The organism is Acidovorax sp. NCPPB 3576 (assembly GCF_028473605.1).
Classification (GTDB): Bacteria; Pseudomonadota; Gammaproteobacteria; order Burkholderiales; family Burkholderiaceae_C; genus Paracidovorax.
The window spans coordinates 3862610-3920280 of sequence record NZ_CP097267.1; the positions used below are offsets into that span (position 1 = coordinate 3862610).

A 57671-nucleotide genomic window follows, 5' to 3' on the forward strand; every position below is an offset into this window, starting at 1 on the left:
CTGGTCCACCCCGTCGACTCGGGCCGTGTCCTGCTCTTGCTGCAGACGCATTTCTGCCACCAGCGGAAACACGTCGGTAGAAATCGTTGCACGCAGCGCGATTTGCCCCATCAACACCGACTGCGTCTTCCAGTCACGCACCATGCGCTCCAGCGGCAACAACTCGCGGACCAACACCTGGGCCTGCCGGGATGTAGTCTGGCCAGACATCCAGCTGACCATGCCCAACACACATACGGCCAATGTCAAAACGCCAAACCCCATCGTCAATTTCACCCCCACGGTCCAACGCATTCGGGCGCGGCGCGGGTCAGGCTGACTGTCGTCCGCCCACCCAGGTTTGCGAGGTGTCTGCTCCGTACCTTCCACGGCAGGCAAAGCCAGCGATGCGGATCGAAGATCCCAAGAAGGAAGACTGTCCATGAAAAACCCTTGATGATGTCAATGCCCTCCGATGCGTTCCCGCTTAGCGCGGGCGACAGCGGTCGCAGGCTCGCCCATGTCGGCATTCAAATCTCAGGCCAAAGGACAGGCCCATCACGCCCCGTGCATTGGCCACGGTGGCACGCGGAACACTGATCCCTTGAACCGGAGACATCAGCGGTGCTGCGCTCTACATCTGAGACGGCAGCCAAAGCACGATGCCAGGGAATACGTACAGTACCAGCACGGCCGCCATCAACACGAAGAACATCGGTGCGGCTGCCCGCGCAATCCAGCCGATGTCGCGCTTGGTCAGCCCCTGTATCACGAACAGGTTCAGCCCGACAGGCGGCGTGATTTGCGCCATCTCGACAACCAGCACGATGAAGATGCCGAACCAGATCAGGTCGTAGCCCGCGGCCTCGACCGTGGGCAGCAACACGGCAATGGTCAACACCACCATGGAGATGCCGTCCAGAAAGCACCCCAGCACGATGAAGAACACTGTCAACATCATCAGCAGCGCAAAAGGCGACAGGTGCAAAGACCCAATCCACTCAGCCAGGTGGCGCGGCAAGCCGATGAAACCCATGGCCAGCGTCAAGAAGGCCGCGCCCGCCAGAATCAGGCCGATCATGCAGTACACGCGGCAGGCACTGATCAGGCCTTCTTTGAACTTCTGCCAGCTCAAAGACCTCTCCCACGCGGCCAGCCCCAGCGCGCCGGCCACGCCCAGCGCCGCCGCTTCGGTCGCCGTGGCAACACCGCTGTAAATGCCGCCGAGCACCAGACCGATCAGAATCACCGCCGGAATCAGGTGGCGAGATTCGTACACCTTTTGCATGAAGGTCAAGCTCATGTCCGAAGCAGGCACCTGATCGCGATGGAACATTGCCCATATGGCTATATAGCCCATGAATAGCCCTGCCAGCATCAGCCCCGGCAGCACGCCTGCCAAAAAGAGCTTGGCGATGGACACGTTGGCCGCAACGCCATAGACGATCATGATGATCGACGGCGGGATCAGCAGCCCCAGCGTAGAGGCGCCCGCCAGGGTACCCACCGCCATGGCATCTGGGTAGCCGCGCTTTTGCAGCTCGGGCAAGGTCATCTTGCCGATGGTGGCGCAGGTGGCAGCCGATGACCCCGAGATGGCGGCAAAGATGGTGCAGCCCACCACGTTGGTGTGCAGCAGCCGGCCAGGCAGTTTGTCCACCCAGGGCGCCAAGCCCTTGAACATGCTGTCCGACAGTTTGCTGCGAAAGAGAATTTCACCCATCCACAGAAACAGCGGCAAAGCGGTCAGGGTCCAGGCAGAGGTAGCCCCCCAGATGGTCAGCATCATGCTGTCACCCGCCGGGCGGCTGGTGAACAGTTCCATGCCCGCGAGACCCACCGCCAACAAACCCAGACCAATCCACATCCCTGCGCCGAGCACGGCCAACAGGGCCACGATCAACACCGCGGCAATCATCATGTCCATGATGTCTTCCTCAAATTACTCGGCCGCCGAACCGGGGCCAGCGATGAACCATTCACGACCGCGCAGGCGCGCCACGATCGCATCCAAAAAGGCCAGCGCAAATGCAATGCAGCCAACGGCCATGCACAACTGCGGAATCCACAGCGGTGTGGCATCGGCAGAGGGCGAGACGTCGTGGGTGATGTATGACAGCCAGACGCTGCGCACGGCATACCAGGCCAGGTAGCCGGTCAGTGCCTGCGCCGCAATCAGCGCACCCCACTCAAAGACCGAGCGCATGCGCGGGCCCATTCGGTCGAGCAGCAGCGTGACGCGGATGTGGTCCCCATGCATGAGCGCGGCGGGCAAAGCGAAAAACAAAGCCGCCGCAATGGCATAGCCAGCGTAGGCATCCAAGCCCGGAATGTCGATGAAAGTGACTTGGCGGGCCAAAATGCCCAAACAAACAATGACGAAGACCGCCACCATGGACACACAAGCGAGTCCGATGAGCAGGCGATACAAATGACGGACGAGTTGGCCCATTGCGGAATCCTGGCGTACGCGGTGCGTTAAAAAATGGAGAGCGGGGAGCGGCCCACGACGCAGCGGTTTCGCCGTGGGATCGGGCGACCGAGGGCCACAGACCCCCGATGCGCACGGAATCAACGCTTGCGGTATGCGTCCACGATGGCCTTGCCGTCTGCACCCGCTGCCTTCACCCACTCATCGGTCATCGTGCTCCCGATCGTGGCGAACTCAGCTTTCAATGCAGCCGATGGCTCGGCAATTTCCATACCCTTGGAGGCCATCTCTTTGAGGTACGCCTTATCCAGGCGCTCACTGGTCTCCCAGCCACGCTTTTCTGCAGCAGCGGCGGCTTTCAAGACCGCGTCCTGCGTGGCCTTGTCCAAGCTGTCAAAAGCCTTCTGGTTCACCACCGTGGCATTGCGAGGCAACCAGGCATTGACCGTGTAGAAGTACTTGACTTGCTCGTACAGCTTGCTTTCCACACCACTCGCAGACGACGTGAGGAAATTGTTAACCGTGTTCGTGGCCAATGCCTGGCCCAACTCAGACAGCTGGATCGTGACGGGTTGCGCCTTGAGCAACTGGGCAATGCGGGTCGAGGCCGGGTTGTACGCGCGCATCTTGGTACCGACAAAGTCTGCTGGTGCCTGAATGGGCTTGTTTGAATACAGCGACTGACCGGGCCACGCTACGCTGAACAGCAGCTTCATGCCCTGGGAAGCCAACAGCTTTTCCTGGGCAGGCTTTGCCGCTTGGTACAGGCGCCAGGAGTCGGCATACGAGGTTGCCAAAAAGGGCACCGAGTCCACGCCATACAGCGGATTTTCATTGGCGGCACCCGACAAGATGAACTCTGCCGACGGCACCTGCCCGGTTTGCACCGCTCGCTTGATCTCATTGGCCTTGTAAAGCGAACCACCGGGGTGCAGTGTGATCTTCAGCTTGCCACCGGTCATCTCATCGACTTCTTTGGCGAACTGCTGGTTGTTCTGCGTCTGGAAAGTGTTGGTGGCATACCCGGTAGGCAGATCCCATTTCACTTGTGCATGGGCGACTCCGGCGACGACGAGAGCAAGCGACAAAAGGCTGCGTTTCATGAAAAATAACTCCTAAAGAAACTCACAAAAACCAGGGGTGGGTACGTCAGCGCAAGCCCGACATCTCCGAGACAACATCGAACCGAGCTTTCAAGCCAGAGCTCCAACCTATGCCTGAGCCAAGGCAATCCAGTTAAGCAGAATGCATGCCATCGTTCTTCAATCCTGAAATGATCGCCACCCCAAAGAAATTACATTGTTGAACAATAAATACGCCTAATGCGACTGGTAGTTACCCTCGGCAAGCGCCATCTCAGTGCGTTTTTTGCGCCAGTGCGGTGCGCGGGCCTGCGGCGCACAAGGCCACAGATACACTTCAGCAGCCCACCGCGCCCACCTACGCACCCATGACCTGCCCGCCCGACGCTCCGCTCAGCCTCTCCGACCGCATCGCTGAACAGATGCGGCAGAAGATCGTGCAAGGGGAATTCGCGCCGGGGCAGCGGCTGTCAGAGGCGGCTCTGAGCGAACACCTCCAGATTTCCCGCAATACGCTGCGAGAGGTGTTTCGCCTGCTGACCAAGGAAGGTCTGCTGCAGCACGAGCCCAACCGCGGCGTTTCGGTGGCGGTGCCCGGCATTGCGTCGATCATCGACATCTACCGGGTGCGCCGGCTCATCGAATGCCAGGCCCTCGCCCAGGCTTACCCTCGCCATCCGGCCAAGAAGCACCTACGCCACGCCGTCGACACGGCGCTGCGCTGCCGCGAGGCCGGCGACTGGCAGGGCGTTGGCACGGCCAACATGGAGTTCCACATGGCCATCGTCGAGCTGGCCGACAGCGAGCGGCTCAACGTAATGTTTTCGCACATCCTGGCCGAACTGCGTCTGGCCTTCGGCCTGCTGAACGACCTGGAGTTCCTGCATGCCCCCTATCTGGACATGAACGTGAAGATCGTCGAGCTGTTCGAGACCGGCAAGCTGCCCGAAGCCTCCTCCGAACTGCACGAATACTTGGTGCATTCCGAACGCATCCTGCTGGGCGTGTACGCGCGCCGGCTCTCGGATGCCGGCCAGTTGCGGTAGGCGCAGCGGCGAAGCCCCCTTACCATCCACCGACCCCTTTCGCCCCAATACACCATGACCTCCACCGAAACCTCCGTCATCTACGGCACAGAAGACCTGCTGATCAGCCTCTGCAACTCAGTGACCCGCGTGCTCAGCGTGGCCACGCAGAGCCCCATCCACTACTCCGGCATGGTGCAGCGCATCACCAAGACCTGCCTGCGCCCCGACATCGGCTGCTTCGTGCTGTTCGACGGCGGGTTCTCGGGCCTGGTGATCATCAATTTCTCGAAAGAGGCGGCGATGGAGCTGTACCAGAGCTACCTGCTGAGCATGGGCATGTCCAAGGACGACCTGGCCAGTTCCTACACCTCGGACGAGGTGTCGAACGTGATGGGCGAGCTGATGAACCAGGTGGTGGGCGACTTCACCGGCAAGGTGCGCCGCGAGTTGCAGACCCACATCACGCAGAACCAGCCCAAGATGCTCGCGCTGAACAAGCAGGTGATGCTGAGCGTGGACGCCAACCTGGACAAGCCCGAGGCACGCCGCGTGACCTTCTACACGGCCAGCAACCACATCTTCTACCTGGAGCTGGCGATCGACCGCACCGAGTTCATCAAGCTCGTCGATTTCGAGCCGCAGGAAGCCCCCGATCCCGACGCGCTGATCGCCCAGGCGGGCGAGCCCAAGGCCGCGGCCCCGGTGCCGGCGGCCGCCTCGTCCAGCGACACGGACGACCTGCTCAAATCGCTGGGCATGTGATGGCGGGCTGACGCAAGCGGGCGGCGGGCCCGCTGCGCACGGGCTTGAAGGCCTGGAAATGCCCCCGCCGGATGCCCCACTGCAATCGCTATTAAATTAATAGCAAACCGCCCTGGTGTTGATTGCGGTGGCGGCCTTTTTGGCTTGAACCCGCCAGAACGTTGCGCGCCGGCATCACCCGGTTCGCGCCGACCGTGACCGCGCCCGGCAGCCGGCGCACAATGCGCCGACCTTTCACTGCCGCCGCTTCGCAATGACCTCCCTCCCGGTGCCCGGACACGCGCCTGCCGCCCGCGGCTTCACCGCCCGATCCGCCCTGATGATCGCCGCACTGGGCGTGGTGTTCGGCGACATCGGCACCTCGCCGCTATACGCCTTCAAGGAATGCCTGAACCCCGAGCACGGTGTGGCGCTGGACCGCGCCGCGGTGCTGGGCCTGCTGTCGCTGGTGCTGTGGGGGCTGATGCTGGTCGTCACCCTCAAATACGTGGTGTTCGTGCTGCGCGCCGACCACGACGGCGAAGGCGGCATTCTCGCGCTGCAGGGGCTGGCCACACAGGCGCTGGAGCGCGGCGGCGCCCACCCCTGGGCCTGGAAGGCGGTGGCCGGCCTGGGCCTGGTCGGCGCGGCCATGTTCTATGGCGACAGCCTCATCACGCCGGCCATCTCGGTGCTGTCGGCGGTCGAGGGGCTGGAGGTCGCCACGCCCGTGTTCAAGCCCTACGTGGTGCCGATCACGCTGCTGGTGCTGATCGGCCTGTTCCTGGTGCAACGCAAGGGCACCGAATCGGTGGGCCGCGTGTTCGGGCCGGTGATGGTGCTGTGGTTCGGCGTGCTGGCGGTGTCGGGCGTGTACCAGATCGTGCAGAACCCGCACGTGCTGGAGGCGATCGATCCGCGCTGGGCGGTGCAGTTCCTGGCCACGCACCCGGCGCAGTCGCTGGCGGTGCTGGGCGCGGTGTTCCTCGCGTTCACGGGCGGCGAGGCGCTGTATGCCGACATGGGCCACTTCGGCGCGGCGCCCATCCGGCTGGCGTGGCTGTTCATCGCCCTGCCGGCGCTGGTGCTGAACTACTTCGGCCAGGGCGCGCTGGTGCTGGCCAACCCCGCGGCCATCGACAACCCGTTCTTCCGGCTGTTTCCCGCATGGGCCACCGTGCCCGTGGTGGTGCTGGCCGCCTGCGCCACCGTCATCGCCTCGCAGGCCGTGATCTCGGGCGCGTTCTCCATGACGGCGCATGCCATCCGCATGGGCTACCTGCCGCGCATGCGCATCGTGCAGACGTCCGGCGCGGCCATCGGCCAGGTCTATCTGCCGACGATGAACTGGCTGCTGATGGCTGGCGTGCTGCTGCTGGTACTGGCCTTTCGCAGCTCCAGCGCGCTGTCGGCCGCCTACGGCATCGCGGTGTCGCTCACCATGCTCACCACCACCTTGCTGGCCGGCGTGGTCGCTCTGCGGCTGTGGCGCTGGAACCCGCTGGCCGTGGGCCTGGGCGTGGGCTGTTTCGCGCTGGTGGACCTGACCTTCATCGTCGCCAACACCCTGAAGATCGCCGACGGCGGGTGGCTCACCCTGGCCGTGGCGGCGCTCGTCATGTTCGTCTTCACCACCTGGGCCAAGGGCCGGCGCGTGGCCGAACACGCCGCCGCGCAGGAGCGCATGCCGCTCGCGCCCTTCATCGAAGCGCTGGCGCAAGGCATGCCGCACCGCGTGCGCGGCACCGCCGTGTTCATGACCGCCGACGCCGACAGCGTGCCGCACGCGCTGCTGCACAACCTCAAGCACAACCAGGTGCTGCACGAACGCGTGGTGGTGCTGGCCGTGCGCACCCGCCCGGTGCCCCGCGTGCCGGCCGCCGAGCGCCTGCATGCCGAAGAACTGGGCCACGGCGTGTGGTGCGTGACCGCCAGCCACGGCTTCATGGAACTGCCGGACGTGCCCGAATACCTGCGCCTGCTGGCCTACCAGAAGGGCCTGAGCATCGAATCGATGTGCACTTCGTACTTCACCTCGCGCGCCTCGCTGGGCACGGGCCGGCTCGAAGGGCTGGGCGCGCTGCGCAAGGCGGTGTTCGGGTCGCTGCAGCGCAACGCGGCGCGCGCGTCCGACTATTTCCGGCTGACGGACAACCGCCTGATCGAGATCGGCCGCCGTGCGAGTTGACGGGCGGATCCCCCCCACGCTGCGCCCCGCACTGCGCAGCGTGGCGCGCACCGCGTGTCTGGCAGCCGCATGCATGGCGGCCTTCGCCGCGCCGGCCGCCCACGCGGCCACCGACACCGATCCCGACACGCCCCTGCCCTTCAAGCTGACCACCGGCCTCTACCAGGTGTCCGGCGGCGGCCTGCCCTCGGGCCCCGGGCTGGACGTGAACCTGCGCTACACCCGGGGCGACGACCACTGGTGGATCGGCGCGTTCCGCTCGCCCGCACTCGACTTTTCCATGCCGCGCGCGGGCTGGGACAGCACCGTGGCCTTGGGCGACTGGCGGGTGCTGCCCTCGGTGCAGATCGCCTCGGGCGGCTTCGTCGGCGGCAGCCTGGCCGTGGAGACCGGCACCACCTGGGTGGTGGGCGCGGGCCTGGGGCGCACCAACCTGCGCAACTACGCCAACCTGAACTTCGACCCCAACGATGCCTATAGCGTGTACGGCAGCCACCGCTTTGGCGGCGGCGACACCCTGGCGCTGCAGCTGGTGCGCGACAACCGGCAAAACCCCGACCAGCAGAACGTGCACCTCGTGTGGCGCAGCCCGCAGCCCGGGGGCCAGCGGCTCACGGTGGATCTGCTGGCCAAGCAGGGCACGGTGGACGGCCGTTTCATCCGCCGCGCGGGCCTGTCGGTGGGCTACGACTGGCCCGAATGGTTCGTGCGCGCCGCATGGGACCCGCAGGTGAACTTCACGCCGCAGAACATGCTGCGGGTGTCCACCGGGTTCAGGTTCTGATGCGGCCCTGTCGGACCCGGGCCGCTGAGCGCGCAGACCGCCGTGGCCCCGGACCCCGCCCGTTCGCCGCCCAATCGGCGCCGCCTCGCATCAAAAACTGATCTGGCAGCCCGTGGCCTTGGCGGCCGTTGTCAGCCTCTCCCGGTCTTGGGGCGACAGCGCGGAACACCACCGCAGGGACAAGGTCCGAAGGGTTCCATGACCGATCAAATCGACCAGGGAATCGACGACCACCGGCTCCATCGCCGCCACCTGGCGAATCTGCCGCCCATCGGCGGTCTCTCGCAGGGTGCTGGGGCCGGGTGCTTTTTCCAGCGTGATGGTGCGGTCCAGGCTCAGGTCGCGCAATTGGTGCATGGCTGCGAGATTCCGATAGGCCTCGCCGCCGCCTCCGTTCATGAACTCGGCCCGATGCAGGTGCAGCGTTTGCAGCCGGGGAAGCTTCGACAAGCCCTGGAAGTCGTCGGACAGAGTGAACGCATGTCCGCCGTTGAAGCTCAGGTACTGCAGAGCCCCCGCGTTTTCAAAAAGTTTTCGCGAGTCCCACGAGGCGGGGAATGTCATGCCCGAGAACTCCAGCTTTTCCAGCGGCCGGCTGCCCAGCGCTTCGATGTCCGCCAAGGTCAGCGAGCCCTTCAGGCAGACGTCGGTCGCGGTGGCCGGCAAGTCACGGAACCCGACCGGCGTCGGCTTGGGCGTGAACACCTTGAACTCCTGGTTCAACCTGGCGGGCAGCAAGGGATGTTTCCACTGGGTTTCCCCGGTCCAGCGGAACTGGCGCGCATCGCGCAGCTTCGACAGGCTCGCGGGCGTCATGCGGCCGTCCGCTCCCTTCACCATCACCTGCTCATCCTTGGCCTCCGATGCGCCCGCGGCGGAGGGCTCGCCAGCCGTCCGGCGTGAAGACAGCCCCGAAGGGGCCTGCAAGGTGCTGCGGGTGCCTTGGGCCGATGAGGGCTGTGGTGCAGTGCCTGCATGAAACGTTGGCGCGCGACGCGATGAAGCGGGAATGCCGCCGCTGGTGGGCTGTGTGCCGGACATGTTCTTCCTTTCGAATGCGTTGGGGTCACCTCGCATGGAGTGCACGCCCTTCCCTGGCGCTTCCCGGCACCGCGGTCGTGCGAACGAGCGCCATGCCGGTTGCACCCATCGACGGGAACCCGAAGAGGCCACGATAGCCAGGTCACAGCGCCATCCACTGCGCCGCCCGAAGACGCATGGCGCATTGCGAAAATGATGGCGGCATCCTCGTCGCGCCATCCCGCAGCGAATGCAGCAACGCACGACCGCGCAACACCCGCCAGCCAGCGCGCAGGAGGCAACGGCGAAAGGCGTGCGCTCAGCCCTCGAACTGCGGGTGCGTCTGCCGGATGCGCGCCATGGCGATGCCGGCCGCCGCCGTGCGCGTTTCCACGCCCAGCTTCACGTACACGCGCTCCAGGTGCTTCTTGACCGTGGCGGGGCTGGCGCCCAGGATGTCGCCGATGTCGCGGTTGGTCTTGCCCTTGACGAGCCAGTACAGCACCTCGGCCTCGCGGGCGGTGAGCTTGAACGACAGGCCCATGGCTTCGATGACGGCGGCGTCGGACACCTCGCGCATCACGATCAGCCAGTCGCCGCCGCCCTCGCTGTCGCCAGTCTGCTGGTGCAGGCTGAACGACAGGCGGCGCGCGCCCTGCTCCACCACCAGGCGCGGCGGCTCCAGTTGCTGCGCGGCCAGTTCGGCCACGCAGGGCAGTTGCGCCTGCAGCCATTGGGTGACGGGCGCGGGGGCGTAGGCCGGCAGGGGCACCGGGACATCCGCCGCACCCGCCCCGCTGGCTGCCGCGCCGCCACCGAAGTAGCCGTGCAGCAACTCGCGCGCCAGCGCCGTCTGCCACATGAGCCGGCCGTCGCTGGCGCGCACGGTGATGCTGGCATAGCCGAAGGCGTCGAGCGCGTTGCGCGCCTGGCCGGCCTGGCGGATCTCCTGGCGCGCGCGGCGCGCGCCCTGCAGGTGCACGTTCATGCGCGCCAGCACCTCCTTGGGCTTGATGGGCTTGGTCACGTAGTCCACGCCGCCAGCGTCCAGCGCGGCGACCAGGTGCTCGGTCTCGGTGAGGCCGGTCATGAAGATGATGGGGATGTGCGCGGTGGCCGGCAGGCCTTTCAGCCGCCGCGCGACCTCGAAGCCGTCCATGCCCGGCATCATCGCGTCGAGCAGCACCACGTCGGGCAGCGCCTGCGCCGCGCGCGACAGCGCGGTCTCGCCGCTGGTGGCCACCAGCACGGTGTAGCCGGATTCGTCGAGCGCGTCGTGCAGCACGGCCAGGTTGTCGGGCACGTCGTCCACGATCAGCACCACATCGGCGCGGGTGCGGTCGAGCGCGTGCGCGGTGGCATCAAGGGGCAGCGCGTCGGTGGGGAGCATGGCGTTCGCGATCATGGGATAGGGGATGGGGGCTCGGCAGCCTCGGCCACCATGCGGGCGATGGCCTCGAACTGGAACTGCCGCGCATGGGCACGCGCCTCGCCCACCCAGGCCGCGCATTCGGGCTGGGCGGCCTCGATGGCGCCCAACTGGTTGAGCACGCCGCGGTAGTAGCCCAGCTCGACGGCCTCGGACAGCGCCGGCAGGCGGGAGGGATCGGGCGGCACCTTGGGGGCTGCAGCCTGGGGAGGATCAAGGCGCACGCCCCCGCCAACCGAAGCCTGCGGCGACGGCAAGGCAGCGTGTGGGGCGGGCGATGCATCCTCGATCCAGACGAGGGCCAGGCGCCGCTCCAGCCAGTCCAGCAGTTCGCTGTGGCGCACGGGCTTGACGATGAAGTCTTCGGGGCGGATGCCCCCATCGTTCTCCAGCCCCTTGTCGAAGGCGTTGGCGGAGACCACGGCGATGTGCGCGGGCGGCTGCGCGCCTTGCACGGCGGCTTCGAGCTGGCGCAGGCGGCGGATCGTTTCCCAGCCGTCGATGCCCGGCATGGCGAGGTCCATGAACACCGCATCGGGCCGATAGCCGGCCGCGATCAGGTCCAGCGCATCGTGCCCGCTGGCCGCGGTGCGCAGGGTGAAGCCCAGCGGCGCGAGCAGTTGCACCAGCAGTTCACGGTCGGCCTCTTCGTTGTCCACCACCAGCAGGCGGCGGCGCGGGCCGGCGTAGCCCCGGCGCGGCGGGCGCAGGCGGGCCGGGGCCATCGCCTCGCCCACGGCACCCGGGTGCACCTCGGGCAAAAAGAGGCGGATGCGGAACAGCGCGCCCGCGCCGGGTGTGCTGGTCACCGTCATCTCGCCGCCCATCAGCTCGGTGAGCATCTTGGCGATGGTGAGCCCCAGGCCCGCGCCGGGCGCGCCGCCCTGGCTGCTGGCCGCACCACGCGCGAAGGGCTCGAAGATGCTGTCGCGCTCGGCCTCGGTCAGGCCCGGGCCGCTGTCCTCGATCTCGATCAGGGCCAGCTCGCGCGCATGCCGCACTGCCAGCCGCACATGACCGCTGGCGGTGAACTTGATGGCGTTGCCGATGAGGTTGATGAGGATCTGGCGCACGCGCCTGTCGTCGCCGCGCACCCACTCGGGCAAGGTGCCCTGCGGATCGAAGCGGAACGCGAGCCCCTTGGCGCGCGCCTGCGGCTCGAACATGTCGCACATCTCGTGCAGGCAGTCGGCAAAGCGCATGGGGCGCACCTGCAGCGTGAGCTTGCCGCTTTCGATGCGGGCGATGTCCAGCGTGCCTTCGATGAGGGACAGCAGGTGCTCGCCGCCGCGGCGGATCACGCTCACGGCCTGCTGGCGGTGCGGCGGCACGGCGGCGTCCTCGCCCATGAGCTGGGCATAGCCCAGGATGCTGTTGAGCGGCGTGCGCAGCTCGTGGCTGATGGCGCTGATGTAGCGGCTCTTGGCCTGGTTGGCCTGGTCGGCCAGCAGCCGGGCGCCCTCGGCCTCCTCGCGTGCTTCCTCGGCCACGCCGCGCGCCTGCTCGGCCTGCGAGCGTGCGTGCTCGGCGATATGGCGGGCCTCCTGCAGGGCCTGGTCGGTCTGGCGGTGCAGGTGGATCTCGCGCTGCAGCAGGTGGGTCTGGCGGTTGGATTCCTCTTGCGCGACCTTGCGGCTCTTGTGCGCCAGCACCAGCCACCACGCCACGATGCCCGAGATGACCAGCAGCGCCAGATAGGCCTTGAGCAGCCCCGAGCGCAGCGCGGCATGCGTTCCCGGCACGGCGGCGGCGCCCGGGCCGCTGTCGGGCACCAGCGGGGTGAGCGTCTGCAGCTCCTGGTGGTAGAACAGCCCGAACACCGCCGCCAGCAGCGGGGCGATCACCAGCATCAGCAGCAGGAAGTGGCCCAGGCCGGTGTCGAGCATGCGCCACACGCGCCGCGGCAGCACCCAGCGCAGGGCCGCGCTCCACTGCACAGCCAGGTGCGCGTGGGGCTTGCACATGTCGCCGCAGCGCGCGTCCAGCGTGCAGCACAGCGAGCAGATGGTGCCGCGGTAGGCGGGGCACTGGGCCATGTCGGGCGACTCGTATTCGCGCTCGCACACCACGCAGCGCTGCACCGCCCAGGCCCCGGGCGTGCCCACGGCCGCCGCCTGCTCGCCCGCGGGCCGGGCCAGGTAGTAGCGCCCGCGCGTGGCCCAGGCGATGAGCGGCGCGGCGACGAAGGCCGTCACCATGGCGATCACGGCCGAGAAGGCCTGCGCCAGCGGCCCGAACAGCCCCAGGTGCGCCACGATGGACAGCCCCGAGGCCAGCGCCATGGCCCCCACGCCCACCGGGTTGATGTCGTACAGGTGCGCGCGCTTGAACTCGATGCCCCGGGGCGACAGGCCCAGCGGCTTGTTCACCACCAGGTCGGCCACCACGGCCATCATCCAGGCGATGGCCAAGTTGGAATACAGCCCCAGCACCTGCCCCAGCGCCTTGAACACGTTCATCTCCATGAGCATGAACGCGATGAGCGTGTTGAACACCACCCACACCACCCGTCCCGGGTGGCTGTGGGTCAGGCGCGAGAAGAAGTTGCTCCAGGCCAGCGAGCCGGCATAGGCGTTGGTCACGTTGATCTTGATCTGCGAGACCACCACGAACAGCGCCGTGGCCGCCACCGCCCAGCCGTAGTGCGGGAACACGTATTCGTACGCCGCCAGGTACATCTGGTTCGGGTCCACCGCGCGCTCCACCGGCACCATGTGGCTGATCGCCAGGTACGCCAGCAGCGCGCCGCCCAGCATCTTGACCACGCCCAGCACCACCCAGCCCGGCCCGCCGGCCAACACCCCGAGCCACCAGCGCCAGCGGTTGGCCGGCGTGCGCGCGGGCATGAAGCGCAGGTAGTCGGCCTGCTCGCCCATCTGGGTGATGAGGGCGATGCCCACGGTGAGCGCCGCACCAAACAAGGGCAGATTGAACGTGGAGATGGCGCCGGATTCCCCGCCGTAGTGCATGACACCCGCGAATGCACCAGGATCGCGCACCACCACGTACACGAACGGCACCACCAGCATCACCAGCCACAGCGGCTGCGTCCACACCTGCAGCCGGCTGATGGCCGACACCCCGTGCGTGACCAGCGGGATCACCGCCAGCGCGCAGATGAGGTAGCCCCAGCGCGGCGGGATGTCCAGCGCCAGCTCCAGCGCATAGGCCATCACGGCGGCCTCCAGCGCGAAGAAGATGAAGGTGAAGGTGGCGTAGATCAGCGAGGTGATGGTCGAGCCGATGTAGCCGAAGCCCGCCCCGCGCGTGAGCAGGTCCATGTCCACGCCATAACGCGCGGCGTACACGCTGATCGGCAGGCCCGCCAGGAAGATGATGAGCCCCGTGGCCACGATGGCCCAGAAGGCGTTCAAAAAGCCGTACTGCACCAGCAGCGTGGCGCCCACCGCCTCCAGCACCAGGAACGACGCCGCGCCGAACGCCGTGTTGGCCACCCGCCATTCGGACCAGCGCCGAAAGCGCTGCGGCGTGAAGCGCAGCGCGTAGTCCTCCATCGTCTCGGTGGCGACCCAGCTGTTGTAGTCGCGGCGCACCTTCACCACCTGCTGCGGCACGTCGGCAAGATGGCCGGCAGGTGCTTGCGACGAAGGGGCCGGGGAAGGGGCCGAGTCAGGGGCTGTGGGGGCGGTGGAGGGGCTGGCGGGCGTCATGGGGGCAGGGGCACGGGGTGCAGGTTCCATGCCACGCGGGGGCCACCACCGCCATCCGGCGTATGGACGGGCATGGCGATTGCTGACTACCATGCGGCATTCCTTCCCCCTTTGCCCTCCCACCGCCCGCTGCGCCATGGAACTCACCCCCCGCGAAAAAGACAAGCTCCTGATCTTCACCGCCGCGCTGCTCGCCGAGCGGCGCCGCGCGCGCGGACTCAAGCTCAACTACCCCGAATCCATGGCCCTCATCAGCGCCGCCGTGATGGAGGGCGCGCGCGACGGCAAGACCGTCGCCCAGCTCATGAGCGAGGGCCGCACGGTGCTCACGCGGGCCGACGTGATGGAAGGCGTGCCCGAGATGATTCCCGACATCCAGGTGGAGGCCACCTTCCCCGACGGCACCAAGCTGGTCACCGTGCACCAGCCCATCGTGTAACGGGTTTTTGAATCAAATCCCTTCCACGCCCTAGTACCTATTGCCCTTGATGCTATGAAAAAAGAAGCAAAACCCCGATCCTTCCTCTGTGCCGCCGCGCTGCTGCTGTTGCCCGCCCTCGCCTTCGCCCACCCGGGCCATGGCGCCGAGGACGCGCTGCATGCCGACGCCGGCTTCCTCGACGGGCTGGTCCACCCCTTCACCGGCCTGGACCACCTGGCCGCCATGCTGGCCGTGGGCGTGTGGAGCGCACTGGCCGTGCGGCCCGTGTGGCTGGCGCCCGCCGCCTTCGTGGCGCTGCTGGTGGCGGGGGCCACGGCCGGCTTCCTGGGCGTGGCGGTGCCGGCGGTGGAGCCGATGATCGCCGCCTCTCTGCTGGTGCTGGGCCTGCTGGTCGCCTGGCGCCGCCATCTGCCGATGGCCCTGGCCGCGGGGCTGGCCGGTGCGTTCGCGTTCTTCCACGGCGCGGCGCACGGCACCGAACTGGGCGGCAGCGGCCAATGGATGGCCCTGGCCGGCATGGTGATCGCCACCGCCGCGCTGCACGCCGCCGGCATCGCCCTGGGCCATGCCGTGGTGGCGCGCCACCGCTGGCTGGCCGTGGCGGCGGGCGCCTCGACCGCGCTGCTGGGCGCCACGCTGCTCGTGCGCATGGCCTGAGCGGCCCGAACCCGCTGCACCATCCGAACTGCGAGCCCACCCATGATCCCTGGCGAACTCCTCATCGACGACGGTGAGCACGCGCTCAACACCGGCCGCCGCACCCTCACCCTGGTGGTGCGCAACACCGCCGACCGGCCGATCCAGGTCGGCTCGCACTACCACTTCGCCGAGACCAACGGCGCGCTCGGCTTCGACCGCGACGCCGCGCGCGGCATGCGGCTGAACATCGCCAGCGGCACGGCCGTGCGCTTCGAGCCCGGCCAGCAGCGCACGGTGGAGCTGGTGGACTACGCGGGCGAGCGCACCGTGTACGGCTTTCGGGGCCTCACGCAGGGGCCGCTGGGCGATGCGTCACCGCCCGCCGCCGCGCCTTGATCTGTTGAACGGATCCCGATCCCTTTTCGAACCGCCCGAGAGCTGGAGAGCATTCCCATGGCCACTGTGTCCAAACGCGCCTATGCCGAGATGTTCGGCCCCACCGTCGGCGACCGCGTGCGCCTGGCCGACACCGGGCTCATCGCCGAGGTGGAGCAGGACTACACGCTGCGCGCCGGCGCCTATGGCGAAGAGGTGAAGTTCGGCGGCGGCAAGACCATCCGCGACGGCATGGCGCAGGGCCAGCGCACGCGCGACGGCCAGGGTACCGGCCCCACGGCCGGGGGCGCCATGGACACGGTGCTGACCAACGCGCTCATCCTGGACCACTGGGGCATCGTCAAGGCCGACATCGGCCTCAAGGGCGGGCGCATCGCAGCCATCGGCAAGGCCGGCAACCCCGACACGCAGCCCGGCGTGGACATCGTCATCGGCCCCGGCACCGAGATCATCAGCTGCGAAGGCAACATCGTCACCGCGGGCGGCATCGACAGCCACATCCACTTCATCTGCCCGCAGCAGATCGAAGAGGCCCTGGCCTCCGGCGTGACCACCATGCTGGGCGGCGGCACCGGCCCGGCCACCGGCACGCTGGCCACCACCTGCACCTCGGGGCCCTGGAACATCGAGCGCATGCTGCAGGCGGCCGACGCCTTCCCGATGAACCTCGGCTTTCTGGGCAAGGGCAACGCCAGCCTGCCCGACGCGCTGCACGAGCAGATCGACGCGGGCGTGATCGGCCTCAAGCTGCACGAGGACTGGGGCACCACGCCCGCGGCCATCAGCAACTGCCTGGACGTGGCCGACGCCACCGACACGCAGGTCGCCATCCATTCCGACACGCTCAACGAGAGCGGCTTCGTCGAGAACACCATCGCCGCCGTGGCGGGCCGCGGCATCTGTGCCTTCCACACCGAAGGCGCGGGCGGCGGGCATGCGCCCGACATCCTGCGCGTGGTGGGCGAGGCGAACTTTCTGCCGTCCTCCACCAACCCCACCATGCCCTACACGGTGAACACGCTGGACGAGCATGTGGACATGCTCATGGTGTGCCACCACCTGGACGCCTCCATCGCCGAAGACCTGGCCTTTGCGGAAAGCCGCATCCGCAAGGAAACCATCGCGGCCGAAGACGTGCTGCACGACCTGGGCGCCATCAGCATGATGAGCAGCGACAGCCAGGCCATGGGCCGCGTGGGCGAGGTCATCCTGCGCACTTGGCAGACCGCCCACAAGATGAAGGCCCAGCGCGGCACGCTGGACGGCGACACCGCGCGCAGCGACAACACGCGCATCAAGCGCTACGTGGCCAAGTACACCATCAACCCCGCCATCGCCCACGGCATCAGCCACGAGGTCGGCAGCCTGGAGGTGGGCAAGTGGGCCGACATCGTGATCTGGAAGCCCGCCTTCTTCGGCGTCAAGCCCGCCATGATCCTGAAGGGCGGCTTCATCGCCATGGCCGCCATGGGCGACCCCAACGCCTCCATCCCCACGCCGCAGCCCGTGCACTACCGGCCCATGTTCGGCGCCTTCGGCGGCGCGCTGGCCCGCACCTCGCTCACCTTCGTGTCGCAGGCCGGACTGGCCGCGGGCATCGGCGAGCGCTTCGGCCTGGCCAAGCCGCTCAGCGCCGTGCGCGGCGTGCGCGGCGTGCGCAAGCAGCACATGGTGCACAACCACTACACGCCGCGCATGGAGATCGACGCGCAGACCTACACCGTGCGCGCCGACGGCCAGCTGCTCACCTGCGAGCCCGCGACCGTGCTGCCCATGGCGCAGCGCTACTTTCTGTTCTGATCGCACGCATGCTTCAAGTCTCCAAACTCATCGCCCAGGGCAAGGGCCTCGCGCCCGTGCTCGTCAAGCGCGCCGCCACCCTCGAACTCGACTGGGACACGCGCCAGAAAAGCCGCTTCGCCGCCACCGACTCCACCGGGCGGGAACTGGGCATCTTCCTGCCCCGCGGCACCGCCGTGCGCGGCGGCGACGTGCTGGTGGCCGAGGACGGCGCCCTGGTCCGCGTGATCGCCGCGCCCCAGGCGGTGCTGCGCATCACCCATTGCACCCACCACGGCACCGCCTTCGACCTGACCCGCGCCGCCTACCACCTGGGCAACCGGCACGTGCCCATCGAACTCACGCCTACCCACCTGCAGATCGAGCCCGACCACGTGCTGGCCGACATGCTGCGCGCCATGCACCTCATCGTGAACGCGATCGATGCCCCCTTCGAGCCCGAGGGCGGCGCCTATGCGGCGGGCGGGCACCATGGGCACGGGCATCACGGCCATGACCACGGTCACGAACATGGCCAAGACCATGCAGCCCACTCGCACGAGGCCACCGACCCCGCGCACGGCGATGGGCATGACCACGGGCACGGCCATGCAAGCCATGGCCACGATCAGGGCGATGCGCACGCCCATGACCATGCGAAGTGCGATCACCCGCACCACAACCATTGATTGACGCCGGGATGACGGCCCCCGACTGCACCGCGCCCGAGCCCGTCGTCGCCGCACCCACGGCCCTGCCCGCCGCCAGCCTGCTGCAGCTCATCTGGCTGGCCTCGCCGGCGCTGCCGGTGGGCGGGTTCTCCTACTCCGAAGGGCTGGAAGTGGCGGTGGACCGCGCTGGCGTCACCACCGAAGCCGCCGCCGCCGAATGGCTGGCCGCTCAGTTGCACCTGACCCAGGCGCGCGGCGACATGGCCGTGCTGCAGCAGGCCCTGGCCGCGTGGCGCGCCGCCGACCACGCCCGCGTGCGCCACCTGAACGACTGGGTACTGCAAACGCGCGAGACCAGCGAAATGCGCCTGCAGACCGAGCAGATGGGCCGCTCGCTCGCCGACTGGCTGCGCAACCAGCACGCAGGCGACGCCGCGCGGCTCAAAGACGTGGCCGTGCTCGCCGCCCTGCCGCCCACCCCCACCTACCCCGTCGCCTTCGCCTTGGCCGCCGCCAGCACCGAAGCCGGCGCGCGCGACGTGCTGCTGGCCTACACCTTCGGCTGGGCCGAGAACATGGTGCAGGCCGCCCTCAAGGCAGTGCCCCTGGGCCAGAGCGCCGGCCAGCGCATCCTGGCCCGGCTGGCAGCCGCCATACCCGCCGCCGCCGATGCCGCGCTGCACACCGGCGACGCGGACCGCCAGGCTTTTTCGCCCATGCTCGCCATCCTGTCGGCGCAGCATGAAACCCAATACTCCCGCCTCTTCCGATCATGAACAACACCACCACCGCGCTGCACCACATCCCCCACCGCACCAAGCCCCTGCCCCCGCTGCGCGTGGGCATCGGCGGCCCGGTCGGCTCGGGCAAGACCACCCTGCTGGAAATGCTGTGCAAGGCCATGCGAGACAAGCACGACCTCATCGCCATCACCAACGACATCTACACCAAGGAAGACCAGCGCCTGCTCACCGTGAGCGGCGCCCTGCCCGCGGAGCGCATCCTGGGCGTGGAAACCGGCGGCTGCCCCCACACCGCCATCCGCGAAGACGCATCCATCAACCTGGAAGCCATCGACCGCATGCTGGCGCAGTTCCCGAACGCCGACGTGGTCTTCATCGAAAGCGGCGGCGACAACCTCGCGGCCACGTTCAGTCCCGAGCTGAGCGACCTCACGCTCTACGTGATCGACGTGGCCGCGGGCGAGAAGATCCCCCGCAAGGGCGGCCCCGGCATCACCAAGAGCGACCTGTTCGTCATCAACAAGACCGACCTGGCCCCGCACGTGGGCGCCAACCTGGACGTGATGGCCGCCGACACCACGCGCATGCGCGGCACCAAGCCGTTCGTGATGACCAATCTGAAAACGCTGCAGGGGCTGGATGAGGTGGTGGCCTTCATCGAAAAGAAAGGGCTGCTGCTGCAGGCGGCCTGATGCGCAGGGCGAGGGGTGGAGGCCGGCTAGAATACGCGCCAGTTTGCGGAGACTTGGGTGAGCGGTTTAAACCAGCAGTCTTGAAAACTGCCGACGGGCAACCGTCCGTGAGTTCGAATCTCACAGTCTCCGCCAGCTCGACATTCAGAGCACTCCATGACGCGCCTTAGGGCGCGTTTTTCATTGTGTCCCTCTATTCCTCAAGATACCCGCACTAACCCACCGCACAATTCCGAACTCGGTGGCTCGGGGGTTTGACCAGGAAAACCCTCTATCCGCCGACGATGCCAAAGAATTGCTCGCGAACTGTCAGTACGGGGGTAAGCCGCTTTCGAAACCAGGACGACTACATGCTTGGCGTGACTGCACTTCCAAATCGACGACCGATCCAACATCGAGTCCTCCGCTTCTGGCTGATTGGCGTGCTTTGAAAGATGGATTGGGCGCGTTGCGCAAAGCAGGGCAGCATGCGTTTGACAGAGACAGTTCAAGCGCATTTGCGTCCCGATAGAGCCGCAGAAAATTATTCGCAAATACAGGGGGGTTGTTTGTCCGATATATTCAGCACTGCCATAGATGTACTCAGCGGGACTATAAAACAGAAGGAACCAGAGTACAAAACCAGAATTTTCCAGCTGAGAGATATCCCAAGTGTGATGCGTTCGCGGCTGGGCTGGCCTGTGGCTGCCAACTTAATGGATCGGTGGTTCGCCGGGACAGCATTTGCGATGCCGCCTGAAATGAAGGAAAGCCGGGGAATCTATCCTTTGAATAAGCTGAGTGCTGCGCACCTTGAAGAATCAATGGTAAGAATGTCCTGGGCTCTCGGCTTCAATCGAGTTCGAACGGCAATGGCACAACTACAAGCGAAATGGGCCAGTCCAGCAGGAATCAAGCAGTTGAAAACGAGGGTAGAAAGGGGCAGTTCTCGACACGTTGGACAATGCTGGAGATTCGGGAATTTGGGCCTACCGGCAAAAGAGTTAGATGACACCTGCCAAGTCAACTTTCTTCTGTTTGGAAAAATGGGCGACCCCATGGATGATTTCTACGGAGCCATGGGTGAGGCCCAGATAAAAATTGCAGCTTCAGGCATCGTGACCCCGCAGGAAAATGGCAAGTTATCTGTGGATATTGATGAACTGGGTTTTTACTTGCGGGATTCATATGATTTCCAGGACGGCAATAACTTTATTTCACAGCCTTTGGGATGCTGGGGCTTCAATGGTGTTGAATGCAATACATCTTTTCGTGGCAGCATCAATATTGAAGACAAGGTGGCTGACATAAACCACGCATCTGCGGCAGGCAGGAAATATCTGGTGCAAAACTCAGACTTTCAGAAATGGCGCGCGAAAAATCAACGTGGCGGGGACTTTATGGTTTTATCTGACGTTCATCGCGTGACCTTGCCATTCCCGCAAAAGTTTGTCTTTTAAAATGGCAAGAGCCCTTTCAACAAAGGCGCGTCGGGCGCTCTGGTTTGCTACTGCTCTCGGCATGATTGCATTCGCTTGGTACGCCTGCAAGCCTGTTTTCAAAGGGGCGGAAATAAGCCCGATGAAGGTGTATCGTTTGGAATACTATGACGCGCCACTCGTACAGCGTGTCATCCATTACCAAATGAAAATACCTTCATTGGTAAAGCTATACCGTATTGAACCTGAGAAGTTGCTGGGTGAAAGCGATATTTTCGATTTATGGATGAACGGCACACCTTATTGGTGGACCGATCCACCAGCCAATGCGGTGGTAGTGGGTAGCAGTGTGGTGTTTGAGAATATTCCATCGGAATGCCCCACTGCATCCGGTTGCCCGCGTTAACTCGATGCTCACATGCCAACCCTCTTTTTCGCTTATTTCGCGCCATCGCGGGTTTCCAGTTGATGCGATTCAAAACACATCATGGATAGATGACGTCTTGCGGCTTGCGCTGTCGACGCAGGTCAAGCCTTCCTTGCCGCTATCAATGGCGGCTTGACCGACCCAGTTGGTGATGGACTGCGCGGTGACGTTGAACTCGCGCGAGAGTTAGGCCGGCGCGCGTCCGGCACGTACCAATTCAACCATTTGTTGCCTGAACTGCGTTGGGTACGGCGGCCTGACTTTGGACATTTGCGGCTCCTTGAACACAAAGAATGATGTGTCCACGGAACCGGGTCAACTCCACGCTGGCAAACAGCGTTCCCGAGGGCACAACGCATGCCGCACTTCCTCGGCACCAGCCTTCGCTTAAAGCCCGGTTGGTTCGGGCGTTTCACGCAGCGAGCCCACACCGGCTGCACCATGGCACCCAACCACAACGTCAGCCGGCGGTTCGGCGGCTGCCGGCCACCACATTGCATTGGAACGGGACATGACATCGACATTCAGCCTCACCAAGCTGCGCAACGCCATGGGTTCGGCAGGCGCTGCCGCCACTCCAGCGCCTGACGCGGCCCCCCGCGCGCCCAGCAGCAAAAGCAAGTCCTCGACCGGATTCGGCGGGCTCCAAGGACGTGAGAACCTGGCGCAAAGCGGCGGCATGGCCCCGCGCGGGCGGTCGCCGATGACACAGGCGTTCTCCAGCGCCGCGCAGCACGCCCGCGGGGCGGTGAATCAGTTCTCGCAGGGCATGCGGCAGGAAGTGCAGCAACACAAGCAAGGTTTTTCGGCATTCCGTGCCGAATCGCATGCGGCGTCCCGCCCCAATTTTGGCTACGACGGCGTGGCCCAGAACCACCGCCGTGCACAAGCCGGCCACCAGCAGAACGCCCAGAGGGCGTATTCCCAAGCCGCAGGCCATGCGCGTGCGTTTTTCGGGGAAACGGCGCACGGTGTTTCGCAGGGCGCTCGCCAGGCGGCCTACTCGCTTTCATCGACGATGCAGCGGTTCGACCCGCGCCGGCTGGCCGACAAGGCCGCACGCTATGGCAATGCAGCCCTCCATCAGGCGACCAATGTGGCAATGGTGGGCCTGGGTGGCGCGCTGCTCGCAGGCGCCGCCGTAGCCGAGGGGGTGAATGCCGCACGGTACAAGGTGGGACAGGTCGCGCACTCCGCGGCCCAGAAGGTGGACCACGCGATGTATCGGGCAGAGCATGCGGTTCAGTCGGCGGTGTACCGCGTGGACCACGCCGTGCAATCTGCCGCACACCGTGTGGACCATGCCATGCACCGGGTGGACCATGCGATCCAATCGGCGGTGAACCGTGCGGAATACGCCGTCCACTCCGGCATCAACCGCGTGGACAACGCGCTGCACCGGGCCGATTACGCAATCCATAACGCAGGGCACCGCATCGACCAAGCACTGCAATCGGCCGCCCATCGGGTCGACTATGCGGCGCAGACCGCCTTGCACCATGCCACCTATCCGATCCGGGCAGCGGCGCACACCTATGAGTCGCTCTCGCATGCCGCATCGGTGTTCAAACAGGACATGGCGCGGTTCGACCCTTACCGCATGTCGCACCAATACCAGCAGTACCAGGCGCGCCCTCAGTGGTATTGATCGCCACCGATGGCGCCCAACGTCCCCGCTGAACGCTGCATTGCCCTTTCTCATTCCTTAAAACCCGCCATGACTACCGAAACCATCGCCGAAACCCCCGTGAATTCCGACGTGTTGCCCGCCGACAGCGCTGGCAGCGATGCGCCGCTCCCGTTCGATGAACGCGCCCTGCTGGCGCACTACGTGCTGCGTGATTTCGAGCAAGCCGTGGCGAACGTGGAGCAGCAACTGCGCGAGGCCGAGCCAGCGCCCGATGCCCAGGCGGATTCGCCTCCCACGGAAGAGGAGCTGAATGCCCTGGCCGACGAGCGCATGGCCCTGGCCCGCGACATCGTGACCGGCGCGTGGCTCAACCGGAACAATCCGCAGTGGGACCCGACCCAGCCGGAAACCCATCGGCCCGACCCGAACGATCCGCTGCTGGCGATTCTGCAATCGGTGCTCGAACCCGCCGCGAACTAAACGCGCGATGGGGCCGGCAAGCCGTCATCCGGCGTGGGAAAGAGATCTCGCACCCTGACGCCCGCTGCAGCGCGGCCTCCCAGCCCGCGCTTCATGCTTCGTTCCAAGACCCATTCATTCGGACATTGCTGACACCTGCACAGCCCCGAATGCACCATCTCAACCAGTCATCCACGAAATGCAATGGGGCCGTCGTGGCGGGCCATTTCATGACACCCCCTTGGAGCGGAAAATGAAGACATCGCTAACCCCCAGCAACAAACTGCAGCGCACACCGGATTCAGCGGCACCAGCACCCGCCGCACGCCCCGGCCCCAGCGTCGCCAGCCGGGTAAGCACTGCGTTCGCTGGATTCAGCGGACTCCGAGCGCGTGGCAGCACGGGGCAGGACGGGGGCATGCCGCCCCGCTCGTCGATTTCCCTGCGCAGTCAGCCTTCCGCAACGCAAGCGTTTTCCAGCGCAGGCCACCACGCCCAGAAAGCCTTCCAAGATTTGTCGAGCGGCCTGCGGCATGAGGCCAAACAGCAAACGAACGACTTCAAGGCCTTTGTTTCCGAAACCAAATCCAACTACGGCACGGCGGAAATACAGCGCATGAAGCAGGCATACCATCAAAAGGTCGCCCAAAGCGCCTATTCCAGTGCAGCCAGCCATGCGCGATCATTTTTCGGTGCTGCGGCGCAAGGCATTACACAAAGCGTGCGGCAGGCCGCCAGTGCCGTTACGTCGATGGTGGTCAACTTCGATCCGCATCAGTTGGCTCAAAAGTCCGCGCGCTACGGGGATACAGCCCTCGCCAAAGCCAGCCAGCTGGCCCAATCGGCACTGCAGTTGGTCGAAGCGACCGCGCAGTCTGCCGTCAATGGCACCAAAAAAGCGTTTCACTCCGCCACCCACGGCAACAGCAACGGCTCCGTGATGGATCGGGTGGAGGACGCCCTCGGTTCTGCAGCGCAGCGGATGGGCAATGCACTGCAATCCGCCATGCAACGCGCGGAAAAAGCGGTTGATTCCGCGCTGCGGCCTCCTCCAACGACCGCGGAACGGGTGGAGCAAACCCTCGACAACGCAGTACAACAACTCGGCAATGCGGCGAAATCCGCGGCACAGCGCATCGACAAATTGATGGGCCGCTGACCGCGAACGGCACGGTGTGCGCTCCGGGCGCGCTCCGGGTTTTCGTGCGTCGAGCGTCTGGGGCTGAACGGGTCTCAGCGCACAGCGTGCGGTTGCAGCTTTCGCGTGGAGCCCGCCGAATCATCCACCTCCCGCAAGAGCCGCATGCCCACCAGCGTGTAGCGCGTGTCCGGGCTGTTCCAGTTGCGGTACGAGCAGCGTGCATACAGCGGCCAGGTGTGCCACGAGCCGCCGCGGCGCACGCGCACGCTGCCTTGCGCGGGGCCTTGGGGATCGTCGCGCGCCGACTCGGCATAGGCGGTGTCGCCATGCCAGTCGGACACCCATTCCCACGCGTTGCCCACCATGTCGTGCAGGCCGAAGGCGTTGGCGGGGTAGCTGGCCACGGGCGCGGTGAAGGCGTGGCCGTCGTGGCCTTTCAGCGCCTGGGCCTGCCAGCGGGGCCAATAGGGCGCGGCGTCCTGGTCGAACGTATTGGCGTGCCGCACCAGGCTTTCGGGATCGTCGCCGTGCGGGTAGCGGGTGCGCGTTCCGGCGCGGCAGGCGTATTCCCACTCGGCCTCGGTCGGCAGGCGGTAGCGGTGGCCTTCGGTGCTGCTGAGCCATGCGGCCAGGGCGTGCGCGTCGTGCCAGGTGATGTTGACCACGGGGTGGTCTTCGCCCTGCGCAAAGCCGGGGTTGCGCCAGGAGTAGCGCCGATCGCGCCCCTCGAATGCGTCGCCGCGCTCGGTGGTGGCGGGGTCGTAATCGGGGTTGTAGCCATAGCCGCCGGTGCCATCGGCTTCGGACTCGGGGCGATAGCCCGATGCCTCGATGAAGCGGCGGAACTGCCCCACGGTGACCTCGGTCTGGCCCAGGTAGAAAGCCCGGCGGATGCGCACGGTGTGCACGGGCGCCTCGTCCGCCAGCAAGCTGAAACGTTTGCGTTCCATGAGCGGGTAGGACGCGGCCAGTGCGTCGGGGGATTCGTCGCTGCCCATCCGGAAGCGGCCAGCCGGGATGCGCACGAAGGGCATGCCGAGCGAATTGGTCCAGACCTTGGCAGCGGGCGGCTGCGCGTTCGCGCAGGGCGAGCCCATCAGACCCAGCGCCGCTGGCATCCAGGACAGAACACAGAGCAAGGAGGGGCGCATGGCGTTTCCCTGAAGGGCCCGGAGGCCGGAGACGGCCAGTGTATGCGGGTGCCCGCGGTGCGCCGAGGATTTCAGTGAAATCGGTCTTCACCGCATATATCACTAGGGCACATAGCTATCAATATAGGAGCATCTCCTTGCATGCGCCTCGCCACGCGGCACGGGCGGCCCAGCGGGCGCTCAGGCCGGCTCGAAGTCCTCGCGGGCTTCTTCCTGGGTGGACGAAAGTGGCGCCGCCGCCGAGCCGAGCGGCCGATGCTGCGGCGATGCCGCCGGCCCACCCTGCCCTGCCGGGGCGGTCGGCACGCGGTCCTGCGCCACGCGGCCGGCCCGCATGGTGACCACGCGGTCGGCCAGGTGAAAGTAACGGTCGTCGTGGGAGATGACGACCAGCAGGTGTCCCTTGGCGCGCAGCTCGGGCAGCAGCTCGGTATAGAACAGGTGGCGGAAGGTCGGGTCCTGGTCGGCGGCCCACTCGTCGAACACCAGTACCGGGCGCCCTTCCAGGTAGGCATGCACCAGCGCCAGCCGCTTGCGCTGGCCGGTGGAGAGGTCGGTGGTGGTGAACACGCCGTCCTTCACCGACACCTTGTGGGCGATCTCCAGGCGCTCCAGGTATTTTTGGGCTTGTTCCGTGGACCCCACCGATTCGCCGCCCAGCAGGTCTTCGAACAGGTAGAAGTCCGAGAACACGGTGGTGAACAGCTGGCGGTAGTCGTCGCGCGTCTCGGGCACGACGGGCTCGCCGTCCAGCACGATGGTGCCGCTTTGCGGTGCGTACAGCCCCAGCAGCAGCTTGATGAGGGTGGTCTTGCCGGAGCCGTTGTCGCCCACCACGAAGACGAGTTCGCCCTTGCGCAGGCGCAGGTCGATGGGACCGAGCACGAAGGGCTCGCCGCCCTCGGGCGCATCGAAGGCGTAGCGCACGTCGCGCAGTTCGATGGCATCGTCCAGGCGGGCCTCGCGCTGCTGCGCGTGCAGCGGCAGGTGCGGCTCGGGGCTGGCGAAGCGGGCCGACAGGTCCGCGATGCGCTGGAAGGCCACCTTGGCCCGGCCCACGCCGGGCAGCGCCGAGGCGATCTGGTCCATGGGGCCTTTCAAGAACAGCAGCACCAGCACGAACCCGCTGAGCACGGCCGGCTCGGGCGCGCGCAGGGCGGCCCAGCCGAGTATGAGCGCGATCAGCAGGAAGAACAGCGCCGAGCCGAAGGCCGTGGCGATCACGTAGGTGTTGATGGCGCGCCCGTTGACGGTGCGAATGCTGTCCACCACGCGCTCGATCTGACCGCTGAACATGCGGGCGCGGCGCGCGCGGTGCATGCGCAGCTCCTTGGCGCCTTCGCTGATGCCGCGGTAGGCCTTGTGCAGTTGCTCTTCGTATTCGCGTGCCTTCCAGAAGCCCGCCACGCCGCGCGACTGCGCCACCACCTGGATGGTGGCGCCGATGGCCAGCGCCACGATGAGCACGCCGAACAGCGGCAGCGACAGCACGGCCAGGTAGATCAGGCACCCCAGCGCGATGGCCACCGCGATGAGGGTGGCCGAGAGCGCGAACACCACGTCGCTGATCATGTCCACGTCCTGCGACAGCACAGGCATGAGGCGGTGTGTGCGGTAGCGCTCCAGCGCATCGATGGGCGCCGCGAGGATTTTCTGGGCCAACCCCTTGCGCACCTGCGCCACCAGGCGCTGGCCCACGAAGTTGCTGGACATGTCCGACACGACCCGGCCAGCCAGGGCGCCCAGGCACAGGCAGATGAAGACCATGAGCAGCCCGCCGGCCAGCCCGCCCGGCGTGTTGAGCACCCGGTTGATGGTGGCCAGCAGCGCGACGGTGGCCGCGCCGGCCCCGATGCCGGTGATGGCGGACAAGGCGATCCACGGAAGGAAAGGCTTTAGCAGGCGCCTGATTTCGGCGGCGTTGCCGCTGGGGCCATTGGGAGATGTCATGCGAAGGATCTTTCCGCCCCGGTGGCGTGCAACGCCCCGCGGCCCGGCAGGAGTGGAATGGACGACCACAGGCGCCCGGCCCGCGCGCAGCGCGGCCTTGGACGGCCTGCGGCGGCGCTTGCGCGCCACCCACCCCCGAGACGATGGCGCGCCGCAAATGTTCATGACGACGTTCACGCGACGGGCAGAAAGCCCAGCGGCAAGGCCTTGGCCGTGAACATCGGCGGGTCTGGAACGTCTCGTTTCCATGCCCCCCGTGATGCCGCTGCTGCAACCCCTGTTCCCCGGCGCGCTGGCGCCCCATGGCGACGGCCTGCAGTGCGCGCCGGCGCCACCGCACGGTGCCGTGAATCTCTCCACGCTGCTCGATGCGCCCGGCGGCCTGGCCGATGTGCTGCAACGCCAGGCACGGCACCGGGGCGCGGGCCTGCACGACCTGCGGGCCGTGGCCTCGGTATGGACGCTGGATTACCTGGACCGGCTGCTGCCCCCGGTGGTGGCCGCGGCCAGTGTGCTGCAGCACGCCTTGCCCGTGGGGGCGCGAAACATCTGGCTGCAGTTGGACCCCAACGGCACAGTGCAGGGTTTTCACATCGTCGCCCTGGGCATGTCGATGCACGGCACCCGCACGGAAGAGCGCTATGCCGCGCTGCTCTGGCAGCACCTGCAGCCGCTTTTTCTACGGCTGGCCGAACAGACGCGGGTGGCGCCCAAGATCCTCTGGGGCAACACGGCGCGGCGCCTGGACCACATCCTGGCGCAGGCGGTGGCCCGCGTGGCCCCCGGCACCCCGGTGGCGGTCGACCGCGACTTTTTACTGCACCGCGCGCAGTGGCCTGGCGGCGGCAACCCGATGCACGGCCCGCAACGCGAGGTGTCGCGCGGGGCAGGCGCCGCCCCTTTGACGCTGCACCGGCAATGCTGCCTGTACTACCTGCTGCCCGGCGAAAGCCACTGCGGCGCGTGCCCGCTGGCGCCCCAGCACCGGCGAACGGCCGAAGCGCCGAGCGTGTGAGTGCCTGAGAGGGCCACCGTCTTCCGCCGATGCGATCCCTCGGATGAAGCGGTGGCGACGGGTCGGTGAACAGATGGGCGGGTCGTTCGTCTTCCCCACATGGGGCCCAAGAACGGCCATGAGAACGGCCACGACCATGGCCGCGCTGCGCCCGGGCAGCGGCCATGTTGGCGCCTCCGATCGGTTCATCCACCCTTGACTGGACTTTACTTCGCTCATGCCCAAGGCAAAACTCGCATACATCCTCTCCCTGCGGAACGCGGCGGCCGACCAGGCGGGCCGGCACGTGGCCTACAAAGGAGAGCAGCGCTACATGAAGTCTCCGCTGGAATCCCTGGCCGAGGCACTGGACCAGACGCCGCTGGGCGATGCCTATTCCCTGGAAGGCATCGTGTTCGACGACGATCCGCAGTCTCCGCGGGACCAGGCCGCATTGCAGGACTACGGCTTTTCGTGCGACCCCGCGCGGCCCTGGATTTTTCCGCACGGGCTGCGCGCGCAGGGCAAGCCGCTCAAGGACCTGATGCATTCCGTGCCTTCCACCTACCGCCAGCTGCCGCGCGATTCGGCGCAGCGGGTGCCGGCCAAGCAGGATTTCGAGCGCCGGCTGCGCGAGCGGCTGGACGCGCTGCAGGCCGACATCGTGGTGCTCGACGGCCTGCTGGTGATCCTGGACGACTTGGCGCGGCCGGGCAATCCGTACTGGCATCGCATCGCCAACATCCACCCGGGCATCACGCGGCCCGGGTCGCCCTACCAGCGCCGCGGCGCCTACGCCACGCTGGATGCGCTGCACGGCGCGCGGGGCGAGAAGGTCATCGACTGGGCCACGCGCGCCACCGTCGCCGTGCCGCCCGTATCGATGACGGGCGCCTCCTTTCACTACGTGGACCAGGGCATCGATTCGGGCGAGGTGATCTTCGACGTGCTGGCCACGCCCATCGCGCCGGACGACACCATTTTGGAAATGCGCTGGAACAACTTCCAGCAAAGCCTGTTTCCCGCGTTGCACCAGGGACTGGCATTGCTGGCGGAAAAAACCCCTCTCATCACACAGGAGCCGACATCCCATGCCTGCCATTCATGACCTCATCGGGATCGGCTTCGGCCCGTCCAACGTCGCCCTGGCCATCGCGCTGGAGGAAAAGCGCCATGCCAGCCGCCCCCTGGACGCGCTGTTCATCGAGCGGCAGCCGGCCTTCGCGTGGCACCCGCACATGCTGCTGGACCAGTCGCACATGCAGATATCGTTCCTGAAGGACCTGGCCACACTGCGCAACCCGACCAGCCGGTACACCTTCATCAACTACCTGCACGAGAAGGGCCGCCTGCCGGACTTCATCAATCTCAAGAGCTTCTACCCGAGCCGCCGCGAGTTCAACGACTACCTGGGCTGGGCCGCGGAGCAGTTCGAGGACCACTGCATCTATGGCGAGGATGTGTTCGAGGTGCTGCCCGAGCGGCAGCATGCCGGCGCCGCGCCGCACGGACCGCAGGCGTCGCCCGTCTCCCACCTGCGCGTGCGCTCGCGCAACCGGGCGGGCACGGTGACCGAGCGGCTGGCGCGCAACCTGGTGGTGGGGGTGGGCGGCACGGCCAACATTCCGCCGGCCTTCCAGCCGTTCAAGGCCGACCCCCGCGTCTTTCACTCCAGCACCTATCTGCAGGGCATGGCGGCCCACGGCACGGCGCGCAAGATCGCGGTGGTGGGCGCGGGGCAGAGCGCGGCCGAGATCTTCATGGACCTGCAGGGCCGCCCCGGCGCGCCGCAGGTGGACCTGATCATGCGGGCCCGCTCGATCAGGCCCTCGGACGACAGCCCGTTCGTGAACGAGATCTTCAACGTGGAGTTCACCGACTACATGTACAGCCGCCCGCCTTCGGAACGCTCGGCGCTGCTGGAGGAGTTCTGGCACACCAACTACGCGGTGGCCGACATGGACCTGATCCAGCAGATCTTCAAGCTCTTCTACGAACAAAAAGTGGCGGGCGGCGAGCGGCTGCGCTTTCTGCGGCGCCAGGAAGTGGGCGCGGTGCGGGCCGACGCAGCCGGCATCCACCTGACGATGGCGGACCAGGACACCGGCCAGGAAGGCACCGTACGCTACGACGCCGTGGTGCTGGCCACGGGCTATGCGCGGGCGCAGCACAAGGACCTGCTGCAGCCCCTGGCGCCCTACCTGGGCGACCTGCAGGTCGATCGGCACTACCGCGTGCAGACCACGGCAGACTTCCATCCGGCCATCTACCTGCAAGGCGCCTGCGAAAGCTCGCACGGACTGAGCGACACGCTGCTGTCGGTCACTTCGGTTCGCACCGGGGAGATCGGCAACGCCTTGCTGGCCGCTGCCACGGCCCACCCGGCCGCGCCGACACGCGCCGCCCACGGATCGCGGGAGCCCACGCCGGCCTGAGCGTTCGCGCAGGCCGTGCTGGCCCCGAGCGCGGCCCGATGAGGACCCCACGCGGTCCCATGCTATGATTCAAATGCGAACTATTCGCATTGAACCCAGGCCACCGTTTTCTGTAGCGCCGCCCGCGCACCGGCGGCGTTGCCGGATGGGCGGCCCGCTCTGTGGCGGTGCCTGGGGTCCGATCATTGGCATCTGCGGGAAACGGCCTCATGCGCGATCTGATCCATGAACTGGTGGCCCACTATGGGGATTTGCGCCGGCACCTGACGTACGAGCTCAGGGACCCGCACTATGCGGCCGACATCGCGCAATCGAGCTTCGAGCGGGTCTATGCCCAGGCCGTGGGAGCCAAGGGCTCGGCACCGCGCGAATCGGCCGCGCATTCTTCTGCGGCCCCCATCGAGTCGCCCCGCGCCCTGCTCTTTCGGGTGGCGCGCAACCTGTGCATCGACGACTACCGCAAGCGCAGGGTCGCGCAGGACTGGGCCAGCCAGCATGCGGGCGACGAGCGCCACGGGGCGGTTCCCTCTTCCGAATACTTCGCGGCGCAGCGCCAGGTGCTGCAGCGGCTGGTGGCGATGATCGAGCAGTTGCCGCCCCGGCGCCGCGAGGTCTTCCTGCTGTTCCGGGCCTACGGCCACACGCGCACAGAAATCGCCGAGCGCCTGGGCATCACCGAGATGGCGGTGGCCAAGCACATGGTGCGCGCCACGGTGGATTGCTCCCGCGTCTTCGCCGAACTGCGCGCCAGTCTGATCGAGCACCAGAGCCCGTCGGGCCGCTCGGGCTTCGAGGCCGCTCTGGCCGAAGACTTTTCCTGACCCGCGCAGCATGTCACTGGCCCCTGCGCCGCGCGAGCGCTTGATCGAACACGCGATCGCACTGATCGTGCAGGCCGATGTCGCCCCCGACCCGGCCGCGCAGGACGCGCGCGCCACGCTGGCGCAATGGCGCCAGCGCTCGGGCGAGCACGAAGCTGCGGCCCAGGAAGCGCGCCGGCGCTGGGATGCCATCGGCAGCGTCTCGACCGACCTGCGAGCCCATTTCAGCGATGCGGCTGCGGGCATTGCGCCGCCGGGTGCGGGGCGCTCACGGCGCCTGCTGCTGTCTGCCGCCGCGCTGCTGGGCACCGGCCTGCTGGCTGGGCGCGGCGTACAGTGGATCTGGCAGCAACCCGTGTTCACCGCCGCCTACGCCGCGCGCACCGCCCAGGTGCTGAAGGTCTCGCTGGCCGATGGGCAGGATGGCGCGCCGGGCAGCCGGCTGGACCTGTCACCGCAAAGCGCGATCGATGTGGCGCTGTACCGGCAGCATCGGAGCGTGCGGATGGCCCGGGGCGATGTCCGTTTCGAAGTGGCGCGCGATGCGGACCGCCCATTCGTGGTGCTGGCCCGCGGGGCACGCATCGAGGTGGTCGGCACGGTGTTCACGGTGCGCGACCGGGGTGGTGCCGTCACCGTGGGGGTGGAGCGTGGGCATGTGCGCGTGCAACCGCTGGCAGCCCCGGGCAATGCCAGCCCGGCCGACCCGGCCAGCGCGGCAGGCCCGGCGATCGACCTGTACCCGGGCCAGTTGCTGGAAATCCGGGACGGCCGGACCGAGCCGGTGCGCTCGGTGGACCCTGCCTTGCTGTCGTCCTGGCGGGAGGGCTGGCTGGTTTTCAGGAACGAACCGCTGCGCGATGCGCTGGCCACGGTGAATGCCTACCGCGCCCAGCCGATCACGCTGGCCGACGAGCGGGTGGGCGATCTGCGCCTGTCCAGCCGGTTCCGCGCGGGCGACTCCACCGCTTTGCTGGCCGCGCTGCCGACGATCCTGCCCTTGACCGTGCACGCCCGGGCGGATGGCGGCGTCGAATTGCGCGCCCGCTGACACAACGAAGGGACGCCGGGGAGAAGCACCTCGGACAAAAGAAACCGGCCACGGGATGTCTCCGTTTCGCGTGCCCGAACGTCATGGGAACAAAGCACAAGCCACGCCCGCCCGAGGGCCAGTGCGCCTGGACCGCGATGGACCGCTGCCTTGTCGTTCGATTTACCTGGAGTTTCAGAGCCATGCATTCCTTTCCCCGTCAGTCCCTGCTGGGCGCGGCGCTTGCCGCCGCGTTCGGAACCCTTCTTGCCGGCTGGAGCCCCGCAGCCCTGGCCCAGGCGCCACAGGCCGTGGCGCCGCAGGCCTTCGACGTGAAGGTGCCGGCCCAGCCGCTGGCGGGCGCGCTGGCCGAGCTGTCGCGCCAGACCGGGGTGCCGGTGTTCGCGGCTGGTGACCTGGTGGCCGGGGCCGAGTCCCGCCCGGTCTCGGGCCGCCTGACGGTGGAGCAGGCCCTGCAGTCCATGCTGGCCGGCAGCGCGCTGGAGGCCGGCAACGCCGCTGGCGGGGGCTATGCCATCCGCCGGGCCAGCCGGCAGGCCGCCAGCGGCACCTTGTCCACCGTGGTGGTGAAAGCCGGGGCCGATACCGAGCGGCCCGATGGCCCGGTCAACGGCTACGTGGCCCAGCGCAGCCGCACGGCCACCAAGACGGACACCGCGTTGCTGGAGACGCCCCAGTCGATCTCGGTGATCGGGCGCACCGAGATGGATGCGCGCGGCTCGCTGGACCTGATGGACATCGTGGCGCAGACGCCCGGCGTCTCGGTGGCGGCCTATGGGCCGGACAACCGCGGCTGGGAATACATCGCGATTCGCGGCTTCCCGGGCAACACCAGCAGCTACCGCGACGGCCTGCCGCAGACGCAGTTCGGCGTGGTCTACCGCATGACCGAGCCTTACGGGCTGGAACGCGTGGAAGTGCTGCGCGGCCCGGCCTCGGTGCTTTTCGGCCAGGGCGATGCCGGCGGCGTGATCAACCGCGTGAGCAAGACACCCAGCGCCGATGCCACGCGCGAGATCGAGGTCCAGTACGGCAGCTTCGACCGCAAGCAACTGGCCTTCGATGTGGGCGGCGCCCTGGGCGAAGGCAGCGACCTGAGCTTTCGCCTGGTGGGCGTGGGCCTGGACAGCAACGACCAGGACCGCTACCCGAACGGCGACCGCATCAACCGCACCCACGTGTACCTCGCGCCGTCGCTGCGCTGGCAGCCGAGCGCCGCCACGTCGTTCACGCTGCTGGGCGAGTTCCTCAAGGACAAATCGGGAGAAGATCCGTACTACGCCAATTTCTTCGGGCCGGACGGCAACCTGCGGCACGTCAAGTACGGCGACCCGTCGTTCAGCCGCTTCCAGCAGGACCAGTCTTCGCTGGGCTACCAGTTCGAGCACGCGCTGAACAACGGCTGGACGGTGCGCCAGAACGCGCGCTATACCGACATCGCACTGGAACGCAATGCGCTGTGGGCAGACTCGGTGCTGGCGGATGGGCACACCATTTCACGCAGCACGCGCTCCTGGGACGACGGGCTGAAGCAGGGCTCCCTGGACACGCAACTGCAGGGCTCGGTGCGCACGGGCGCCGTGCAGCACACGCTGCTTTTCGGGGTGGACTGGAACCACCTCGAAGGCACCGCGCTGCGCTTTCGGGGCATCGGCCCCAACCTGGACCTGCTCAACCCGGTGTACGGCATGTCCGTGCCGACACCGCGCACGGCCATGGCCGACTTCACGCAAAAGACGGACCAGATCGGGCTGTACGCACAGAACCAGATCCGCTTCAGCGACCGCTGGGTGGCCACGCTGGGCGGGCGGCAGGACCATGTCAAGACCACCACCGACAACCGCCTGAACGCCCAGCGCACGACGCAGAGCGACGACGCCTTCAGCGGCCGCGTCGGGGTGAACTACCTGCTGGGCGGGGGCTGGTCGCCCTACGCGAGCTATGCCGAATCGTTCCTGCCCACGAGTGGCGCAGACGCCAACAACAACCCGTTCAAGCCGAGCCGGGGCAAGCAGGTGGAGGTGGGGGTCAAGTACCAGCCAGAGGGCGGCAAGACCCTGTTCACTGCGGCGCTGTTCGATCTGCGAAAGACCAACGTGGTGACCTACGACAGCATCACATCGGACGCCCGGCAGATCGGCAAGCAACGCTCCCGCGGGCTGGAACTGGAGGCCAAGGCCGAGCTGATGCGCGGGCTCAGCGCCACCGCCTCGTTCACGGTGCTGAATCTCAAGGTGCTGGAGAGCGCGGACACGAGCGAGGTGGGGAAAATCCCGGTCACGATCCCCAAGCAGACCGCATCGCTCTGGCTGGACTACGCGATCGGCGGCGGCTTCGGCGTGGGCGCGGGCGTGAACTACGTGGGCGAGCGCCAGAACGACGAGGCCAACGCGACGGCCGAAGGCGGCTTCACCTTGCTCAATGCCGCGTTGCGCTACGACCAGGGCCCCTGGCGCTTCGCGCTGAACGCCACCAATCTGCTGGACCGGAAGTACAACACCATCTGCTACCAGCGCGAGTGCTACATGGGGCGCGAACGCACGCTGACGGCCACGGCCAAGTACAGGTGGTGAGCCGGGGGTGAGCCAGTCGCAGGCCGCTGCCGCAGACAATGCGGCGGCGCTGCACGCCCCCTTCGAATGGGGGCGGTGCAATGGCCTCAGGCCGGCCGCTGCGGCAGCTCGGTTGCCGTGGCCCGTATCGCCTGGCGGCAGGCCTGCAGCAGATCGCCGTGCTGAATGATCTGCCGGTGGCTCGCGCCGATCGGCGCGCCCAGCCGGAGGCGCCCACCCAGCTGGTCCGCCAGTGCCGTCACCTCTTGCGGGGGCCGGTCTGCGCGCCACCAGACATCGGGTACGGCCCGGAGCGACGGCAACGGAGGCAGCTTCATGATCGCGGCATCGAGCCGACGGTAGGCCATGAATTTCTCCACCATGTCTCCCTGCCCCGGATCGATGCCCAGTTGCGCCACCAGCGCATTGGCCGCCTGCGTGGTGCGGTGCACCGAGTCCACGCAGGCCATGTCCGCCGCGCCGAGGACGTCCAGCACCTGTTCGATGGCGCCGGCATCCACCCAATCCGCCAGGAAGGTGCGGGCCTCCTCGCGCCAGTCGTAGGGGACGATGCCACCGTGCATCACGAAGCTGTCCACCATGCCGATAAACGCCACCTCGCGCCCTTGTGCTTCGAGCAGGCACGCCATATAGACCGCTTCGGTCGCGCCCAGCGACCAGCCGAGCAGCGCCACCGGCCCCTGCGGACAGACGCTGCGCACCAGGTCCACGTGGTAGGCGGCCAGCGCCTCGATGGCGTCGATGCGCGACAGGTCGGTGCAGCACAGGCCGTACACCGGGCGTTCCTTGCCCAGTGCATCGGCCAGGGGCTGGTAGTCCAGCACGTTCCTCAGCGCTGGCGCGATGCAGAACAGCGGCATCGCCGAGGGGTCCGCCCCCGCCGCCAGGCGCTGGATGGGGCGCAGCGGAGCGCTGGCGCCCGGGGCTTCCCACAGCAACTGCGCGATGGTCTGCTTTTGCATCAGGTCCTGCAGCGAGAAAGCGTGGTCCGCCGCCAGGCTCTGGTTCATGCGGGCGAGCAGTTTCAGGGCCACGATGGAGTCGCCCCCGATCTCGAAGAAGTTGTCATTGCGCCCCACGCGCTCCAGCCCCAGCACCTGCGCCCAGATCTGCGCCAGCGCCTGCTCCACCTCCCCCCGCGGTGCCTCGTACTCCCGCGTCCTCAGTCCTTCTTGCTCCCCCGCCCCCGCCGTCGCCAGCTGCCCCAGCGCCTTGCGGTCCACCTTGCCGTTCCCGTTCAGCGGCAACCCCTCTCCCACCACCACCAGCGCCCCCGGCACCATGTACTCCGGCAACGCCTGCCCCAGCCGCTTTCTCAGCTCCCCGATGTCGATCCCCTGCCCCCCCTGCGGCGACAGGTACGCCACCAGCCTCGCCCCGCTCTCTCGCTCCTGCACCAGCACCACCGCCTCCCTCACCTCGGGCTGCGCCAGCAACTGCGCCTCGATCTCCCCCAGCTCGATCCGGAACCCCCGGATCTTCACCTGGTGGTCGATCCGCCCCAGGTATTCCAGCTCTCCTTCCTGGCTCCAGCGCACCCGGTCTCCCGTGCGGTACAGCCGTTGGCCTCCCTCCGCTGCGATGAAGCGCTGCGCGGTGAGGGCCGCCTGCGCGAGGTATCCCCGCGCCAGTCCCTCGCCCGCCACGTACAGCTCTCCCGCCAGCCCGATGGGCACCGGCTGCAGCGAGCCGTCCAGCACGCGCAGCCCCAGGTCCGGGATGGCCACGCCCACCGGGCTGCGCGCAGCTTCCAGGTCGGCACGCTTCACGGGCCGGTAGGTGACGTGCACGGTGGTCTCGGTGATGCCGTACATGTTGATGAGCTGCAGCTGCGCATCGCCCCAGTGGTCGATCCATTTCCTGAGCCGCTGCGGCTCCAGGGCTTCGCCACCGAAGATGACGCAGCGCAGCGCCAGCCCGCTCTCGTAGGCCTCTCGCTGCTCCATGAGCTGCCCGAAGGCTGAGGGGGTCTGGTTGAGCACGGTGACCTGCTGCTCGCGCAGCAGCTGCACGAAGTCCTGCGGCGAGCGGCTGACCCAGTACGGCACGATGACGAGCCGCCCCCCCGTGCACAGGGCCCCGAAGATCTCCCACACGGAGAAGTCGAAGGCGTAGGAGTGGAACAGGGTCCAGGTGTCCTCAGGCCCGAAGCGGAACCACGGCTGGGTGGCATCCAGCAGCCGCGTGGCGTTGCGGTGGCTCAGTTGCGCGCCCTTGGGGCGCCCAGTGGAGCCGGAGGTGTAAATGACGTAGGCGAGCCCTTCGGGGTGCACGGCAAGGCCGGGGTTGCTCCCGGCCTCGCTCTGCCAATCCAGGGTGTCCAGCTCCACGGTGGGCAGGCCTTCGGCCCAGGCGAGCGATTCGCTCAGGGCGCTGTGGGTGAGCACCAGGGCGACGGCGCTGTCCTGGGCCATGTAGGCCAGGCGGTCTGCCGGGTATTGCGGGTCCAGGGGCACGTAGGCGCCCCCGGCCTTGAGGATGGCGAGCATGCCTACGATGGTCTCCAGGCTCCGCTCCACGGCCAGGCCCACCCGGACCTCCGGGCCCACGCCGCGGCCGATGAGGTGGTGGGCCAGCTGGTTGGCCTGGCGGTTGAGCTGCCCGTAGCTCAGCTGGCGATCGCCCAGCACCAGCGCGATGGCAGCCGGGTGCGCCTTCGCATGGCGCTCTATCCGCGCATGCAGGGACCCTTCCCCCATCGGCTCAGACACCACCCCAGGCTCTCCCCACCCCTGAACACGCAATCGCTCCACTGCATCCAACAGGTCCAGCTCTCCCAGCAACCCATCGGGATCGTCCGCCAGCGCCTCCAGCACCCGTACGCAGCCCGCACGCAGCCGCTGCGCCGTTTCCGGGCCGAACAGGTCGGTGTTGTATTCGAGCCGGGCATGGATCTTCCCGCCATCCAGCACCGCGTTGAGCGACAGGTCCGCCTTGGCCCCGGACGGGCCAGCGTCGATGAACTCCGCGCGTGCGCCGTGCAAGTCCAGCACCAGCGATGGGTCGGCCACCTGCCAGCTGAACATCACCTGGAACAGCGGGTTGCGTCCGCCATCCCGGGCCGCTTTGCGGCTGGCCAGCAGGGCTTCGAGCGGCAGATCGGCATGTTCCAGAGCGGCCAGGGCATCGGCCCGGACCTGGCGACAGATCTGGCGCAGGGTCTGCTGCGGCGACAACCTGGCCCGGAACACCTGGGTGCTGATGAAAAACCCCAGCAGGTCGCGCAGCGATTCGCGGTGCCGCCCAGCGTTGGGCACGCCCACGCCGAAATCGGTCTGCCCGCTGTAACGGCACAGCAGCATCTGCCAGGCGGCCAGCAGCACCATGAAGGGGGTGCAACGCTCGGCGCGGCACAGCCGCAATAAGCGCTCGCACAATGCGGGCTCCAGTGTGAAGCTCAGCGAATCGCCGCGAAAGCTTTGCTCCACAGATCGCACTCCGTCCAGGGGCAGCTCCAACACTGGGACGTGCGATCCCAGATGGGCATTCCAGTGGTCCAGCTGGCGCGCGAAACCACCGTTTTCCAGCTGCGCCCGCTGCCACACGGCGAAATCGCCGTACTGCAACGGCAGGACCGGCAGCCGCACGGCGCCGGGGCTTCGCAGGGCCTGGCCATAGGCCGCGCCGAGGTCGCGCGCCAGGATAGGGTTGGATGCCGCGTCCGTCACGATGTGGTGCAGGCAGACCCCGAGCAGGTGCCGGTGGTCGCCCAGGCGCACGAGCCGCGCCACCAACGCGGGCGCAGAGCCCAAGGCAAAGACGTGCGCAGCCAGATCTTCGGCCAGCTCGGCAATGACGGCTTGAGCGGACCCGGCAGCGCGATCGGATGCATCGATGCGCTCGATTTGGAACGGCACGTGCGGCTGCACCACCTGCAAAGGCACACCGTCCCGCTCGATGAAGGCCGTTCGCAAAATAGCGTGGCGCTCCAGCACGGCCTGGAAGGCGCGCTCCAGGGCACCGGGATCGAGCGGGCCGTCGATCTTCAGCACCCGGGGCAGGTTGTACGCCGTCATGCCGGGCACAAGGCGCTGCAGGAACCACAGTTGCTCCTGAGCGAAGGACAGGGGAATTTCATCGCCCGCGCGAGTGCAGGGAAGGATGTCGCCTTCGTCCTGTGCGATTGGCAGCGCCAGGACATCACGCGCCTGCGGGGCGACTGCTGGCGGTGGGGCGAGGGTTGCGATGGCGTCCATGGTGTCTTCGTTTTCCAAGCGGTAGGCGCTCATGCGTGGACCGTTGCTGGGGTGTTTTCACCTTCGCCCCCCGGCGGCACTGCGTGCACGGCCGCCGCGCCAGCGGCGCGCTGGGCCTGGGCGCGTTGCTCCAGCTGGGCCGCCCGATCCCCTTCGCCTTGCCGCAACGCGGCGGCCAGCGCCGAGATGCTGGGGTGGTCGAACACCAGCCCTGGCGCGACCTCCAGCTGCAGCAGCTTGCGGATGCGCGCCACCAGCTTGATCACCAGCAGCGAATGCGCGCCGAGGTCGAAGAAGTCGTCATCCACGCCGATGGCGTCGCGCTGCAACAGCTGGGCCATGGCTTCGGCCAGCACGTGCTCCAAGGCATCGCGGGGCGGCCGTGAAGGGGTGCCAACGCCCTCATTGGCCGCCAGGGATTCCAGCGCGACGCGGTCGATCTTGCCGTTCGGAAGCCGGGGGAACTGCGCCAGCACCACGCAGCGCGCGGGCACCATGGCCGAAGGCAAACGGGCCGCCACATGGTCACGCAATGCCGCCGACGTGGGCGGTGCATGGCCGCTGGCTACGACAAAAGCCACCAGTTCCGGCGCACCGCCTTCTCCCGGCCGTGCGAACACCGTGGCCTGCGCCACGTGCGGGTGAGACAGCAGCGCGGCCTCCACTTCGGCGGGCTCGACGCGAAAGCCCCGGATCTTGATCTGGTGGTCGGCCCGCCCCGCCAGGCGGATGCCGCCGCCCGGCAGTCGCCAGGCCAGGTCGCCGGTGCGGTACAGGCGCTCGCCCGGCACGAAGGGGTCGTCGATGAACACGTCGCTGCCGGCCTCCAGGTGCAGATAACCGCGGCACAGTTGGGCCCCACCGATGAAAACCATGCCCCGCCCTCCCTGCGGAACCACCTGCAGGTGTTCGTCGAGCACATGGACGCGTAGGTTGGCCAGCACGCGGGTGAGCGGCAAGGTGGCCCCGTCCAGAAGAGCGCCTGGTTCATGGGCATGCACCATCACGCCCACGGTGGTCTCGGTCGGGCCGTAATGGTTGTAGATGCGGCATTGCGGCGCCAGGCGCCCGATGCGCTCCAGCAGGGCACCCGGCGTCGCTTCGCCGCCGAGAACCAGCGTGCGCGGCAGCACCGGAGATTCGTGTTCAAGCAGCGCCTCCAGGTGCGACGGGACCATCTTGATCGCATCGATCTGGTGCTGCGCCATGAACGCCGCGAAGGCTTGCGCATCTTCGACCTGGTTTTGTTCCGCAACGACCAGGCAGGCGCCGTTGAACAGCGCCCCGAACAAAGCGGTATTGCCCAGGTCTGCCACCACCGAACTGGTCAATGCCCAACGCCGGCAACTCCCCAAGTCCATCGCCTGCGTGGCGCAGGCCACATAGTTGAGCAACTGCGCCTGGCCGATCACCACGCCCTTGGGCTGCCCGGTCGATCCGGAGGTGTAGAGCACATAGGCGAGATCTTGCATTTGCGGCGCGCGGCTCCGGCCGGCCGCTGCCTGCGCTGTGGATTGCAGATCGGCCAGCCCCACTTCGCGCCACGAAGGCTGCGTGAAGGGGGCACCGTCGGCCACTTGTGCCCGCAGGACGCAGGCCGGCTGGGCGTGCGCCAGCACGGCCTGGCGGCGTGCGTCCGGCCAGTCGGGCTCCAGGGGCAGGTAGCCAGCGCCCACGCGCCAGGCCGCCAGCATGGCCACCACCAGGTCGATCGATCGGGGCAGCTCGATCGCGAGCAATCCGCCCGCAGCCAAGCCATGGGTGTGCAGCGCCTGCGCCATGCGGTCCACACGCGATTCGAGTTCGCGGTAGGTGAGGCGCTGGGAGCCCGCCTCGATGGCGGGGGCGTCCGGCGTCAGCTCGGCCCATCGCGCGATGTGTTCTCCCACCGTGAGGGTTCCGACATCCAGCACCGCATCGTTCAGCGACAGCAGAAAGGCGCGTTCCTGCGCACCGGCCAGGGAAAGGCGGTTCACCGGCGCCTCGGGTTGCTTCACCACCGCGGCGAGCAGGGTGGTGAACTGCATCAGCAGCGCCTGCGCGGCAGCCTCGGTGCAGCGGCCTTCCACAGCATGCAGGCCCAGCAGCGCCGTCTGTCCCGCAGACCATTGCGCATCCAGCACCAGCTCGAAACAAGGCAGGGGCGCGGGCATGGCATCGACCTGCCAGACCGCGCTGCCCACCCCATGGCGAGCGGGGGCGCTGCGGGCCAGGAACCCCCACCGCTGGTGTGACGACAGCGGCGGTGCATCGATGGGGAAAAACTCTTGCACTTGCACGTGGGCATCGAGCATGCTTTGCAGCCGTCGGAGCCAGTCCATAAACCCCGCTTGGGGGGCGATGTCCACCTTCACTGGCAGCACCTTGCAGAACGCACCTACACCGCCTTGCATGACGTCGTAGTCGTCACGGCAATCGTGCTGCCATCCCGCCATGAAGCGGCTCTCCTCGGTCAAGCGGGAGAGCTGCAGCCACCACACGGCCTGCAATAGCGTGTGCACCTGGGCGCCCGCCGAATCGGCGGCCACCTGGACCTGGGCCGCCAGCGCCGGATCGATGGCCAGCGTGCGCCGCAGTGCCAGTCGCTGGCGCGGCACCGCCGCAGGGCCGGCCATCAAGGCCTGCAGGCGCGGCGGCGGCAATGCATCGCCGCCCTCCACCTGACGGCGCCAATATGCCTTCCCTTGCTGCGCATCGTCGCCGCCCTCCAGGTCCTGCCGCCATTCCACGAACTGGGCATATTGAAAGGGTTCTTCGAGATCGGGATCGATTTCGCCGCCATATGCGCGCGCAATCTGATCGAGCAGCGACACCAAACTGCCCTGGTCCACGGACAGCGCGCTGGCAGCGATCACGAGCGTGTGTTGCGCGTCTGCCGTGCGAGCCAAACCCACGCGCAGTACCGCCGCGCGCGCAGGGTCCATCGGAGGGTCGGTCAAGCCTTGCAGCCAGTTCTTCAGCGTCGAAAGGGCCGCAGCCGGAACACTGCCGGCTGCCGACGGACGCAGATCGGCATCGCGCCAATCCAGTGAGGGCGCCGATTCCAGCGATTGCTGGCGCAGCCCGCGATAACCCGGCACCGCCTGCAATGCCGTAGAAAGCGCTCCGTGCGGGCGCACGGCAGCCTCCACGGCTGCGCGCAGCCGCTGCGGCTCCAGAGGGCCGTCGATGCGGACGTGGATTTCCAGGGTCAGTGCCGCCGCGCGAGGGTCCGCATCGGCCATCGACAACAGGGCCCGTTGCTCGGGGCTGAGCGCGAAGGTGGATTCAGCGAGATCGGTCAGGGTGGACATCATTTCAGCTTGGCAACGGTGAAGGAACGGAAAGGGCGGCGGACAGCGCATCCATGCGTTCGGGCGGCAAGGCCTGCAATGCAGCCCGGTCGTACATGGCGCCCATGGCCACGACGATCTTTCTCGGGCCTTCGTAGGGGTCCCGGGCGTGGGCGGCCAGCATGTTGTCCAGCATCACCACATCGCCCTGGCGCCAGTCGAATCGCACGGCACAGGCTTCATAGGCCTCGCCCACCAGCGCCATCGTCTCGTCGCTGATCGGAGAGCCATCGCCGTAGCAGACATGCCGCGGCATCCGGTCCATCCCGACCATGGCGAGCAGGTCTTCCCGCACCTCGGGCTCCAGGCAGCTCACGTGGTGCAGTTGCACCTGGTTGAAGAACACCCGCTCGCCGGTGATCGGGTGGGCCATCACCGCCGGGCAGCGCGTGCGGGTCTGCAGCGTGTCGCCGTCCAGCCAGCGCCATTCGATTCCGGCGGCAGCCAGGCGGCTCTCCACCGCGTCCCTGCGGTCGGTCTTGTAGAAGTCCTGCCAGCTCACATCCAGGCCCGGCGTGAAGGTGCGCAGGTAAAGCAGTTCCTTGCGCTCGAACTCGTCCACTAGGTCCGCCGGCAAGCGGCGCAGCATCTCGCGGCAATCGACGATGGGCGTCGCGCCGCCCACGGGCGACGGCAGCTCGCAGAAGAACCACTGCTTGCGGGGCCAGCGCTCCAGGTGCGAGCTTTCGTTGTGGAACAGGATCATCTGGCGCTCGGGGTACGGCGTGGAGCGATAGGTGTTGCGGCCGCCTTCCTTCTTGGGCAGATCGCCATAGCTGCCGTACAGCTCGGGCTCGATGGTCTCGGCGAACGCTTCGAAGTCCTGCGGACTCTTCAAGCCCAGGTTGCGCAGCAGCAGCCCGCCGTGCTTGCGCAGCATGGACTCGATGAAGCCGCGCTGCTCCCGCGCCCAGGCGACCGGATCGAGGTCGCTGCCCGTGGCCTCGATCACCAGCGGAAACTCCCGCTGCGCCGACAGGAAGGACATGCGCACGGGCGAGCGCGCGGCAACCTCCGAGGCGGGCCGCCCTTTGCCGGTGAATTTCTTGAGTTTTTCCAGCTTGCTCGGCGCAAGCGACGAAGACGGCATCATTGAGGGCTCCTGAAAAAGAGGAAGGACAAAGCGATCAAGGGGCGCGTCGGGCGTGGCAGCCACTTGCTGTAGCAGGCTGGCCCAGGCGTCGCTGGCGCGCGCGATGGTTTCTTCGCGGTACAGGCGCCTGGCATAGACCCATTCGACGCCCAGGCCCTGGGCGTCTTCGACCACGAAGACCCCCAGGTCGAACTTGGAGGTGGCCACCGGCTGCGTCGCCACTTCGATGGCAAGGTCCGGCAAGTCGAATCGGCTTTGCGGCACGTTCTGCAGAACGAACAGCACCTGCACCAGCGGGTTGTGCTGGCGCGTTCGGGGCAGGCCGGCCAACTCCACGATCTGGTCCAGGGGCATGTCCTGGTGCTCGAAGGCGGAAAGCGTGCTGTCCTTGGTGCGCGCCAGCCACTGCAGGAAGTTCAGCCCCGGCTCCATGCGCGAGCGCAGCGGCAGCACGTTGACGAAGAAACCGATGAGGCCTTCCAGATCAGGATGATTGCGCCCCGCGACGTCGGTGCCGATGACCAGATCGTTCAAGCCGGTCTGCCGGTGCAACTGCCATTCGAACGCGGCCAGCAGCAGCGTGAAAAGCGTCGTGCGCTCCCGCAGGGCCAGGGCGCCCAGGGCATCGGCACATTCCTTGGGAATGCGCAGGCGGACCGAGCCGCCTTCGGTCGAAGCCACGGCCGGCCGTTCGTGGTCCGGCCGGGGCGAAGACAGCGCTGGCACACCGGCCAGATAGCTGCGCCAGAAGTCTGGCGCGCCGGTGCGGCCTTCGGCGAGCCGGCGGTGGTGCCAGTCGGCATAGTCGGCGTACTGGAGCGCAAGCGGCGGCAGCGGTGACGGACGGCGGTCTTTCAACGCGGCGTACAAGGCCACGAACTCCTTCACGAAAACCGCTTCGGACCAGCCGTCGAACGCGATGTGGTGCACGCACAGCAGCAGCATGTGCCGATCGCCGTCCAGCCGCAAAAGGGCCGCGGCGAACACCGGACCGGACGACAGGTCGAACGGTGCCCCCGCATGGGCGGCCAGCGCTGCCTGCACGGCGGCACGTTGCGCCGTGTCGTCGAGGCCCGACAGATCCTGCATGGGCACGGTGAGCGGGTTGGCTGGCAGGATGTGTGCGACCGGCTCGCCGTCGTCGTCCTGGCCGTAGCGGGTTCGCAGCACTTCGTGGCGGGCCACGATGGTGTCCAGGGCGCCCTGCAAGGCATCGATGTGCAGCGCTCCGGTGAGCGTCAGTGCGGCGCTCACGTTGTAAGCCGTGTTCTTCGATGAGGCGCCAGGCAACCGGTCCACCAGCCACAGGCGCTGCTGGGCCGGGGACAGCGGCATGTTCGCGCGGCGCGCCACCGGCGCCAGGGCCGGCCCGCTGGGCACAACGCGCCCGCTGCCATGCGCCACGCGGATGCCGCTCGCCATTGCCTGCAGCACGGGTTGCTCGAAAATGCGGCGCAAGGCCAGGTCCACGCCGTAGGCCTGCCGCACCCGCGAGGCGAGCTGCGCCGCCAGCAGCGAATGGCCGCCGAGCTCGAAGAAATGATCGCGCCGCCCCACTTGGGTCACGCCCAGCAGCTCGGACCACATGGCGGCCAGGGCCTCTTCGTAGGGCCCTTGTGGGGGCTCCAGGTCTCGGGCGGGCGCTGCGCCGGGGTCCGGGAGCGCTTTGCGATCCACCTTGCCGTTGCTGTTCAGCGGCAGCGCCGGCAGCACCACCACCGCGGCGGGCACCATGTAGCTGGGCAGGGTGGCCGCCAACTGCGCCACCAACGAATCCGGATCGACGGTCTGTCCGGTGGGCCCCACCACATAGGCCAGCAGCGTGGCGCCGGCCGCGCTCTCCCGCGCGACCACGACGGCTTCGCGTACTTCAGGCTGCGCAAGCAGTTGCGCCTCGATTTCGCCCAGTTCGATCCGGTAGCCCCGAATCTTCACCTGGTGGTCGATGCGCCCCAGGTATTCCAGTTGCCCATCGCTGCCCCATCGCACCAGGTCGCCCGTGCGGTACAGACGCTTGCCGCCATGCCCCGCGATGAAGCGCTCGGCCGTCAGGCCCGCACGGCCCTGGTATCCGCGCGCCAGGCCGACCCCGCTCAGGAACAGCTCCCCGGACACCCCTGCGGGTGCCTCATTCAGCGCACCATCCAGCACGTGCAGCCCGGTGGCCGCAATCGCCTGACCCAGCCGGGGCAGGCCATCGACCAAACCCGCCGTGGACCAGATGGTGGTTTCCGTGGGACCGTACATGTTCCACAACTCCACCCTCAGGCTTTGCAACGCGAGCGCCAGATCCGGCTGCAAGGCCTCGCCGCCGCACAAGCCACGGATACGGCGCTCTGCCGTGGGCCGCCAGCCGCTCGCCAGCAGAAAGCGCCATCCCGCGGGCGTGGCCTGGAATGCGGTGGCGCCGCAGTCTTCGATCAACCGGGCCAGCGCCGAGGCGTCGCGCGTGACCTCGCGGGAGGCCAGCACGAGCCGCGCACCGGTGACGAGTGGCAGATAGACCTCCAGCGCGGCGATGTCGAAGGACAGCGAAGTCGCCGCCACCAGCACGTCGTCCGCCCCCAGGCCGGGCTGCTCCTGCATGCTGCGCAGGAAATGGCCCAGGGCTTCGTGCCGCACCATCACGCCCTTGGGCAGCCCCGTGGAACCCGAGGTGTAGATGACATAGGCCAGGTGATCGCCGTGTAGTGGCACCAAAAGATCGCGCTCGGATTCGACCGCCAGATCGGCCGGGTCGTACTCCAGTACGGGCAAGGCATCGGCATGCGGCACGCGGGCCCGCACGTCCGGCTGGGTCAGCAGCCAGCCCATGCCACTGTCGGCCACCATGTGGGCCAGCCGCTGGGCAGGCAATTGCGGGTCGAGCGGGACGTACGCCCCCCCCGCCTTGAGCACCGCCAGCAACGCGACGACCATGGCCGCGGACCGTTCCATGGCGATGCCGACCCGGCTGTCAGGGCGCACTCCGTGGCGAATCAGGCGATGCGCCAACTGGTTGGCACGCCGGTTCAGCGCGTCGTAGCTCAGTTGCTCGCCTCCCGCCACCAGTGCGATGGATTGCGGATGGGACTGCACCTGCTGCTCGAACAGGCGATGCACGGGCAGGAAGGCACCGTATCGCCGCTCGTTCGTTCCCCACTGCATGAGTTGCTGGCGTTCTGCATCCGCCTGCACCTTCACTTCACAGACTCGGGTGTCGGGCGCAGTGGCCAACGCGCCAACCAGGCCTTCCAGGGCTGTTCTCATCCAACTGCACAGGCGCTGTGCATCGACCCGCCGATCCACCTTGGCCGTCAGCGTGAAGCCTGTGCCCTGGTCGTCCACCGACAGCTCCAGCGGGTAATTGGTGCGCTCTTCGCTGCCAAGCCATTCCATGCCATCCCAGATGGGGCTTTGCGGCCCCTCGGCAGGCGGGCTGTAGCGGTAGTTGAGCAATGCCGAGAACAGCGGGGTGTTGCCCGTGAGGGCGCTGCAGCGCTGCGCCAGGGCCAGGCTGGCATGTTCGTGGTGCAGCAGGTCGGTCAGCGCGCGATGCGTCTGCGCAATGCAGGTGCCGACGGTTTGCGCACCGAGCCGCACACGCAGGGGCAGTGTGTTGATGAACAGGCCCAGGGCACGGTCCGCGCCGGTGCCACCCTGCATGCGGCCGAACAGCACGGTGCCGAAGACCACGTCGTCCTTGCCGGTGGCTTGGGCCAGAACCATTCCCCATGCCAGGTGGAACAGCGTGGCCGCACTGACGCCGTGGCGCTGGGCTTGCGCCCGCAGCCGGGAGGCCAGGCCCGCCTCCAGCAGCAGGCCTGCCTGCGCGAGCTGGGTGCCATCGCCCTGTACGTCGTGCAGTCCGAACGGTGCGGTGGGCTCATCCACATCGCCCAGCATGGTGCGAAAGAACGCCTCATGGTCGGCTTGGCCGTTGGCACGGCGCGCTTGCGCCACGAACTGCCGGAACGGCACGCAAGGCCCCAACTCATGCGACCTGCCTTGCTGGATCAGCGTGATCTCCTGGATGATCAGCTCCAGTGTGGTGTGGTCCAGCACGAGATGATGGCTGGGCAGTTGCAGCAGCCAACGGTCGGCCGGTGCGTCGTGCGCGGCCACTGCGTGGATCATGGGTGCGCGGCGCACATCGATGCGGTGGCGAGCGGGGTCCACCTGTGCGGCCAGCCGTTCCGCGATGGCGGGCTGCAGCACTGCGGTGCCGGCGTCGTCTTGGGCCGTATCCAGCCATTGCAACTGCAGCGGCGCATGGCGGTACACCACCTGAACGGGCTCGGGCAGGCCGTCCCACAGCACGGCCGTGCGAAGAATGTCGTGGCGCTCGATGACTTGGTTGAAGCTGGCGATGAAGCGCTCCAGCCGCTCCCGGCTGTCGAAACCGAGCGCATGCAGCGTGATGTACGCATCGCCCTCGCTTTGCAGGCGGTGGTGGAACAGCATGCCATCCTGCAAGGGCGCCAGGGGATAGATGTCCTGAATGTTGCGCACGCCGCCCGGTACTTGCGCTGCAATCTGCTGGATGTGCGTGGCCTCCAACGCGATGAGGGGCAGCATCTCCGGGTGGATTTCCGTGGCGTCGGCTGGAATGCCATTGGGAGGAACCACGGCCTCTTGAGGTGCCTGCTCCTGCACCAGGGCCTGGGCAAAATCCGCCAGCTCCGGGTGCTGGAACAAGGTGCGTACCTGTACCGGCCAGCCCTTTTGGCGCACCTGTTCAAGAATGCGCAACGCCACCAGGGAGTGCCCCCCGATCTCGAAGAAGTTGTCATTGCGCCCCACGCGCTCCAGCCCCAGCACCTGCGCCCAGATCTGCGCCAGCGCCTGCTCCACCTCCCCCCGCGGTGGCTCGTACTCCCGCGTCCCCAAGCCTTCTTGCTCCCCCGCCCCCGCCGTCGCCAGCTGCCCCAGCGCCTTGCGGTCCACCTTGCCGTTCCCGTTCAGCGGCAACCCCTCTCCCACCACCACCAGCGCCCCCGGCACCATGTACTCCGGCAACGCCTGCCCCAGCCGCTTTCTCAGCTCCCCGATGTCGATCCCCTGCCCCCCCTGCGGCGACAGGTACGCCACCAGCCTCGCCCCGCTCTCTCGCTCCTGCACCAGCACCACCGCCTCCCTCACCTCGGGCTGCGCCAGCAACTGCGCCTCGATCTCCCCCAGCTCGATCCGGAACCCCCGGATCTTCACCTGGTGGTCGATCCGCCCCAGGTATTCCAGCTCTCCTTCCTGGCTCCAGCGCACCCGGTCTCCCGTGCGGTACAGCCGTTGGCCTCCCTCCGCTGCGATGAAGCGCTGCGCGGTGAGGGCCGCCTGCGCGAGGTATCCCCGCGCCAGTCCCTCGCCCGCCACGTACAGCTCTCCCGCCAGCCCGATGGGCACCGGCTGCAGCGAGCCGTCCAGCACGCGCAGCCCCAGGTCCGGGATGGCCACGCCCACCGGGCTGCGCGCAGCTTCCAGGTCGGCACGCTTCACGGGCCGGTAGGTGACGTGCACGGTGGTCTCGGTGATGCCGTACATGTTGATGAGCTGCAGCTGCGCATCGCCCCAGTGGTCGATCCATTTCCTGAGCCGCTGCGGCTCCAGGGCTTCGCCACCGAAGATGACGCAGCGCAGCGCCAGCCCGCTCTCGTAGGCCTCTCGCTGCTCCATGAGCTGCCCGAAGGCTGAGGGGGTCTGGTTGAGCACGGTGACCTGCTGCTCGCGCAGCAGCTGCACGAAGTCCTGCGGCGAGCGGCTGACCCAGTACGGCACGATGACGAGCCGCCCCCCCGTGCACAGGGCCCCGAAGATCTCCCACACGGAGAAGTCGAAGGCGTAGGAGTGGAACAGGGTCCAGGTGTCCTCAGGCCCGAAGCGGAACCACGGCTGGGTGGCATCCAGCAGCCGCGTGGCGTTGCGGTGGCTCAGTTGCGCGCCCTTGGGGCGCCCAGTGGAGCCGGAGGTGTAAATGACGTAGGCGAGCCCTTCGGGGTGCACGGCAAGGCCGGGGTTGCTCCCGGCCTCGCTCTGCCAATCCAGGGTGTCCAGCTCCACGGTGGGCAGGCCTTCGGCCCAGGCGAGCGATTCGCTCAGGGCGCTGTGGGTGAGCACCAGGGCGACGGCGCTGTCCTGGGCCATGTAGGCCAGGCGGTCTGCCGGGTATTGCGGGTCCAGGGGCACGTAGGCGCCCCCGGCCTTGAGGATGGCGAGCATGCCTACGATGGTCTCCAGGCTCCGCTCCACGGCCAGGCCCACCCGGACCTCCGGGCCCACGCCGCGGCCGATGAGGTGGTGGGCCAGCTGGTTGGCCTGGCGGTTGAGCTGCCCGTAGCTCAGCTGGCGATCGCCCAGCACCAGCGCGATGGCAGCCGGGTGCGCCTTCGCATGGCGCTCTATCCGCGCATGCAGGGACCCTTCCCCCATCGGCTCAGACACCACCCCAGGCTCTCCCCACCCCTGAACACGCAATCGCTCCACCGCATCCAACAGATCCAGCTCTCCCACCGCTTGCGCAGGCTGCTGCGTCAACGCCCGCAAAACAGTCTGGTACTGGCGGGCCATGCGCTCGATGGTTCCAGGATCGAACAGTTCGGACGCGTAATTGAACGCTGCATGGATGCGCCCATCGGCGTGCTCACGAATGTCCAGCGTCAGCTCGAACTGCGCTGCCTGCCCCCCGATTTCATAGGTCTGCAGCGAGAGTCCAGGCAGTTGGGCGAGCGCATCGAAATCGCCACGCTGGTGGTTGAACATCACCTGGAACAGCGGGTGGTGGTCCAGGCTGCGGTCGGCGCCCAGCGCTTGCACCAGTTGCTCGAACGGAAGATCCTGGTGCGTCTGGGCTCCCAGCGCGGACTCCTGCACACGGGCCAGCACGGACTGCAGGCTGGCGCGTTCGTCTATCACGGCACGCATCACCAACGTATTCACGAAGAAGCCGACGATGCCCTCCGTCTCCACCCGGTGGCGATTGGCAAGGGGCACGCCGACGCGGATATCGCCCTGTCCCGTGCACCGCTGCAGCAGGATCTGCCATGCAGCCAGCAGCACCATGAACGGCGTCCCGCCGCAGGCCTGAGCGCAGCGTTGCACATCCCGCGCCAGATCGGGTGCCAGGTCGATGCCGTGCCGCGCCGTGCGGTAGCGGCCATCGGCCCGCCGGGCATGGTCGGCCGGCAACTGCAGCACCGGCTGATCGCCTCCGAGCTGCTGGGTCCAGTAGGCCAGTTGCCGCTCCATTTCGCCGGCCTCCAGCCAGTGCTTTTGCCAGGCGGCGTAATCCGCGTACTGGATGGGCAAAGGGGGGGAAGTGCCGGAATCGCCAGACAGGCTCGCACGGTAGTGCGCAACGAATTCGTCCACGATCACCTGCAGCGAAGCACCGTCGGACACGATGTGGTGCATGACCACCACCATCACATGCTCGTCCTGTGCCAGGCGGATCAGCCCCGCGCGAAACAGCGGCCCGGTGGTGAGATCGAAAGGCGTGTCGCACAGGCGCTGAACCTCGGCGAGCGCAGTAGCGTCCCTTATTGCCACCGGCTGCGCCGTCAGATCCACCGCCCGCCAATCGAACGGCATCGCGTTGCCGATCACTTGCTCCACCTCGCCCTGCATCCCGGTGCGAAAGACCGTTCGCAGCGCCTCGTGGCGCTCCACCAGCGCGGCAAAGCTGCTTTGCACTGCGGCTTCGTCCAGCGAACCATGCAACCGCAATGCAGCGCTGATGTGGTATGCCGTGCTGTGCGGGTCCATCTGCCAAAGAAACCACTGGCGAAGCTGGGCATACGACAGCGGAGCGCGCTCTTGCAACGCGGCATCGCGCGCCAGGATCGGGAACTGGCTGGGGCTCAAACCCTCTGCACGGATTTTTTGGTAGACGACGCGGCGTTGCTCGGCGGTCAACCGCGAAAAACGTTCGGCGATGCGGCGGGTGGCAACGGCTTCCATCAGAGGGTCTCCATGCTGTCAATCAATGCGTCGATATCCGACAGGGCCTGAGCTCCAGGCCGGTGGCCCTGTGTTTGCGCAAGCGAGGCAGCCATGTCCCGCAGCACCGGGGACTGGAAGACCTGGCGGATCGTGAGTTCGGTGTGCATCAGGTCCTGCACGCGGGCGACCAGACGGGTGGAAAGCAGCGAGTGACCGCCCAGTTCGAAGAAGTGGTCGTTGCGCCCCACGCGCTGCACGCCCAGCACCTCCACCCAGATCCCCGCCAGCGCCTCCTCGATCTCCCCTCTCGGCGCCTCGTAGCCCTGCGTTCCTCCAAACTGCGCCCTCGGCAACGCCTTCCTGTCCACCTTGCCATTGGCATTCAGCGGCAGCCCCTGCACCACCACCACCGCCCCCGGCACCATGTAGTCCGGCAGTGCCTTGCCCAGCCTCTCCCTGAGCCAGGCCGCGTCGATCGAGATCGGATCGTTGTCTTCTGCGCGTTCGCCATGCAGGCCCACGTACGCCACCAGCCGACCCTCCTGCTCCACCACCACCGCCTCCCGCACCTCCGCCTGCGCCAGCAACTGCGCCTCGATCTCCCCCAGCTCGATCCGCAGCCCCCGGATCTTCACCTGGTGGTCCAGCCTCCCCAGGTAATCCAGCTGGCCCTGCGCATTCCAGCGCACCAGGTCTCCCGTTCGGTACAGCCTCTGGCCGTCCTGCCCCGCAACGAACCGCTCTGCCGTCAGGCCCGCCCTGCCCAGATAGCCCCGCGCCAGGCTGATGCCCCCCAGGTACAGCTCCCCCGCCACGCCCTGCGGCACCGGGTTCAGCTGGCCATCCAGCACCCACGCCTGCGTGCCCGAGATCGGCCGCCCTATCGGCACCTGCGTGCCCCCGTCATCCCGGCACTGCCACTGCGTGACATCGATCGCCGCTTCGGTGGGGCCGTACAGGTTGTACAAAGAGGCTGGGGGCCAGAGCCGCAATGCGGCGTTCTGCGTTTGCGCTGGCAAGGCTTCTCCGCTGCAGACGATGCGACGCAGGCTGGTGCAGGCGGCAGCGCCGTCATAGGCCAGGAAGGCCTGCAGCATGGAGGGCACGAAATGCACCGTGCTCACCGCATGGTGCTGGATCAGCGCAGCCAGCCGGGCCGGCTCGCGGTGCTCTCCCGGGCCCGCCACCACCAGCCTCGCGCCCTGCATCAGGGGCCAGAAGAACTCCCACACCGAGACGTCGAAGCCGAACGGGGTTTTCTGCAGCACGGTGTCATGTCCACTCAGCCCATAGGCCTGCTGCATCCAGGCGAGCCGGTTGTGCAGTGCGGCATGCCGGATGGCGGCGCCCTTGGGCCGCCCGGTGGAGCCAGAGGTGTAGATGACGTAGGCCAGGTTCTCGCCATGCAGCGCCACCTGGGGGTCGTGCTCGGGCTCGTCGGTCCACTGCACCGTGTCCAGCTCCAGCACCTGCAGGCCGGCGGTCTCGGGCACCTTCCCCCGCTGCTGGCTCTGCGTGAGCAGCAGGCCGATGCCGCTGTCCTGCACCATGTAGGCCAGCCGCTCCTGCGGGTACTCCGGGTCCAGCGGTACATACGCCCCACCGGCCTTCAGGATGCCCAGCAACCCAACGACCATCTCGGTGCTGCGTTCCACCAGGATGCCCACCCGCGTCTCGGGCTTCACCCCCAGCTCGATCAGCCGGTGCGCCAGCCGGTTCGCACGGGCGTTGAGCTGGCCGTAGCTCAGGGCCTCCTGGCCGAACACCAAAGCGGGGGCATCGGGCTGCGCAGCCGCATGGCGCTCGAACAACCCGTGTACCGGCACCGGCGTGCCGTGGCCCTGGCGGTTGTCGCCCCACGCCGCCAGCTGGGCTTGCTCTGCAGCGCCCAGCAACGCCACATCGCCCACCGCCTGCCCAGGACAATCCGCCAGCGCCCGCAGCAACGCAACGTAGTGCTCCGCCATCCGCTCCACTGTCTTCGCATCGAACAGCTCCGAGGCATAGATGAACTGGGCGCGGACCCGTCCATCCGCCTCTTCCGTGGTACTGAGCGTCAACTCGAACTGCGCCGCGCCATCCAGCAAAGGCTGGTCCTTCAACACCAGGTCGGGCAAATTCCGCAACGAATCCAAACCATTGCGCTGGTGATTGAACAGGACCTGGAACAGGGGGCTGACGCCTAGGCTGCGGTCGGGCTGCAGCGCCTCCACCAATTGCTCGAAGGGCAGGTCCTGGTGTGCCTGGGCACCGTGGGCCGCCTGTTTGGCAGCGGACAGCACTTCACCGAGGGGCGTACGCCCATCGAACTGCCCGCGCAGCACCTGCGTGTTCACGAAGAATCCGATCAAGCCCTGCGTCTCGGCCCGGTCGCGGTTGGCAATGGGCACGCCCACCCGGATGTCGTGCAGGCCGGTATGGCGATGCAGCAGTGCCTGGAAACCCGCCAGCAGGGCAACGAACAACGTGGCCTCCTGCGATCGCACACGGCGCTGCAGGGTGCTGACAAGCGACTGGGGAAGCTCGATCTCGCAAAGCGCGGCGTGGTACTGGCCGTCCGCACGACGAACATGGTCGGTGGGCAGCTGCAGCACAGGATGTTCATCGCCCAGCTGCTTTTTCCAGTACGCGAGCTGCCGAACTTTCTCGCCCGCATCCAGCCACTGCCGTTGCCATGCCGCATAGTCGGCGTATTGGATGGGCAGGGGTTCCAACGGAAGCATCCGGCCTTGCACGCGTTCCCGGTATCGGGCCACGAATTCATCCACCAGCACCTGCATGGACCAGCCGTCGGAGACGATGTGATGCATCGCCACGACGAGCCAATGCTCGCGCTCGCCGAGGCGGATCAACCCGACCCGCAGCAACGGCCCCGTACCGAGATCGAAGGGTGTTTGGCTGATGCGCTGGGCCGCCTGTTGCGCACGATGCGGCCGATCTGCCTGCGCAACGGTGCGCAGGTCTGTCATTTCCAGCGCGAACCGGGAATGCGCTTGAACCACCTGCTCTGCCGTGCCGTCAGGATGCGAGCGAAACACGGTGCGCAAGGCCTCGTGCCGTTCGATCAGATCGGTGAAGCTCGCGCTCAGCATCTCGCTGTCCAGTGCGCCCTGCAATTGCAAGGCTCCACTGATGTGGTAGGCCGTACTCTTCGGGTCCATCTGCCAGAGGAACCATTGGCGAAGCTGGGCAGATGACAGCGCGAGAGGACCGCGGCGTTCTTCGGCGCTCAGTGCCGTGATGCGCCCCCCCTGCGGATCTGCCGACGTGGTTGCCGCCTGCGCGGCAGCAACTGCCTGGGCCAGGCCGGACAACCGTTGGTGCGCGAACACCTGCCGTGGCCCCAGGGGCATTCCCAGCGCACGGGCCCGTGCGCATACCTTGAGACTCAGGATCGAATCTCCGCCCAGTTCGAAGAAGTGGTCGTTGCGCCCCACGCGCTGCACGCCCAGCACCTCCACCCAGATCCCCGCCAGCGCCTCCTCGATCTCCCCTCTCGGCGCCTCGTAGCCCTGCGTTCCTCCAAACTGCGCCCTCGGCAACGCCTTCCTGTCCACCTTGCCATTGGCATTCAGCGGCAGCCCCTGCACCACCACCACCGCCCCCGGCACCATGTAGTCCGGCAGTGCCTTGCCCAGCCTCTCCCTGAGCCAGGCCGCGTCGATCGAGATCGGATCGTTGTCTTCTGCGCGTTCGCCATGCAGGCCCACGTACGCCACCAGCCGACCCTCCTGCTCCACCACCACCGCCTCCCGCACCTCCGCCTGCGCCAGCAACTGCGCCTCGATCTCCCCCAGCTCGATCCGCAGCCCCCGGATCTTCACCTGGTGGTCCAGCCTCCCCAGGTAATCCAGCTGGCCCTGCGCATTCCAGCGCACCAGGTCTCCCGTTCGGTACAGCCTCTGGCCGTCCTGCCCCGCAACGAACCGCTCTGCCGTCAGGCCCGCCCTGCCCAGGTAGCCCCGCGCCAGGCTGATTCCCCCCAGGTACAGCTCCCCCGCCACGCCCTGCGGCACCGGGTTCAGCTGGCCATCCAGCACCCACGCCTGCGTGCCCGAGATCGGCCGACCTATCGGCACCTGCGTGCCCCCTTCCTCCCGGCACTGCCACTGCGTGACGTGGATGGTGGTTTCCGTCGGGCCGTACAGGTTCTGCAGCGAGGCGCCTTGCAGCCGCTGCAGCGCCTCGCCCTGGGTGGCCGCAGGCATGGCCTCGCCCCCGCAGATGATGTAGCGCAGCCGCGTCTGGTGCTCGATGCCTTCGTGCGCCAGGAAGGCCTGCAGCATGGAGGGCACGAAGTTCAAGGTGGTGATCTGGTGCTGCCGGATGAGCTGCACGAGCCGCTCGGGGTCTCTCTGGTCCCCGGGTTGGGCCACGACCAGCCGCACGCCGGTGGTCAAGGGCCAGAAGGTCTCCCACACCGACACGTCGAACCCGAACGGGGCCTTGTGCAGCACGGTGTCGGTTGCATTGAGCGCGTAGGTCTGCTGCATCCAGGCCATGCAGCTATGGAGCGCGCTGTGGCGGATGGCGGCGCCCTTGGGCCGCCCGGTGGAGCCAGAGGTGTAGATGACGTAGGCCAGGTTCTCGCCATGCAGCGCCACCTGGGGGTCGTGCTCGGGCTCGTCGGTCCACTGCACCGTGTCCAGCTCCAGCACCTGCAGGCCGGCGGTCTCGGGCACCTTCCCCCGCTGCTGGCTCTGCGTGAGCAGCAGGCCGATGCCGCTGTCCTGCACCATGTAGGCCAGCCGCTCCTGCGGGTACTCCGGGTCCAGCGGTACATACGCCCCACCGGCCTTCAGGATGCCCAGCAACCCAACGACCATCTCGGTGCTGCGTTCCACCAGGATGCCCACCCGCGTCTCGGGCTTCACCCCCAGCTCGATCAGCCGGTGCGCCAGCCGGTTCGCACGGGCGTTGAGCTGGCCGTAGCTCAGGGCCTCCTGGCCGAACACCAAAGCGGGGGCATCGGGCTGCGCAGCCGCATGGCGCTCGAACAACCCGTGTACCGGCACCGGCGTGCCGTGGCCCTGGCGGTTGTCGCCCCACGCCGCCAGCTGGGCTTGCTCTGCAGCGCCCAGCAACGCCACATCGCCCACCGCCTGCCCAGGACAATCCGCCAGCGCCCGCAGCAAGGCAACGTAGTGCTCCGCCATCCGCTCCACCGTCTTCGCATCGAACAGCTCCGAGGCGTAGAGGAAAGACACCTCCACCTGACCGGCTCCGGTTTCACAGGTCTGCAGCGTCAGCTCGAACTGAGCCGCCTCTTCGTCGAAATCAAGCCGATCCACCGCGACACCAGGCCAATCGGCCAATGAGCGGTGGTCCCGGCGCAGATGATTGAACATGACCTGGAACAACGGGCTGGTGCTCA

Annotated in this window: 35 protein-coding genes, 1 tRNA gene and 1 pseudogene (2 of these 37 running past the window's edge); 23 read left to right on the forward strand and 14 right to left on the reverse strand. The window is 67.4% G+C overall.

Annotated elements, in window-relative coordinates; genetic code table 11:
• From M5C98_RS17740 to M5C98_RS17755, 4 genes are all read right to left on the reverse strand, one after another.
• Positions 1-423: the 5' end (the start) of a methyl-accepting chemotaxis protein gene (locus M5C98_RS17740; RefSeq protein ID WP_272548779.1), read on the reverse strand. Its footprint begins 1251 nt before the window's first position; the window shows 423 of its 1674 coding nt (coding positions 1-423); it begins with the start codon at positions 421-423; the stop codon falls past the left edge of the window.
• Between the two features lie 190 nt (positions 424-613).
• Positions 614-1906, reverse strand: a complete 1293-nt coding sequence (locus M5C98_RS17745; protein WP_442867197.1) for a TRAP transporter large permease — start codon at positions 1904-1906, stop codon at positions 614-616.
• 15 nt (positions 1907-1921) lie between these two features.
• Positions 1922-2431 (reverse strand): TRAP transporter small permease, encoded by a 510-nt coding sequence (locus tag M5C98_RS17750; RefSeq protein WP_272548780.1) that lies wholly within the window; start codon positions 2429-2431, stop codon positions 1922-1924.
• Positions 2432-2550: 119 nt separating this feature from the next.
• On the reverse strand, positions 2551-3513 hold the full coding sequence (locus M5C98_RS17755; protein ID WP_272548781.1) for a TRAP transporter substrate-binding protein: 963 nt from the start codon (positions 3511-3513) through the stop codon (positions 2551-2553).
• Between the two features lie 347 nt (positions 3514-3860).
• Between M5C98_RS17755 and M5C98_RS17760 the strand changes: the two genes are divergently transcribed.
• The 4 genes from M5C98_RS17760 (at position 3861) to M5C98_RS17775 (ending at position 8233) form a co-directional block, all read left to right on the forward strand.
• Positions 3861-4538 (forward strand): GntR family transcriptional regulator, encoded by a 678-nt coding sequence (locus M5C98_RS17760; RefSeq protein ID WP_272548782.1) that lies wholly within the window; start codon positions 3861-3863, stop codon positions 4536-4538.
• 54 nt (positions 4539-4592) lie between these two features.
• Positions 4593-5282 (forward strand): DUF3334 family protein, encoded by a 690-nt coding sequence (locus M5C98_RS17765; RefSeq protein ID WP_272548783.1) that lies wholly within the window; start codon positions 4593-4595, stop codon positions 5280-5282.
• A 253-nt stretch (positions 5283-5535) separates the two neighbouring features.
• Positions 5536-7449 carry a potassium transporter Kup gene (locus M5C98_RS17770; RefSeq protein ID WP_442867198.1) on the forward strand — a complete coding sequence of 638 codons (1914 nt, stop codon included), beginning with the start codon at positions 5536-5538 and terminating at the stop codon, positions 7447-7449.
• Between the two features lie 73 nt (positions 7450-7522).
• Positions 7523-8233 (forward strand): hypothetical protein, encoded by a 711-nt coding sequence (locus tag M5C98_RS17775; RefSeq protein ID WP_272548784.1) that lies wholly within the window; start codon positions 7523-7525, stop codon positions 8231-8233.
• 90 nt (positions 8234-8323) lie between these two features.
• Here M5C98_RS17775 and M5C98_RS17780 read toward each other — a convergent pair whose 3' ends face one another.
• The 3 genes from M5C98_RS17780 to M5C98_RS17790 form a co-directional block, all read right to left on the reverse strand.
• Positions 8324-9160, reverse strand: a complete 837-nt coding sequence (locus tag M5C98_RS17780) for a hypothetical protein (protein ID WP_272548785.1) — start codon at positions 9158-9160, stop codon at positions 8324-8326.
• Between the two features lie 412 nt (positions 9161-9572).
• Positions 9573-10643, reverse strand: a complete 1071-nt coding sequence (locus M5C98_RS17785; RefSeq protein ID WP_272548786.1) for a response regulator transcription factor — start codon at positions 10641-10643, stop codon at positions 9573-9575.
• Between the two features lie 11 nt (positions 10644-10654).
• Entirely contained in the window at positions 10655-14353 is a 3699-nt protein-coding gene (locus tag M5C98_RS17790; protein ID WP_272548787.1) for an ATP-binding protein, read from the reverse strand.
• 136 nt (positions 14354-14489) lie between these two features.
• Here M5C98_RS17790 and M5C98_RS17795 point away from each other — a divergent pair, with 136 nt between their 5' ends.
• The 10 genes from M5C98_RS17795 (at position 14490) to M5C98_RS17840 (ending at position 21539) form a co-directional block, all read left to right on the forward strand.
• Positions 14490-14792 carry an urease subunit gamma gene (locus M5C98_RS17795; RefSeq protein ID WP_092745910.1) on the forward strand — a complete coding sequence of 101 codons (303 nt, stop codon included), beginning with the start codon at positions 14490-14492 and terminating at the stop codon, positions 14790-14792.
• A gap of 54 nt (positions 14793-14846) precedes the next feature.
• A complete protein-coding gene (locus M5C98_RS17800) occupies positions 14847-15452 on the forward strand; it encodes a HupE/UreJ family protein (RefSeq protein ID WP_272548788.1) in 606 nt (201 codons plus the stop codon).
• A gap of 42 nt (positions 15453-15494) precedes the next feature.
• On the forward strand, positions 15495-15830 hold the full coding sequence (locus M5C98_RS17805) for an urease subunit beta (RefSeq protein ID WP_272548789.1): 336 nt from the start codon (positions 15495-15497) through the stop codon (positions 15828-15830).
• Positions 15831-15887: 57 nt separating this feature from the next.
• Entirely contained in the window at positions 15888-17630 is a 1743-nt protein-coding gene (gene ureC / locus M5C98_RS17810) for an urease subunit alpha (RefSeq protein ID WP_272548790.1), read from the forward strand.
• A gap of 8 nt (positions 17631-17638) precedes the next feature.
• On the forward strand, positions 17639-18298 hold the full coding sequence (gene ureE / locus M5C98_RS17815) for an urease accessory protein UreE (RefSeq protein ID WP_272548791.1): 660 nt from the start codon (positions 17639-17641) through the stop codon (positions 18296-18298).
• Between the two features lie 11 nt (positions 18299-18309).
• The gene (locus M5C98_RS17820) at positions 18310-19056 is read left to right on the forward strand and encodes an urease accessory protein UreF (protein WP_272548792.1); all 747 of its coding nucleotides are present in this window, start codon (positions 18310-18312) and stop codon (positions 19054-19056) included.
• A complete protein-coding gene (ureG, locus tag M5C98_RS17825) occupies positions 19053-19715 on the forward strand; it encodes an urease accessory protein UreG (RefSeq protein ID WP_272548793.1) in 663 nt (220 codons plus the stop codon). Before M5C98_RS17820 ends, ureG begins: the two co-directional genes overlap by 4 nt.
• 47 nt (positions 19716-19762) lie before the next feature.
• Positions 19763-19850 (forward strand) — tRNA-Ser (locus M5C98_RS17830).
• Positions 19851-20182: 332 nt separating this feature from the next.
• Positions 20183-21154, forward strand: coding sequence for a DUF6402 family protein (locus tag M5C98_RS17835; protein WP_272548794.1), 972 nt, complete (start codon positions 20183-20185; stop codon positions 21152-21154).
• Position 21155: 1 nt separating this feature from the next.
• Complete coding sequence (locus M5C98_RS17840; RefSeq protein WP_272548795.1) at positions 21156-21539, forward strand: hypothetical protein; 384 nt, start codon at positions 21156-21158, stop codon at positions 21537-21539.
• Between the two features lie 120 nt (positions 21540-21659).
• Here M5C98_RS17840 and M5C98_RS24825 read toward each other — a convergent pair.
• Positions 21660-21830: pseudogene (locus tag M5C98_RS24825) on the reverse strand (helix-turn-helix domain-containing protein); the annotation flags it as partial.
• 241 nt (positions 21831-22071) lie between these two features.
• On the opposite strand from M5C98_RS24825, the gene M5C98_RS17845 reads away from it, so the two are divergent.
• The 3 genes from M5C98_RS17845 (at position 22072) to M5C98_RS17855 (ending at position 24808) form a co-directional block, all read left to right on the forward strand.
• Positions 22072-23208, forward strand: coding sequence for a hypothetical protein (locus M5C98_RS17845; RefSeq protein ID WP_272548796.1), 1137 nt, complete (start codon positions 22072-22074; stop codon positions 23206-23208).
• Between the two features lie 69 nt (positions 23209-23277).
• Positions 23278-23670, forward strand: coding sequence for a hypothetical protein (locus M5C98_RS17850; protein WP_272548797.1), 393 nt, complete (start codon positions 23278-23280; stop codon positions 23668-23670).
• 397 nt (positions 23671-24067) lie between these two features.
• On the forward strand, positions 24068-24808 hold the full coding sequence (locus M5C98_RS17855; RefSeq protein WP_272548798.1) for a hypothetical protein: 741 nt from the start codon (positions 24068-24070) through the stop codon (positions 24806-24808).
• Positions 24809-24882: 74 nt separating this feature from the next.
• On the opposite strand, the gene M5C98_RS17860 is transcribed toward M5C98_RS17855, so the two are convergent.
• Together M5C98_RS17860 and M5C98_RS17865 are read right to left on the reverse strand one after the other, a co-directional pair.
• The gene (locus M5C98_RS17860) at positions 24883-25941 is read right to left on the reverse strand and encodes a formylglycine-generating enzyme family protein (RefSeq protein WP_442867199.1); all 1059 of its coding nucleotides are present in this window, start codon (positions 25939-25941) and stop codon (positions 24883-24885) included.
• Positions 25942-26121: 180 nt separating this feature from the next.
• Positions 26122-27891 (reverse strand): cyclic peptide export ABC transporter, encoded by a 1770-nt coding sequence (locus tag M5C98_RS17865; RefSeq protein WP_272548799.1) that lies wholly within the window; start codon positions 27889-27891, stop codon positions 26122-26124.
• Between the two features lie 247 nt (positions 27892-28138).
• Between M5C98_RS17865 and fhuF the strand changes: the two genes are divergently transcribed.
• The 6 genes from fhuF to M5C98_RS17895 all read left to right on the forward strand — a co-directional run bounded on the left by fhuF (position 28139) and on the right by M5C98_RS17895 (position 35765).
• Entirely contained in the window at positions 28139-28906 is a 768-nt protein-coding gene (gene fhuF, locus M5C98_RS17870) for a siderophore-iron reductase FhuF (protein ID WP_272548800.1), read from the forward strand.
• 217 nt (positions 28907-29123) lie between these two features.
• A complete protein-coding gene (locus M5C98_RS17875) occupies positions 29124-29993 on the forward strand; it encodes a formyltransferase family protein (RefSeq protein WP_272548801.1) in 870 nt (289 codons plus the stop codon).
• The gene (locus tag M5C98_RS17880; protein ID WP_272548802.1) at positions 29977-31320 is read left to right on the forward strand and encodes a lysine N(6)-hydroxylase/L-ornithine N(5)-oxygenase family protein; all 1344 of its coding nucleotides are present in this window, start codon (positions 29977-29979) and stop codon (positions 31318-31320) included. The genes M5C98_RS17875 and M5C98_RS17880 overlap by 17 nt, the downstream gene beginning before the upstream one ends.
• A gap of 209 nt (positions 31321-31529) precedes the next feature.
• Positions 31530-32141, forward strand: a complete 612-nt coding sequence (locus M5C98_RS17885) for an RNA polymerase sigma factor (protein ID WP_272548803.1) — start codon at positions 31530-31532, stop codon at positions 32139-32141.
• Between the two features lie 10 nt (positions 32142-32151).
• A complete protein-coding gene (locus M5C98_RS17890; RefSeq protein ID WP_272548804.1) occupies positions 32152-33192 on the forward strand; it encodes a FecR family protein in 1041 nt (346 codons plus the stop codon).
• A gap of 182 nt (positions 33193-33374) precedes the next feature.
• The gene (locus M5C98_RS17895; protein ID WP_272548805.1) at positions 33375-35765 is read left to right on the forward strand and encodes a TonB-dependent siderophore receptor; all 2391 of its coding nucleotides are present in this window, start codon (positions 33375-33377) and stop codon (positions 35763-35765) included.
• 86 nt (positions 35766-35851) lie between these two features.
• On the opposite strand, the gene M5C98_RS17900 is transcribed toward M5C98_RS17895, so the two are convergent.
• The 4 genes in view from M5C98_RS17900 to M5C98_RS17915 are tightly spaced (at most 4 nt apart) and all read right to left on the reverse strand, a layout consistent with a single transcriptional unit that may run on beyond the window.
• Positions 35852-39994 (reverse strand): amino acid adenylation domain-containing protein, encoded by a 4143-nt coding sequence (locus M5C98_RS17900; protein ID WP_272548806.1) that lies wholly within the window; start codon positions 39992-39994, stop codon positions 35852-35854.
• Entirely contained in the window at positions 39991-43254 is a 3264-nt protein-coding gene (locus tag M5C98_RS17905) for a non-ribosomal peptide synthetase (RefSeq protein ID WP_272548807.1), read from the reverse strand. The genes M5C98_RS17900 and M5C98_RS17905 overlap by 4 nt, the downstream gene beginning before the upstream one ends.
• Positions 43255-43258: 4 nt before the next feature.
• Positions 43259-52315, reverse strand: coding sequence for a non-ribosomal peptide synthetase (locus M5C98_RS17910; protein WP_272548808.1), 9057 nt, complete (start codon positions 52313-52315; stop codon positions 43259-43261).
• Positions 52315-57671, reverse strand: partial view of a non-ribosomal peptide synthetase gene (locus M5C98_RS17915; RefSeq protein WP_272548809.1) — the 3' portion only. It continues 1174 nt past the right edge of the window; the window shows 5357 of its 6531 coding nt (coding positions 1175-6531); its start codon lies off the right edge, out of view; it ends in the stop codon at positions 52315-52317. The genes M5C98_RS17910 and M5C98_RS17915 overlap by 1 nt, the downstream gene beginning before the upstream one ends.

What these genes read in the sequence shown, in the direction of transcription:
- M5C98_RS17745 (WP_442867197.1), bottom strand. Translation starts at nt 1,906, where the DNA reads ATGGACATGATGATTGCCGCGGTGTTGATCGTGGCCCTGTTGGCCGTG.
- M5C98_RS17750 (WP_272548780.1), bottom strand. Translation starts at nt 2,431, where the DNA reads ATGGGCCAACTCGTCCGTCATTTGTATCGCCTGCTCATCGGACTCGCT.
- M5C98_RS17755 (WP_272548781.1), bottom strand. Translation starts at nt 3,513, where the DNA reads ATGAAACGCAGCCTTTTGTCGCTTGCTCTCGTCGTCGCCGGAGTCGCC.
- M5C98_RS17760 (WP_272548782.1), top strand. Translation starts at nt 3,861, where the DNA reads ATGACCTGCCCGCCCGACGCTCCGCTCAGCCTCTCCGACCGCATCGCT.
- M5C98_RS17765 (WP_272548783.1), top strand. Translation starts at nt 4,593, where the DNA reads ATGACCTCCACCGAAACCTCCGTCATCTACGGCACAGAAGACCTGCTG.
- M5C98_RS17770 (WP_442867198.1), top strand. Translation starts at nt 5,536, where the DNA reads ATGACCTCCCTCCCGGTGCCCGGACACGCGCCTGCCGCCCGCGGCTTC.
- M5C98_RS17775 (WP_272548784.1), top strand. Translation starts at nt 7,523, where the DNA reads ATGGCGGCCTTCGCCGCGCCGGCCGCCCACGCGGCCACCGACACCGAT.
- M5C98_RS17785 (WP_272548786.1), bottom strand. Translation starts at nt 10,643, where the DNA reads ATGCTCCCCACCGACGCGCTGCCCCTTGATGCCACCGCGCACGCGCTC.
- M5C98_RS17790 (WP_272548787.1), bottom strand. Translation starts at nt 14,353, where the DNA reads ATGACGCCCGCCAGCCCCTCCACCGCCCCCACAGCCCCTGACTCGGCC.
- M5C98_RS17795 (WP_092745910.1), top strand. Translation starts at nt 14,490, where the DNA reads ATGGAACTCACCCCCCGCGAAAAAGACAAGCTCCTGATCTTCACCGCC.
- M5C98_RS17800 (WP_272548788.1), top strand. Translation starts at nt 14,847, where the DNA reads ATGAAAAAAGAAGCAAAACCCCGATCCTTCCTCTGTGCCGCCGCGCTG.
- M5C98_RS17805 (WP_272548789.1), top strand. Translation starts at nt 15,495, where the DNA reads ATGATCCCTGGCGAACTCCTCATCGACGACGGTGAGCACGCGCTCAAC.
- ureC (WP_272548790.1), top strand. Translation starts at nt 15,888, where the DNA reads ATGGCCACTGTGTCCAAACGCGCCTATGCCGAGATGTTCGGCCCCACC.
- ureE (WP_272548791.1), top strand. Translation starts at nt 17,639, where the DNA reads ATGCTTCAAGTCTCCAAACTCATCGCCCAGGGCAAGGGCCTCGCGCCC.
- M5C98_RS17820 (WP_272548792.1), top strand. Translation starts at nt 18,310, where the DNA reads ATGACGGCCCCCGACTGCACCGCGCCCGAGCCCGTCGTCGCCGCACCC.
- ureG (WP_272548793.1), top strand. Translation starts at nt 19,053, where the DNA reads ATGAACAACACCACCACCGCGCTGCACCACATCCCCCACCGCACCAAG.
- M5C98_RS17835 (WP_272548794.1), top strand. Translation starts at nt 20,183, where the DNA reads ATGCGTTTGACAGAGACAGTTCAAGCGCATTTGCGTCCCGATAGAGCC.
- M5C98_RS17840 (WP_272548795.1), top strand. Translation starts at nt 21,156, where the DNA reads ATGGCAAGAGCCCTTTCAACAAAGGCGCGTCGGGCGCTCTGGTTTGCT.
- M5C98_RS17845 (WP_272548796.1), top strand. Translation starts at nt 22,072, where the DNA reads ATGACATCGACATTCAGCCTCACCAAGCTGCGCAACGCCATGGGTTCG.
- M5C98_RS17850 (WP_272548797.1), top strand. Translation starts at nt 23,278, where the DNA reads ATGACTACCGAAACCATCGCCGAAACCCCCGTGAATTCCGACGTGTTG.
- M5C98_RS17855 (WP_272548798.1), top strand. Translation starts at nt 24,068, where the DNA reads ATGCCGCCCCGCTCGTCGATTTCCCTGCGCAGTCAGCCTTCCGCAACG.
- M5C98_RS17860 (WP_442867199.1), bottom strand. Translation starts at nt 25,941, where the DNA reads ATGCGCCCCTCCTTGCTCTGTGTTCTGTCCTGGATGCCAGCGGCGCTG.
- M5C98_RS17865 (WP_272548799.1), bottom strand. Translation starts at nt 27,891, where the DNA reads ATGACATCTCCCAATGGCCCCAGCGGCAACGCCGCCGAAATCAGGCGC.
- fhuF (WP_272548800.1), top strand. Translation starts at nt 28,139, where the DNA reads ATGCCCCCCGTGATGCCGCTGCTGCAACCCCTGTTCCCCGGCGCGCTG.
- M5C98_RS17875 (WP_272548801.1), top strand. Translation starts at nt 29,124, where the DNA reads ATGCCCAAGGCAAAACTCGCATACATCCTCTCCCTGCGGAACGCGGCG.
- M5C98_RS17880 (WP_272548802.1), top strand. Translation starts at nt 29,977, where the DNA reads ATGCCTGCCATTCATGACCTCATCGGGATCGGCTTCGGCCCGTCCAAC.
- M5C98_RS17885 (WP_272548803.1), top strand. Translation starts at nt 31,530, where the DNA reads ATGCGCGATCTGATCCATGAACTGGTGGCCCACTATGGGGATTTGCGC.
- M5C98_RS17890 (WP_272548804.1), top strand. Translation starts at nt 32,152, where the DNA reads ATGTCACTGGCCCCTGCGCCGCGCGAGCGCTTGATCGAACACGCGATC.
- M5C98_RS17895 (WP_272548805.1), top strand. Translation starts at nt 33,375, where the DNA reads ATGCATTCCTTTCCCCGTCAGTCCCTGCTGGGCGCGGCGCTTGCCGCC.
- M5C98_RS17900 (WP_272548806.1), bottom strand. Translation starts at nt 39,994, where the DNA reads ATGAGCGCCTACCGCTTGGAAAACGAAGACACCATGGACGCCATCGCA.
- M5C98_RS17905 (WP_272548807.1), bottom strand. Translation starts at nt 43,254, where the DNA reads ATGTCCACCCTGACCGATCTCGCTGAATCCACCTTCGCGCTCAGCCCC.
- M5C98_RS17910 (WP_272548808.1), bottom strand. Translation starts at nt 52,315, where the DNA reads ATGGAAGCCGTTGCCACCCGCCGCATCGCCGAACGTTTTTCGCGGTTG.